Annotated in this window: 54 protein-coding genes, 1 tRNA gene and 1 pseudogene (2 of these 56 running past the window's edge); 20 read left to right on the top strand and 36 right to left on the bottom strand. The window is 71.6% G+C overall.

The window, feature by feature from the left end:
• Window positions 1-159: the 5' portion of a hypothetical protein gene (locus tag N801_RS02030; protein WP_035932280.1), read on the bottom strand. The gene continues 216 nt to the left of window position 1, outside the view; only the first 159 of its 375 coding nucleotides appear in the window; the start codon lies at window positions 157-159; its stop codon lies off the left edge, out of view.
• Between the two features lie 683 nt (window positions 160-842).
• Here N801_RS02030 and N801_RS02025 point away from each other — a divergent pair.
• Window positions 843-1,388 (top strand): hypothetical protein, encoded by a 546-nt coding sequence (locus N801_RS02025; RefSeq protein WP_169744198.1) that lies wholly within the window; start codon window positions 843-845, stop codon window positions 1,386-1,388.
• Window positions 1,389-1,478: 90 nt separating this feature from the next.
• On the opposite strand, the gene arc is transcribed toward N801_RS02025, so the two are convergent.
• Genes arc through N801_RS02010 form a run of 3 tightly spaced genes read right to left on the bottom strand, consistent with a single transcriptional unit; the run spans window position 1,479 to window position 5,300 of the window.
• Window positions 1,479-3,143, bottom strand: coding sequence for a proteasome ATPase (arc, locus tag N801_RS02020; RefSeq protein ID WP_035932277.1), 1,665 nt, complete (start codon window positions 3,141-3,143; stop codon window positions 1,479-1,481).
• 34 nt (window positions 3,144-3,177) lie between these two features.
• Window positions 3,178-4,188: a tRNA (adenine-N1)-methyltransferase gene (locus N801_RS02015; RefSeq protein WP_035932276.1), complete on the bottom strand. Its 1,011-nt coding sequence runs from the start codon at window positions 4,186-4,188 to the stop codon at window positions 3,178-3,180.
• Window positions 4,189-4,199: 11 nt separating this feature from the next.
• Window positions 4,200-5,300 (bottom strand): site-2 protease family protein, encoded by a 1,101-nt coding sequence (locus tag N801_RS02010; protein WP_035932275.1) that lies wholly within the window; start codon window positions 5,298-5,300, stop codon window positions 4,200-4,202.
• 38 nt (window positions 5,301-5,338) lie between these two features.
• Between N801_RS02010 and metH the strand changes: the two genes are divergently transcribed.
• Window positions 5,339-9,175: a methionine synthase gene (metH, locus tag N801_RS02005; RefSeq protein ID WP_245618162.1), complete on the top strand. Its 3,837-nt coding sequence runs from the start codon at window positions 5,339-5,341 to the stop codon at window positions 9,173-9,175.
• Between the two features lie 45 nt (window positions 9,176-9,220).
• Here the strand turns inward: metH and N801_RS02000 are convergent, their stop codons facing one another.
• Entirely contained in the window at window positions 9,221-9,730 is a 510-nt protein-coding gene (locus N801_RS02000) for a MarR family winged helix-turn-helix transcriptional regulator (RefSeq protein ID WP_035932273.1), read from the bottom strand.
• Between the two features lie 153 nt (window positions 9,731-9,883).
• Here N801_RS02000 and N801_RS01995 point away from each other — a divergent pair, with 153 nt between their 5' ends.
• Both N801_RS01995 and N801_RS01990 read left to right on the top strand, forming a co-directional pair.
• Entirely contained in the window at window positions 9,884-11,131 is a 1,248-nt protein-coding gene (locus N801_RS01995) for an MFS transporter (protein ID WP_052112507.1), read from the top strand.
• Window positions 11,132-11,359: 228 nt separating this feature from the next.
• Entirely contained in the window at window positions 11,360-12,205 is an 846-nt protein-coding gene (locus N801_RS01990) for a RecB family exonuclease (protein ID WP_035932271.1), read from the top strand.
• Here N801_RS01990 and N801_RS01985 read toward each other — a convergent pair.
• Window positions 12,134-12,841, bottom strand: coding sequence for an HAD family hydrolase (locus N801_RS01985; RefSeq protein ID WP_035932270.1), 708 nt, complete (start codon window positions 12,839-12,841; stop codon window positions 12,134-12,136). The two genes, N801_RS01990 and N801_RS01985, sit on opposite strands and share 72 nt — an antisense overlap.
• A gap of 48 nt (window positions 12,842-12,889) precedes the next feature.
• Between N801_RS01985 and N801_RS01980 the strand changes: the two genes are divergently transcribed.
• A complete protein-coding gene (locus N801_RS01980; protein ID WP_035932269.1) occupies window positions 12,890-13,735 on the top strand; it encodes a PAC2 family protein in 846 nt (281 codons plus the stop codon).
• A 40-nt stretch (window positions 13,736-13,775) separates the two neighbouring features.
• Here the strand turns inward: N801_RS01980 and mshC are convergent, their stop codons facing one another.
• Genes mshC through N801_RS01940 form a run of 8 tightly spaced genes read right to left on the bottom strand, consistent with a single transcriptional unit; the run spans window position 13,776 to window position 19,602 of the window.
• Entirely contained in the window at window positions 13,776-15,020 is a 1,245-nt protein-coding gene (gene mshC / locus N801_RS01975) for a cysteine--1-D-myo-inosityl 2-amino-2-deoxy-alpha-D-glucopyranoside ligase (RefSeq protein WP_035932268.1), read from the bottom strand.
• 22 nt (window positions 15,021-15,042) lie between these two features.
• Window positions 15,043-15,834, bottom strand: a complete 792-nt coding sequence (locus tag N801_RS01970; RefSeq protein ID WP_035932267.1) for an SCO1664 family protein — start codon at window positions 15,832-15,834, stop codon at window positions 15,043-15,045.
• Window positions 15,835-15,837: 3 nt separating this feature from the next.
• Window positions 15,838-16,347 carry a DUF3090 domain-containing protein gene (locus N801_RS01965; protein ID WP_035932266.1) on the bottom strand — a complete coding sequence of 170 codons (510 nt, stop codon included), beginning with the start codon at window positions 16,345-16,347 and terminating at the stop codon, window positions 15,838-15,840.
• A gap of 9 nt (window positions 16,348-16,356) precedes the next feature.
• Entirely contained in the window at window positions 16,357-17,088 is a 732-nt protein-coding gene (locus tag N801_RS01960; protein WP_035932264.1) for an energy-coupling factor ABC transporter ATP-binding protein, read from the bottom strand.
• Window positions 17,085-17,846, bottom strand: a complete 762-nt coding sequence (gene cbiQ / locus N801_RS01955) for a cobalt ECF transporter T component CbiQ (protein ID WP_035932262.1) — start codon at window positions 17,844-17,846, stop codon at window positions 17,085-17,087. Before cbiQ ends, N801_RS01960 begins: the two co-directional genes overlap by 4 nt.
• A gap of 1 nt (window position 17,847) precedes the next feature.
• On the bottom strand, window positions 17,848-18,177 hold the full coding sequence (locus tag N801_RS20925; RefSeq protein ID WP_035932260.1) for a PDGLE domain-containing protein: 330 nt from the start codon (window positions 18,175-18,177) through the stop codon (window positions 17,848-17,850).
• Window positions 18,174-18,866, bottom strand: a complete 693-nt coding sequence (locus tag N801_RS01945; protein WP_035932258.1) for an energy-coupling factor ABC transporter permease — start codon at window positions 18,864-18,866, stop codon at window positions 18,174-18,176. The genes N801_RS20925 and N801_RS01945 overlap by 4 nt, the downstream gene beginning before the upstream one ends.
• 40 nt (window positions 18,867-18,906) lie before the next feature.
• Window positions 18,907-19,602 carry an MSMEG_4193 family putative phosphomutase gene (locus N801_RS01940; RefSeq protein ID WP_035932256.1) on the bottom strand — a complete coding sequence of 232 codons (696 nt, stop codon included), beginning with the start codon at window positions 19,600-19,602 and terminating at the stop codon, window positions 18,907-18,909.
• Window positions 19,603-19,631: 29 nt separating this feature from the next.
• Here N801_RS01940 and N801_RS01935 point away from each other — a divergent pair, with 29 nt between their 5' ends.
• A complete protein-coding gene (locus N801_RS01935) occupies window positions 19,632-20,615 on the top strand; it encodes a magnesium and cobalt transport protein CorA (protein ID WP_035932383.1) in 984 nt (327 codons plus the stop codon).
• Window positions 20,616-20,622: 7 nt separating this feature from the next.
• Here N801_RS01935 and N801_RS01930 read toward each other — a convergent pair whose 3' ends face one another.
• From N801_RS01930 to N801_RS01920, 3 genes are read right to left on the bottom strand one after another with little or no spacing between them, the layout of a single operon-like run.
• On the bottom strand, window positions 20,623-21,501 hold the full coding sequence (locus N801_RS01930; protein ID WP_035932254.1) for an undecaprenyl-diphosphate phosphatase: 879 nt from the start codon (window positions 21,499-21,501) through the stop codon (window positions 20,623-20,625).
• Complete coding sequence (locus N801_RS01925; protein ID WP_035932253.1) at window positions 21,498-22,571, bottom strand: LLM class F420-dependent oxidoreductase; 1,074 nt, start codon at window positions 22,569-22,571, stop codon at window positions 21,498-21,500. The genes N801_RS01930 and N801_RS01925 overlap by 4 nt, the downstream gene beginning before the upstream one ends.
• A 59-nt stretch (window positions 22,572-22,630) precedes the next feature.
• Window positions 22,631-23,011 carry a hypothetical protein gene (locus N801_RS01920; RefSeq protein ID WP_035932252.1) on the bottom strand — a complete coding sequence of 127 codons (381 nt, stop codon included), beginning with the start codon at window positions 23,009-23,011 and terminating at the stop codon, window positions 22,631-22,633.
• Between the two features lie 38 nt (window positions 23,012-23,049).
• Between N801_RS01920 and N801_RS01915 the strand changes: the two genes are divergently transcribed.
• Window positions 23,050-23,235 (top strand): DUF5703 family protein, encoded by a 186-nt coding sequence (locus tag N801_RS01915; RefSeq protein ID WP_035932251.1) that lies wholly within the window; start codon window positions 23,050-23,052, stop codon window positions 23,233-23,235.
• A 23-nt stretch (window positions 23,236-23,258) separates the two neighbouring features.
• Here N801_RS01915 and N801_RS01910 read toward each other — a convergent pair whose 3' ends face one another.
• Complete coding sequence (locus N801_RS01910; protein WP_035932249.1) at window positions 23,259-24,587, bottom strand: M20/M25/M40 family metallo-hydrolase; 1,329 nt, start codon at window positions 24,585-24,587, stop codon at window positions 23,259-23,261.
• Window positions 24,588-24,690: 103 nt separating this feature from the next.
• Between N801_RS01910 and N801_RS01905 the strand changes: the two genes are divergently transcribed.
• Window positions 24,691-24,775 (top strand) — tRNA-Leu (locus N801_RS01905).
• Window positions 24,776-24,874: 99 nt separating this feature from the next.
• Here the strand turns inward: N801_RS01905 and N801_RS01900 are convergent.
• The 3 genes from N801_RS01900 to N801_RS01895 form a co-directional block, all read right to left on the bottom strand.
• Window positions 24,875-26,101, bottom strand: coding sequence for a DUF2254 domain-containing protein (locus tag N801_RS01900; protein WP_211254650.1), 1,227 nt, complete (start codon window positions 26,099-26,101; stop codon window positions 24,875-24,877).
• Between the two features lie 85 nt (window positions 26,102-26,186).
• Window positions 26,187-26,381, bottom strand: coding sequence for a hypothetical protein (locus N801_RS20530; protein WP_156996411.1), 195 nt, complete (start codon window positions 26,379-26,381; stop codon window positions 26,187-26,189).
• A gap of 201 nt (window positions 26,382-26,582) precedes the next feature.
• Entirely contained in the window at window positions 26,583-27,203 is a 621-nt protein-coding gene (locus N801_RS01895) for a hypothetical protein (RefSeq protein ID WP_156996409.1), read from the bottom strand.
• 22 nt (window positions 27,204-27,225) lie between these two features.
• Here N801_RS01895 and N801_RS01890 point away from each other — a divergent pair, with 22 nt between their 5' ends.
• The 3 genes and pseudogenes from N801_RS01890 to N801_RS21845 form a co-directional block, all read left to right on the top strand.
• Complete coding sequence (locus N801_RS01890) at window positions 27,226-28,035, top strand: winged helix-turn-helix domain-containing protein (RefSeq protein ID WP_245618161.1); 810 nt, start codon at window positions 27,226-27,228, stop codon at window positions 28,033-28,035.
• Window positions 28,032-29,414: a HAMP domain-containing sensor histidine kinase gene (locus tag N801_RS01885; protein WP_052112505.1), complete on the top strand. Its 1,383-nt coding sequence runs from the start codon at window positions 28,032-28,034 to the stop codon at window positions 29,412-29,414. Before N801_RS01890 ends, N801_RS01885 begins: the two co-directional genes overlap by 4 nt.
• A pseudogene (locus N801_RS21845) lies at window positions 29,411-29,917 on the top strand (GerMN domain-containing protein); the annotation flags it as partial. The gene N801_RS01885 and the pseudogene N801_RS21845, both read left to right, overlap by 4 nt.
• A gap of 176 nt (window positions 29,918-30,093) precedes the next feature.
• Here the strand turns inward: N801_RS21845 and N801_RS21450 are convergent.
• The 4 genes from N801_RS21450 to N801_RS19485 form a co-directional block, all read right to left on the bottom strand.
• Window positions 30,094-30,348 (bottom strand): hypothetical protein, encoded by a 255-nt coding sequence (locus N801_RS21450; protein ID WP_245618160.1) that lies wholly within the window; start codon window positions 30,346-30,348, stop codon window positions 30,094-30,096.
• Window positions 30,349-30,838: 490 nt separating this feature from the next.
• On the bottom strand, window positions 30,839-31,483 hold the full coding sequence (locus N801_RS01875) for a response regulator (RefSeq protein ID WP_084108041.1): 645 nt from the start codon (window positions 31,481-31,483) through the stop codon (window positions 30,839-30,841).
• A 96-nt stretch (window positions 31,484-31,579) separates the two neighbouring features.
• Window positions 31,580-32,473, bottom strand: a complete 894-nt coding sequence (locus N801_RS01870; protein ID WP_035932245.1) for a bile acid:sodium symporter family protein — start codon at window positions 32,471-32,473, stop codon at window positions 31,580-31,582.
• 29 nt (window positions 32,474-32,502) lie between these two features.
• Window positions 32,503-34,026, bottom strand: a complete 1,524-nt coding sequence (locus N801_RS19485; protein ID WP_052112503.1) for a serine/threonine-protein kinase — start codon at window positions 34,024-34,026, stop codon at window positions 32,503-32,505.
• A gap of 55 nt (window positions 34,027-34,081) precedes the next feature.
• Here N801_RS19485 and N801_RS01860 point away from each other — a divergent pair, with 55 nt between their 5' ends.
• Both N801_RS01860 and N801_RS01855 read left to right on the top strand, forming a co-directional pair.
• A complete protein-coding gene (locus N801_RS01860; protein ID WP_035932374.1) occupies window positions 34,082-34,846 on the top strand; it encodes a HipA family kinase in 765 nt (254 codons plus the stop codon).
• Complete coding sequence (locus N801_RS01855; RefSeq protein ID WP_035932371.1) at window positions 34,843-35,223, top strand: DUF3037 domain-containing protein; 381 nt, start codon at window positions 34,843-34,845, stop codon at window positions 35,221-35,223. Before N801_RS01860 ends, N801_RS01855 begins: the two co-directional genes overlap by 4 nt.
• A gap of 9 nt (window positions 35,224-35,232) precedes the next feature.
• Here N801_RS01855 and N801_RS19480 read toward each other — a convergent pair whose 3' ends face one another.
• On the bottom strand, window positions 35,233-36,861 hold the full coding sequence (locus N801_RS19480) for an FG-GAP-like repeat-containing protein (RefSeq protein ID WP_052112502.1): 1,629 nt from the start codon (window positions 36,859-36,861) through the stop codon (window positions 35,233-35,235).
• 221 nt (window positions 36,862-37,082) lie between these two features.
• Here N801_RS19480 and N801_RS01840 point away from each other — a divergent pair, with 221 nt between their 5' ends.
• Window positions 37,083-38,474, top strand: coding sequence for a vanadium-dependent haloperoxidase (locus N801_RS01840; protein ID WP_052112501.1), 1,392 nt, complete (start codon window positions 37,083-37,085; stop codon window positions 38,472-38,474).
• Window positions 38,475-38,570: 96 nt separating this feature from the next.
• Here N801_RS01840 and N801_RS01835 read toward each other — a convergent pair whose 3' ends face one another.
• The 6 genes from N801_RS01835 to N801_RS01810 form a co-directional block, all read right to left on the bottom strand.
• Window positions 38,571-39,395, bottom strand: coding sequence for a TrmH family RNA methyltransferase (locus tag N801_RS01835; RefSeq protein ID WP_035932243.1), 825 nt, complete (start codon window positions 39,393-39,395; stop codon window positions 38,571-38,573).
• A gap of 10 nt (window positions 39,396-39,405) precedes the next feature.
• Window positions 39,406-40,128, bottom strand: a complete 723-nt coding sequence (locus N801_RS20920) for a sulfite exporter TauE/SafE family protein (protein ID WP_035932242.1) — start codon at window positions 40,126-40,128, stop codon at window positions 39,406-39,408.
• Window positions 40,125-40,910, bottom strand: a complete 786-nt coding sequence (locus N801_RS01825) for a sulfite exporter TauE/SafE family protein (protein WP_035932241.1) — start codon at window positions 40,908-40,910, stop codon at window positions 40,125-40,127. Before N801_RS01825 ends, N801_RS20920 begins: the two co-directional genes overlap by 4 nt.
• Window position 40,911: 1 nt before the next feature.
• Window positions 40,912-42,009 carry an SPFH domain-containing protein gene (locus N801_RS01820; RefSeq protein WP_052112500.1) on the bottom strand — a complete coding sequence of 366 codons (1,098 nt, stop codon included), beginning with the start codon at window positions 42,007-42,009 and terminating at the stop codon, window positions 40,912-40,914.
• A 15-nt stretch (window positions 42,010-42,024) separates the two neighbouring features.
• Window positions 42,025-42,477 (bottom strand): NfeD family protein, encoded by a 453-nt coding sequence (locus tag N801_RS01815; protein ID WP_035932240.1) that lies wholly within the window; start codon window positions 42,475-42,477, stop codon window positions 42,025-42,027.
• Window positions 42,478-42,610: 133 nt separating this feature from the next.
• A complete protein-coding gene (locus N801_RS01810; RefSeq protein ID WP_035932239.1) occupies window positions 42,611-43,393 on the bottom strand; it encodes an ABC transporter ATP-binding protein in 783 nt (260 codons plus the stop codon).
• A gap of 43 nt (window positions 43,394-43,436) precedes the next feature.
• On the opposite strand from N801_RS01810, the gene N801_RS01805 reads away from it, so the two are divergent.
• Window positions 43,437-44,201 carry an Rv1486c family protein gene (locus N801_RS01805; RefSeq protein ID WP_035932237.1) on the top strand — a complete coding sequence of 255 codons (765 nt, stop codon included), beginning with the start codon at window positions 43,437-43,439 and terminating at the stop codon, window positions 44,199-44,201.
• Here the strand turns inward: N801_RS01805 and glgA are convergent.
• Window positions 44,180-45,370 (bottom strand): glycogen synthase, encoded by a 1,191-nt coding sequence (glgA, locus tag N801_RS01800; protein WP_035932236.1) that lies wholly within the window; start codon window positions 45,368-45,370, stop codon window positions 44,180-44,182. The two genes, N801_RS01805 and glgA, sit on opposite strands and share 22 nt — an antisense overlap.
• Window positions 45,371-45,449: 79 nt before the next feature.
• Between glgA and glgC the strand changes: the two genes are divergently transcribed.
• From glgC to cphA, 5 genes are all read left to right on the top strand, one after another.
• Complete coding sequence (gene glgC, locus N801_RS01795; RefSeq protein WP_035932235.1) at window positions 45,450-46,703, top strand: glucose-1-phosphate adenylyltransferase; 1,254 nt, start codon at window positions 45,450-45,452, stop codon at window positions 46,701-46,703.
• A complete protein-coding gene (locus tag N801_RS01790) occupies window positions 46,700-47,515 on the top strand; it encodes an LLM class F420-dependent oxidoreductase (protein WP_035932234.1) in 816 nt (271 codons plus the stop codon). Before glgC ends, N801_RS01790 begins: the two co-directional genes overlap by 4 nt.
• A gap of 9 nt (window positions 47,516-47,524) precedes the next feature.
• Entirely contained in the window at window positions 47,525-48,760 is a 1,236-nt protein-coding gene (gene serB, locus N801_RS01785; protein WP_035932232.1) for a phosphoserine phosphatase SerB, read from the top strand.
• A 19-nt stretch (window positions 48,761-48,779) separates the two neighbouring features.
• Complete coding sequence (locus N801_RS01780; protein WP_035932231.1) at window positions 48,780-49,637, top strand: cyanophycinase; 858 nt, start codon at window positions 48,780-48,782, stop codon at window positions 49,635-49,637.
• Between the two features lie 70 nt (window positions 49,638-49,707).
• Window positions 49,708-52,578, top strand: a complete 2,871-nt coding sequence (gene cphA / locus N801_RS01775; RefSeq protein ID WP_035932230.1) for a cyanophycin synthetase — start codon at window positions 49,708-49,710, stop codon at window positions 52,576-52,578.
• A 3-nt stretch (window positions 52,579-52,581) separates the two neighbouring features.
• Here the strand turns inward: cphA and N801_RS01770 are convergent, their stop codons facing one another.
• From N801_RS01770 to fabG, 3 genes are all read right to left on the bottom strand, one after another.
• Complete coding sequence (locus N801_RS01770; RefSeq protein ID WP_052112499.1) at window positions 52,582-54,786, bottom strand: tetratricopeptide repeat protein; 2,205 nt, start codon at window positions 54,784-54,786, stop codon at window positions 52,582-52,584.
• A 26-nt stretch (window positions 54,787-54,812) separates the two neighbouring features.
• Window positions 54,813-55,571, bottom strand: coding sequence for an enoyl-ACP reductase FabI (fabI, locus tag N801_RS01765; RefSeq protein WP_035932229.1), 759 nt, complete (start codon window positions 55,569-55,571; stop codon window positions 54,813-54,815).
• A 61-nt stretch (window positions 55,572-55,632) separates the two neighbouring features.
• On the bottom strand, window positions 55,633-56,097 hold the 3' portion of the coding sequence (gene fabG, locus N801_RS01760; RefSeq protein WP_035932228.1) for a 3-oxoacyl-ACP reductase FabG. The gene runs 249 nt beyond the window's last position; the window shows 465 of its 714 coding nt (coding positions 250-714); its start codon lies beyond the right edge, outside the window; the stop codon is at window positions 55,633-55,635.

The following is a 56,097-nucleotide window of genomic DNA, read 5'->3' as shown; positions in this document are numbered from 1 at the left end:
GGCCGCGATGAGCGCCAACGAGACGGGGCGGCGGGCCCCCTCGGGAACCAGCCATGACCGCTGCGTGGAGAACTCGGCCACATCCGGGAACAGGTACAGCAGGTGCACCAGGCCATGCGCCAGGAGCAGGATTCCGACGACGACCCGCACCACGGTCATCGGTGTGCCTCCTCTCCACCGGACAGTCCCATCCGACACCCATCCGACCAGTCGTTCCTGTCGGCCGTCAGGGCCGAAGGGCCCGGTGCGCAGGACCGGAAAAGGCCACGCCGATGCTGCGGTCGAGGCCGACCCAGCCGGACGAGGGGTCACGACACCCCGGGTGCGCACCCGGCATACGGGGTGTCGTGACCTCTCGAACTGAAAGTGGGCCGACGTACTGGCTGGTGTGGGCGATCGTCGGGCTCGGGGAGCCGGCTGGTCAGCCCGGCTCGCCTCCCGAGGCCGCCCCCGGGTGTCGCGCCCGTTCCGTCCGCAACCGTGGCTGGGTTCGCGACCAAGGTTGCGGACGCTGCCGTATGCCGTCCCGTTGCGTCCGCAATGTTGGCTGGGTTCGCGACCAAGGTTGCGGACGCTCGCGGTGGCCAGCACGCCGCCAGTGTGGCGAATTCCGGCAAAGCGGGCCCCCGGTGACGGCGCCGCTGCCACGATGAGGCCGGGGCCGGCTGGCTCCAACCGCCGCGGGTCCGGGTCTCTTCGCTTCGCATCGGGGTAGGTGTGCCGGATCGCACTGCAGTCAAAGGGGAACACTCATGCGGACACCTCTCCGGACCGTCACGGCGCTTGCGCTTGCGGTCCCACTCATCGCGTCGACCCTGCCGGCCTCCGCCGGCAGTACGTTCATGTTCCGAGACAAGGGGACCTTCGCCGACGTCTTCTTCGAGGGCGCAGGGACCCCCGGCGACGTGCCCGGGAACTACTCTTTTGCCTCGCTCACCTTCCACAGCAGCGACCTGGCCGAGGGGTTCGTCGACACCTTCACCTGCGAGGCGGGCGAGACCCCGTGGGGCGACGAGAACGGTGAGAACGCGTGCGAGATGGCCGGCTCGTACTTCATGTGGGGGGAGAACATGACGGTCGTCACCGGGAAGGGCAAGGCCGCCTCGAGCACGTACTCGGGCCTCGTCGACCTGTACGACGCGACCACCGAGGAAGGTGCCACGGCCGCGCGCAACGTGCCGGTCAGTGTCACCCTGTCGCCCACGGGCGCGACCTCGAAGACGACCTTCACGGACTCGTTCCGTGACCCCGAGTCCGGTGTCACGTACCGGTCTCGCGAGACCCGGATCTTCAGCTACGCCACGGTGCAGGGCAGCCTGGACGAGGTGCCGGCGGTGGACGGTTCGGTCGGAACGTACTCCGTGCGATGGGTGGAGCGCACCGCCTGACGCCGCCTGACACCGCCTGACGCACCCGTTGCGTCCGCAACCCTGGCCGGATTCACGGCCAGGGTTGCGGACGCTGCCGTCGGGTTGGGGCTAGAGGTACTGGCCGGTGTTGGCGATCGTCGAGATCGAGCGGCCGGGCTCGTTGCCCTCCTTGGTCTTGATGAGCGTGCGGATGTAGACGATCCGCTCCCCCTTCTTGCCGGAGATGCGCGCCCAGTCGTCCGGGTTCGTCGTGTTGGGCAGGTCCTCGTTCTCCTTGAACTCGTCGACGACGCTCTGGAGGAGGTGGTCGACGCGCAGGCCGCGGTGACCGGTCGTGAGGAAGTCCTTGATGGCCATCTTCTTGGCGCGGTCGACGATGTTCTGGATCATGGCGCCGCTGTTGAAGTCCTTGAAGTAGAGGACCTCCTTGTCGCCGCCGGCGTACGTGACCTCGAGGAACTCGTTCTCGTCGTCCTCGGCGTACATGCGGGTCACGACGGCCTGGGTCATCGCGTCGACGGTGGCCTCCGGTGAGCCGCCGTTCTCGGCGAGGTCGTCGGTGTGCAGGGGCAGGTCGGGGGTGAGGTACTTGGCGAAGATCTCGATCGAGGCCTCGGCGTCCGGGCGCTCGATCTTGATCTTCACGTCGAGCCGGCCCGGTCGCAGGATGGCCGGGTCGATCATGTCCTCACGGTTGCTGGCCCCGATGACGATGACGTTCTCGAGGCCCTCGACGCCGTCGATCTCGCTGAGCAGCTGGGGCACGATCGTCGTCTCGACGTCGGAGGAGACGCCCGAGCCACGGGTCCGGAACAGGCTCTCCATCTCGTCGAAGAACACGACGACCGGGAAGCCCTCGGAGGACTTCTCCCGGGCGCGCTGGAAGATGAGGCGGATGTGCCGCTCGGTCTCGCCGACGTACTTGTTGAGCAGCTCCGGGCCCTTGATGTTGAGGAAGTAGCTCTTGCCGGCCGGCCGGCCCTCCTTCTCGGCGATCTTGCGCGAGAGCGAGGCAGCGACGGCCTTGGCGATCATCGTCTTGCCACAGCCGGGGGGGCCGTAGAGGAGCACGCCCTTGGGGGCCTTGAGGTGGTGCTCGGTGAAGAGGTCGGGGTGGAGGTAGGGCAGCTCGACGGCGTCGCGGATGAGCTCGATCTGGCTGGACAGGCCGCCGATGTCCTCGTAGGCGATGTCCGGCACCTCCTCGAGCACGAGGTCGGCCACCTCGGCCCGCGGGATCTTCTCGTAGACGAAGGCGCTGCGCGGCTCGAGCAGCAGGGCGTCGCCGACGCGGATCCTGACGTCGTCGAGGGAGGCGGCCACCCGGCACACCCGCTCCTCGTCGGCCCGGGACAGGACCAGGACGCGCCCGTCCTCGAGGATCTCCTTGAGCAGGACGACCTCGCCCGCCCGCTCGTAGCCGTGCACCGCGACGACGTTCATTGCCTCGTTGAGCATGACCTCGCGGCCCACCTCGATGTCGCCCGGATCGACGGTCGGGCTCACCGCGACGTGCATCTTGCGGCCGCCGGTGAGGATGTCGACGGTCTTGTCGTCGAAGGTCTCCACGACGACGCCGTAGCCGGACGGCGGCTGACCGAGACGGTCGACCTCCGACTTGAGCGTGATGATCTGCTCGCGGGCGTCACGCAGGGTGCGCACGAGGCGCTCGTTCTGGGCGGAGACGGTGTTGACCTGCGAGCGCAGGTCGGTGACGGTGCCCTCGAGGCGGCGCAGGGCCTCGCTGTCCCTGGACGGGGTGAACTCGGTCATCGGGGCCCTCCTCGGCTCGGCTGACACCTCCACGCTAACCCGTGACGCTGCGCCTGACCTTCCTGACTCGCTTGTCGGACGGGACACGTTCGCCGATGGCCTCCGGAGTCCACTCCTCGGCGCTCGCGCCGGGCAGCGCCTCGGGCACTCCCGGGTCGGCGTCCGCTCCGCTGGCCACGTCGTCGTAGCCCTTGCCGGGCCGGCGCTTGCGCAACGGCGGGGTCACCCCGGGTGCGAGCCGGCGCGTGGTGATGAGGAACCCCGTGTGGCCGTGCATCCGGTGCTGGGGGCGGACCGCGAGACCCTCGAGGTGCCATCCGCGCACGAGCGACTCCCACGCGGACGGCTCGGTCCACTCCCCCGCGTCGCGCATGGCCTCGGCGACCTTGGACAGCTGGGTGGCCGTGGCGACGTAGCAGATGAGGACACCGCCGGGCGTGAGCGCCTGCCCGACGACGTCGAGGCACTCCCAGGGGGCGAGCATGTCGAGGACGACGCGGTCGACCGAGCCGGGCTCGACGTGCCCGGGCAGCGACTCGACGAGGTCGCCCACGGTGACCGTCCACGCCGGGTGGTCGGTCCCGAAGTAGGCGCGGGCGTTGGCCATCGCGATGTCGGCGAAGTCCTCGCGCCGCTCGAAGGAGTGCAGGCGACCGCTCTCGCCCACGGCGCGCAGCAGCGACATCGACAGCGCCCCCGACCCGACCCCGGCCTCGACGACGACGGCGCCGGGGAAGATGTCGGCCATGGTGACGATCTGGCCCGCGTCCTTGGGGTAGACGACGGCGGCGCCGCGCGGCATCGACATGACGTAGTCGGCGAGCAGCGGTCGGAGCGCGAGGTACTGGAACCCGGCCGTGTTGGTCACCGTCGACCCGTCGGGGGAGCCGATGAGGTCGTCGTGCTGGAGGTAGCCGCGGTGGGTGTGGAACTGCTTGCCGGGCGCGAGGGTGATGGTGTGCAGGCGGCCCTTGGAGTCGGTGAGCTGCACCCGCTCGCCTTCGGCAAAGGGTCCACGTCGCAGCTCGGATCCGGTCGCACTCATGAGGCGGGAGTCTAGTTCGCGGTGATGACGGCGTTGACCGCCTCGACGGTGACGAGACCGAGCACGCGCCCGCCCTCGACCGCCACGACGACCTGGCTCCCGGACTCCTGGATGGCCGTCACGACGGCGGTGAGGTCCTCGCTGCTCGTCGTGTGCGCGACCCACCCGTCCGGCTGGACCCGGGCCAGCGCCGACACCGGGGTCGAGGCCCACCGCTCGCGCGGCACGGCGGCGGCGTCCCGGGGCAGGACGAGCGAGGTCGGCAGGCCGCCGGGTCCGACGACCACGGCCAGGCCGGCGGTCGCGGCAGCGGACTCGAGCACGTCGTGCCCGCGGAGCACCGGCACCGGCCGCACCACCTGGGCCACGGTCCCGCGGCCCAGCATCTGCCGGGCCTGGCCGGTGCGGATCGCGGCCGTCGCGCCCTGCCACATGAACACGGCGATGAGGCCCATCCAGACGATCGAGGTGACCGACGGCGAGCCCCCCGCCAGTAGGGGCAGGACGACGAACCACAGCACGAGGCCGACAACGACGAGCCGACCCGTCCAGCCCGCCGCGATGAGCCCCCTCTCGCGCCGCCCGGTGAGCCGCCACACGAGGGCGTCGACCAGCTGCCCGCCGTCGAGGGGAAGGCCGGGCAGGAGGTTGAAGGCGGCGAGGAGGAGGTTGACGACGACGACACCGAAGAGCACGCGCTGGGGGATGTCGGCCGTGACCAGCTCGGACGCCACCCACGCCACCGCGGCGAGCAGCACGTTGGCCACCGGTCCGACGGCCGCGATCGCGGCGGCCTTCCCTGGGGTCGAGAGACGGGCGTCGTATGCCGTGTGCCCACCCCACAGGTCCGCGACGACCCGGTGGACGGGCAGGCCCAGGGCCCGGGCCATCCCGGCGTGGGCACCCTCGTGGACGAGGACCGAGACGAGGAGCGAGACGGCATACGCGACGCCGACGACGTAGGCGGTCACGCCCAGCTCGGGTGCGCCACTGCCGACGATGACGGTGATGACGGCGGCGAGGAGGAACCAGCTCGCGCCGATCTGCACGGGGACCCCCCCGATCCGGGCGATGACCAGCCCCGATCCGGTCGTCTCATCAGGTGCGGCCACGCCGTGACCCTAACAAGCGCGACGGCATACTGGACCGGGTGAGCACTCCCTCCCCCACGTCCCCGGTGTCCGCGGCCGACACCGCCGTCGACCACCGCCCGGACGCGACCGCCGACCTCACGGCCGTGCTGTCGGAGCGCATCCTCGTCCTCGACGGTGCCATGGGCACGATGATCCAGCGGGAGGGCCTGTCCGAGGAGGACTTCCGCGGCGAGCGCTTCGCCGACTGGCCCAGCGACCTGCGCGGCAACAACGACCTGCTGAGCCTGACCAACCCCGGCGTCATCGAGGGGATCCACCGTGCCTACCTCGAGGCGGGTGCGGACCTCGTCGAGACCAACACCTTCAACGCCCAGCGCATCTCGCTCGCCGACTACGACATGGCCGACCTCGCCTACGAGATCAACCTCGCGGCCGCCCGCCTGGCTCGCAGCGCCTGTGACGCCGTCGCGGCGGAGACCGGTCGTCCCCGGTGGGTCATGGGTGCGCTCGGGCCGACGACGCGGACCGCCTCCATCTCCCCCGACGTCAACGACCCCGGCGTGCGCAACGTCACCTTCGACCAGCTCGTCGAGGCCTACACCGAGCAGGCCCAGGGGCTCGTCGACGGTGGCGCCGACGCCCTCCTCGTCGAGACGATCTTCGACACCCTCAACGCCAAGGCCGCGATCTTCGCCCTCGAGACCCTCTTCGAGGAGCAGGGGCGGCGCTGGCCCGTCCTGATCTCCGGGACGATCACCGACGCGTCGGGGCGCACGCTCTCCGGCCAGGTGACCGAGGCGTTCTGGAACTCGGTCCGGCACGCCCGACCCCTCGTCGTGGGCCTCAACTGCGCCCTCGGGGCGGACGAGCTGCGGCCCTACATCGCCGAGCTGTCGCGCATCGCCGACTGCTTCGTGTCGGCCTACCCCAACGCGGGGCTGCCCAACGCCTTCGGGGAGTACGACGAGACGCCCGACCAGATGGCCTCCGTCGTCGGTGAGTTCGCGACGAGCGGGCTGGTCAACATCCTCGGCGGCTGCTGCGGGACCACCCCCGAGCACATCGGCGCCATCGCCGCGGCAGCGGCAGCGGGCACGACCCGCACCCCCGCCGAGGTGCCGGGAGCCCTGCGGCTCAGCGGCCTCGAGCCGCTCACCGTCGACCAGGACTCGTTGTTCGTCAACGTCGGCGAGCGCACCAACATCACCGGCTCCGCGCGCTTCCGCCGGCTCATCAAGGAGGAGGACTACCCCACCGCCCTCTCCGTCGCCCGCCAGCAGGTCGAGTCCGGCGCGCAGGTCATCGACATCAACATGGACGAGGGGATGATCGACGGCGTCGCCGCGATGGACCGCTTCGTCAAGCTCGTCGCCGCCGAGCCCGACATCTGCCGGGTGCCGCTGATGATCGACTCCAGCAAGTGGGAGGTCATCGAGACCGGGCTCAAGTGCTCGCAGGGCAAGGCGATCGTCAACTCGATCTCGATGAAGGAGGGGGTCGAGCCCTTCCTCGCGCAGGCCCGGCTCTGCCGCAAGTACGGCGCCGCCGTCGTCGTCATGGCCTTCGACGAGGACGGGCAGGCCGACTCGCTCGAGCGCCGCAAGGAGATCTGCCGTCGCGCGTACGACCTGCTCACGCGGGAGGTCGGCATGGACCCGCACGACATCATCTTCGACCCCAACATCTTCGCGGTGGCCACGGGCATCGAGGAGCACGCGGCATACGGCACGGACTTCATCGAGGCGACCCGGTGGATCAAGGAGAACCTGCCGGGAGCGCTCGTCTCCGGTGGGGTCTCGAACGTCTCGTTCTCGTTCCGCGGCAACAACCCGGTCCGTGAGGCCATCCACGCCGTCTTCCTCTTCCACGCCATCCGGGCCGGGATGGACATGGGCATCGTCAACGCCGGCGCTCTCGTGGTCCTCGACGACGTCGACCCCGACCTGCGCGAGCGCATCGAGGACGTCATCCTCAACCGGCGCCCCGACTCGACCGAGCGGCTCCTCGAGATCGCCGACAGGTTCAACAACACCGGCGACGCCGCCCCCGAGGTCACCCAGTCCGAGTGGCGCGCCCTGCCGGTGCGCGAGCGGATCACCCACGCACTCGTCAAGGGCATCGACGACTTCGTCGTCGAGGACACCGAGGACCTGCGGGCCGAGATCGAGGGCGCCGGCGGCAAGCCGATCGAGGTCATCGAGGGGCCCCTCATGGACGGGATGAACGTCGTCGGCGACCTCTTCGGGGCCGGCAAGATGTTCCTGCCCCAGGTGGTGAAGTCGGCCCGCGTCATGAAGAAGGCGGTCGCCCACCTCATCCCGTACATCGAGGCGGAGAAGGAGCGGTCGGGGGTCACCACGCAGAGCTCCAAGGGCCTCATCGTCATGGCGACGGTCAAGGGCGACGTGCACGACATCGGCAAGAACATCGTCGGGGTCGTGCTCCAGTGCAACAACTACGACGTCATCGACCTCGGCGTCATGGTGCCCGCGCAGAAGATCCTCGACACCGCCAAGGAGAAGGGCGCCGACATCATCGGCCTCTCCGGGCTCATCACCCCCTCGCTCGACGAGATGGTCCGGGTCGCCGGTGAGATGGAGCGCCAGGGCTTCGACATCCCGCTGCTCATCGGCGGTGCCACGACGTCGCGCGCGCACACCGCCGTCAAGGTGGACGGCCAGTACAGCGGGCCCGTCGTGTGGGTCAAGGACGCGTCGCGCTCGGTGCCGGTCGCCAGCCAGCTGCTGTCCGAGACCCAGCGCGAGCCCTTCCTCGCCACGGTGAAGGCCGACTTCGACTCGATGCGGGCCCGGCACGCCGCGAAGTCGACCGACCGCCCACTGGCCCCGCTCGAGGCCGCCCGCGCGGCCCGGACGCCGGTCGACTGGTCCAGCCACCGGCCCGTGCGCCCGCACCTGCTCGCCCAGCAGACCAAGGACGTGTGGTCCGGGCGGACCGACTCGCACTGGCACCGCGCCGCCGCCCAGTTCACCCGCGTGTTCCGCAGCTACCCGGTCGAGGAGCTGCGCCGCTACATCGACTGGACGCCGTTCTTCCAGGCGTGGGAGATGAAGGGCCGCTACCCCGACATCCTCGCGAACCCGGCCACGGGCGAGACCGCGCGCCGGCTCTTCGAGGACGCCCAGACGATGCTCGACCAGATCGTCGAGGAGCGCTGGCTCACGGCCAACGGTGTCATCGGGCTGTTCCCCGCCAACGCCGTCGGCGACGACATCGAGGTCTATGCCGACGAGTCGCGCGAGCAGGTGCTCACGACCCTCTACGGCCTGCGCCAGCAGGGACACCACCGCCCGGGCGTGCCCAACAGGGCGATGTCGGACTACGTCGCGCCGAAGGACAGCGGCCTGCACGACTACGTCGGCGCCTTCGCCGTGACCACCGGCCACGGCACCCACGAGAAGATCGCCGAGTTCAAGGAGTCGATCGACGACTACAGCGCGATCCTCCTCGAGTCCCTGGCGGACCGGCTGGCCGAGGCGTTCGCCGAGCGGATGCACGAGCGCGTGCGCCGCGAGTTCTGGGGACACGCGAGCGACGAGAACCTCACCAACGACGACCTCATCGCCGAGCGCTACGCCGGCATCAGGCCCGCGCCGGGCTACCCCGCGTGTCCTGACCACACCGAGAAGGAGACGATCTTCCGCCTCCTCGACGCCCAGGCCCAGACGGGCATGGAGCTGACCGAGTCCATGGCGATGTCGCCGGGCGCCTCGGTGAGCGGCTGGTACTTCTCGCACCCGCAGAGCCAGTACTTCGTCGTCGGCCGGCTCGGGCGCGACCAGGTCGAGGACTACGCCGCTCGCAAGGGCTGGACCCTCGCCGAGGCCGAGCGCTGGCTCGGCCCCAACCTCGGCTACCAGCCCGAGGACTGACAGCCCGAGGACTGAGACCCGCCTGAGCGGTCCGATCCGGCCCGCTCAGGCGTCGACGTCGTCGAGCTCGGCGATGACCTCTTCGAGGAGGCGGGCGAGCTCGCCTCGCTCCTCGGCGTCGAGCCCTCGCAGGACGTCGCTCTCGACGACGTCCGACTGGCGGATGGACTGGGTGAACAGGTCCCAGCCGTCCTGCGTGAGCGAGACGAGGGTGCGGGTGCGGTTGTCGGCGTCAGGCCGGCGCTCGACGAGGCCGCGCTGGGCCATCTTGTCGAGCCGGTGGGTCATCGACGACGGAGCCACGCTCGTCAGCTCGGCCAGCTGGCTCGGGGTCTGGCAGGACTCCCCCGCCTTGGCGAGCGAGGCGACCACGGCCCATTCGCCCTGGGTGAGGTCGAGGTCGGCGAGCTGGCGCGCGTACCACTGGTCGAGCTTCTTGGTGACGCCGTAGAGCGCAGTGATGACGCGCTGGACCGACTCCTCGCCGCCGGCTGCGACATAGGCCGCGACGGCGTCGCGGTGCTGCTGCGCTGCGGTCTTCGGTCGACGGGGCATGACCCGAGTGTCGCATGTCTTCTTCGAATGCTAACCTTTCGATATCGAACGTTCGGGTTCGAATTCTTCGGCATCGAAGCCGACACTCTCGGTCCCGGTCCGGTGCGGTTCGGGGCTGCCCCCCGCCCCCACACCGGAAAGGTGCACCTCGCCGTGCGCGCCAAGCTGCTCGTCCTCGCCTCGTCCCTCGGAATGCTCGGATGGGGTGCCGTCCTCCCGTTCCAGTACGCGTATGCCGCCGACACCCGAGGGTGGGGCGCGTTCGTCGCCGCGGCCGCGTCGTCGCTCTTCTCGGTCGGCGCGCTCGTCGCCGCGCCCGTGGCCGGGCGCCTCAGCGACCGCTTCGACCCGGTGGCTGTGGCGGTGCTCTCCCAGCTCCTGGGAGCCGTCGGGGTGGGAGCCCTCGTCCTCGCCGACTCCCCGACGGGCTTCCTCGCCGGGATGTTCGTGTTCGGGCTCGGTCTCACCGCGGCGGTCCCCGCGAAGCAGGTCCTCGTGCTGCGCTGGGTCGCCAGTGCCGACCGCCGACGGATCTTCGCCTACAAGTTCACGGGTGAGGCCCTGGGCATGGCGGCCGGCGCCTACGTGGCCGGCCACCTCGTCGACCTGCGTGACGCGCAGGGCCTCGACGTCGGGTTCGTCACCGCGGCGGCGGGCTTCGCGATCTCGTCGCTGGTCATCGGGCTGGCTGGACGGGGCGCGGGGATCCACCCCGGCAGCGACATCTCCACCGAGGGGGCGGCGCCGGCGAGCCCGCGCGAGTCGCTGCGCCTGATCTTCGCGAGCCCCGCACTGCGCTGGACCGCGGTGGTCACCGTGACCCTCGCCCTCGGGTTCTACGCGCAGTTCGAGTCCGGCCTCCCGGCATACGGCCTCACCGTGCTCGAGATCGACACCGCTGCCATCGGCACGGCCGCGGCGGTCAACGCCATCGTCATCGTGGCCCTCCAGGTCATCGTCGTGCGCCTCACCGCACACCGCAGCCCTCCCACCCTGCTCATGGCCGTCGGGGCGATCTGGGTGCTCTCGTGGCTGGTCCTCTCGTCGGCCCAGCTCGCCCCGGGCGCCGCGTCCGCGATCTTCGTCACGACCTTCGGGATCTTCGCGGTCGGCGAGACGATGTACAGCCCGGTGCTCAGCCCCCTGACGGCGTCCCTGGCCCCGCGCGGCATGGTGGGCCAGACCCTGGGAATCTTCGGGGCCCTGCAGACGACGTTCTCGGCGCTGGGTCCCCTCGTCGCGGGAGCGCTGCTGGGTGCCGGGTTCGCCCAGGGCTTCCTCGGGCTGCACCTCGCGATCAGCGTCCTGGCCGTGTACGCCGCGTGGCGCCTCAGGGGTGCCATGCGCCCGAGCACCGGGCAGCCGACGCCGGCGCCCCGTCCCGCGCTTGCGTCAGCGTGAGCGGCTGTTCCAGCAGCCGCTCACTCTGACGCAACCCGGGGCGCCTGGTCTGCGTCTGCGCGGATGGTCGAGAACCTCACCATCGACGCAGACGCAGACGCTGCCGTATGCCGGGTGCGTGCGTCCGCAGAGATGGTCAGGTTGTCGACCAGAGCTGCGGACGCAAGCGGGGGGCGCGGGGGGCGCGGGGGGCGGAGGGTGTCGGCGGGACGGCATACGGTGACGCCCATGGTTCCCGCCCTGTCCCCGAGCCGCGCTGCGGACTTCAAGCAGTGTCCGCTGCTGTTCCGGTTCCGGACGATCGACAAGCTCGACGGTCCGCCGTCGCCGGCGGCTGCCCGCGGGACCCTGGTGCACGAGGTCCTCGAGCACCTCTTCGAGCTGCCGGCCGCCGAGCGCACCCCCGCAGCGGCGCTGGCGCTCCTCCAGCCCCGCTGGGCCAGCCTCGTCCAGGACCGCCCCGAGCTCGCGACGATGATCCAGGACGACGAGAGCCTCGACGAGGACGGCTGGTTCAAGGCGGCCGGCCTGCTCGTCGAGCGCTGGTTCACCCTGGAGGACCCGCAACGCCTCGAGCCGGCCGAGCGCGAGCTCTACGTCGAGACCGAGGTCGACGGCCTCACCCTGCGCGGCTACGTCGACCGGCTCGACATCGCGCCGGACGGGGCGATGCGGGTCGTCGACTACAAGACCGGCAAGTCACCGCGTGAGGCGTTCGAGGGCAAGGCGCTGTTCCAGATGAAGTTCTACGCGCTCGTCCTGTGGCGCCAGCGCGGCGTCATCCCCAAGCAGCTCCAGCTCGTCTACCTCGGCAACGGCGAGATCGTCCGCTATGAGCCGGACGAGCACGACCTGCTCGGTCTCGAGCGCAACGTCCGGGCGGTCTGGGACGCCATCGTGCGGGCCAGCGAGACCGGCGACTGGCGACCGAGAGTGTCCAGGCTGTGCGACTGGTGCGACTTCCGCGACCTGTGCCCGGAGTGGGGCGGGACTCCCCCGCCGCTACCCTCGGACGCCGGGCGCCTGGTGCTCGACCCGGCGGTCACCGGCGAGGCGCTCGTCGGCGACGACTGACACGAGGTCGTGCGGGGTGAGCCCGCGCAGGCTCTGCAGCTGGACCGCCCCGCGGGTGAGCGGGACCGGCACGACGTGCGGCACGGCGATCGTGGGCACGCCCGCGGCGACCGCCGACCGGACCCCCGTCGGGGAGTCCTCGATCGCGATGCAGTCGCGGGCCTCGACCCCGAGCATCCTCGCGGCGGCGTGGTACGGCTCGGGGTGGGGCTTGCCGTGCTCGACCTCGTCCCCGGTGACGAGCACGTCGAAGGTTCCCTCCGGCAGGGCATCGACGACCGCCGCGGCCAGCGAGCGCCACGACATCGTCACGAGGGCGTTCGGCACCCCTGCCTCGACGAGCGCGGCGAGGAGCTCGCGGGCCCCCGGTCGCCACGGGACGTGCTCGCGGACCCGCGCCGTCACGCGGACGAGCAGCTCCTCGATGATCCGCTCCGGCTCCCACGTGATCGGCGAGTTGTCGCGGATGAACTCGGCGCTCACCATGAGGTCGTTGCCCACGAGCTGGTGCGCGTACTCGTCCGACCACACGCCGCCGTGCTCCTCGACGATGTCGTGCTCCGCAGCGATCCAGTAGGGCTCGGTGTCGACGAGAGTCCCGTCCATGTCCCAGAGAACGGCAGCAGGCAGCGTCATGGGGCGAGTGTACGAATAGGGTGGACCGGGACCTACGAGGAGGACACGTTGATCGAGCTCGACGACCTGCCCGAGATGGAGAACGCCGTGATGATCCTGGCGTTCGAGGGCTGGAACGACGCCGGTGAGGCGGCCAGTGGGGTCATCGAGCACCTCGCCGACCTCTGGGACGCCGAGCCCGTCGCCGCGCTCGACCCGGAGGACTACTACGACTTCCAGGTGAACCGTCCACGGGTGCTGTCCGAGGGCGGTCGGCGCCGGATCAGCTGGCGCACGACCCGCATCCTCGTCGCCACCGACACGCCCATCGGCCGCGACGTCATCCTCGTGCAGGGTGTCGAGCCGTCGTTCCGCTGGCGGGCCTTCGCGATCGAGCTCATGGAGGTCGCGCAGGCCGCCGACGTCACGATGGTCATCACCCTCGGCGCGCTGCTCGCCGACGTGGCCCACACCCGGCCCATCCAGGTGACGGCGACCTCCGACAACGAGGACACCCGCCACCGGCACGACCTCGAGGCGAGCACCTACGAGGGACCGACGGGCATCGTCGGCGTCATCGCGGACGCCGCCGTCCAGGTGGGTGTCGGTTCGATCTCGGTCTGGGCTGCCGTGCCGCACTATGCGCACCACACCCCGTCACCCAAGGCCAGCCGGGCCATCCTCACCCGCCTCGAGGACCTCCTCGACGCGACGATCGGCCACGGCAGCCTCGACGACGACGCCCGCGCCTGGGAGAACGGCCTCGACGCGCTGGCGTCCGAGGACTCCGAGGTGGCCGAGTACGTCGAGTCGCTCGAGGAGGCCCAGGACACCGCGGAGCTGCCCGAGGCGAGCGGCGACGCGATCGCCAAGGAGTTCGAGCGCTACCTGCGCAAGCGCGGCACCGAGGACTGACGACCGGCGGAGCGGCCGGCCCGCCGGCGGTGGCCGACGATCAGATCTTGACGCCGAGGAGCGCGTCGAGGGTGCGGGCGAGCAGCCCCGGCGCGGTCGCCTCGGCCCCGCCGGTGCTGAGCGTGAGGTCGGCCCACGCGTCGACCGCGGCCAACGCAGCGGGCGCGTCGAGGTCGTCGGCGAGGGCAGTGCGGATCGCGGCGACCGTCGCGTCGGCCGACGGGGCGGTGTTGACCGACAGCGCCTCGCGCCACCGATCGAGGCGCGCCTGGGCGGCCGACAGCAGGTCCGGCGTGTAGTCCCAGTCGGTGCGGTAGTGCTGCCCGAGCAGGACGAGCCGGATCGCCATCGGGTCGACGCCCTCGGCGCGCAAGGCGGAGACGAGGACGAGGTTGCCGCGCGACTTGCTCATCTTGTGCCCGTCCAGCCCGACCATCCCGGCATGGGTGTGGACGTGGGCGTACTCCTGTACCCCGATGGCGCTCGCCTGCGCGACGGTCATCTCGTGGTGCGGGAAGATCAGGTCGGAGCCGCCACCGTTGACGTCGATCGGGACGCCGAGGCGGTCGAGCGCGATCGCCGTGCACTCCACATGCCACCCGGGGCGCCCAATGGGCAGCCCCGCGAACTCCCACGACGGTTCGCCGACGCGCGCGGCCCGCCACAGCAGCGGGTCGAGGGGGTCGCGCTTGCCCGGGCGGTCGGGGTCTCCCCCGCGCTCGGCGAAGACGGCGAGCATCTGCTCACGCGACCAGCCCGAGACCTGCCCGAAGCCGGTGACCGTCGAGAGGTCGACGTAGAGGTCGGGGCCGTCGACGTCGTCGTTCGGGACCTCGTATGCCGCCCCGCCGGCGAGGGTGCGCAGCACCAGCTCGGCGATGGTCGGCATGGCCTCGACCACGCCGACGTAGTCCCGCGGCGGGATGACCTGCAGGGCCGTCATGTCCTCGCGGTAGAGGTCGGCCTCGGCGACGGCGAGGTCACGCCAGTCGATGCCGTCCCGGGCCGCCCGCTCGAGCAGCGGGTCGTCGACGTCGGTGACGTTCTGCGTGTAGTGCACCTCGTGGCCGTTGTCGCGAAGCACCCGGCCCACGAGGTCGAAGGCGACGTAGGTGGCGGCGTGGCCGAGGTGGGTCGCGTCGTAGGGGGTGATGCCGCAGACGTAGAGGCGCGCGACCGGTCCGGGGGTGATCTCCCGCAGCCGACCCGTGCTGGTGTCGTGGAGTCGGAGGCCGGCTCCGCCGGGCGGGATGGCGGGCAGGAACGGAGTGGGCCACGAGATCACTGACGCAGCCTACGGCGGGCCCTCACATCGCCGGCCACGGGATGGCCGGCCACCCCGGGCTCGGCAGGGGGTGGCGCCGGTCGGCGAGGAGCCGCTCGGCGCGCCGGGTCAGGGCGGTGATCTCGTCCTCCGTGAGCAGCCCGGCGAGACTCGCGACGAGGTCGCCGGCCCGCAGCGCCGCCCGGACCCGCTCGAGCCGGGTGACGTCGTCGGCGTGGAGCGCCTCGCCGGCCCAGCCCCAGAGGACGGTCCGCAGCTTCGGCTCGACCCCGAGGCTGACGCCGTGGTCCACGCCCCACAGCCCGCCGCCGACGCGGAGGAGGTGGCCGCCCTTGCGGTCGGAGTTGTTGATGAGGGCGTCGAAGACCGCCGCGGTGCGCACCTCGGGGTCGACGGAGTGGGCCACGACGACCTCCTCCCCGTCGGGGGCCTCGCCACGCAGGACCTCGCGCCACCCGTCGGGCACCGAGCCCGGGGCCACGACGTCGACGACGAGCTCGACGGGGGTCTCGGGGTCGCCGATCCACTCCTGGCTGGACGCCGGTCCCCACGGACCGTCGTGCATGACGGTGGGCGGCACGAGGTCGAACCCGCCCGCCCGGCTGACGAGGTATGCCGCCCGCTCTCGTCCCGCCAGCGTCCCGTCCGGGTAGTCCCAGAGGGGGCGCTCCAACGCCACCGGCTTGTGGATCGCGAGGCGGGAGTCCTGCCCGTGCGTGACGCGCACGAGGACGGCGCCGTTGGACGAGTCGACGATGCGACCGAGCAGCTCGACCTCTCCCAGGGCGAGCAGGTCCTCGACCTCGGTGGACACGACCTACCGCTTGTAGCCGTTGGACCGAGGGCAGATGTGGCCGTCGGGGTCGAGTGGCTGGCCGCAGAAGGGGCAGGGCGGGCGCCCGGCCGCGATGATGGCGAGGCAGCGCCGGGCGAAGGCCCGGGCGCTCGTGGGGTCGAGGACGACGCGCACCGAGTCGACCGGGGGTTCCTCCTCGGGGTCGCGGTCGTGGCACTCGATGACCACGGAGGAGCGGCCTTCGTCCCACGCGAGGCTGACGGTGTCGACGCGGAACTCGTCCTCGATGGGGGTCTCGAGGGCCTCGGTGTCGGTGTGGTGCTCGCCGACGGCCTCGGAGGCCTCGGGACCGCCGACGTTGTCGAGCAGGTCGGAGATGCGCTCGGCGAGGATGCTCACCTGGACCTTCTCGATCGACACCGACACGAGGCGGCCGCCGCCGCGGGCCTGCAGGAAGAAGGTGCGGCCCCCGGGGGGACCCACGGTGCCCGCGACGAAGCGCTCTGGCGGGTCGAAGTCACTGATCGCCATGCGCGCAGACTAACCCGAGAAGCCCCACGGGAGCTCGAGGCGGTGGCGGCGCAGGAGCGCGCCATCGGCGAGGAGCTCGCGGGTCCGTCCGTCGGCCGCGACGACACCGTCCGAGAGCACGACCGACCGCTCGCACAGCTGGAATGCGAAGGGCAGGTCGTGGGTGACCATGAGCACGGTGACGTCGAGCGAGGTGATGAGCTCGCCGAGCTCGCGTCGCGACGTGGGGTCGAGGTTCGACGACGGCTCGTCGAGGACGAGGATCTCGGGCTCCATGGCGAGCACGGTCGCGATCGCGACCCGCCGTCGCTGCCCGAACGAGAGGTGGTGCGGGGGCCGGTCGGCGTACCCCGTCATGTCGACGGCCGCGAGGGCGGAGTCGACCCGTGCGGCGAGTGCGTCACCGCGCAGCCCGAGGTTGGCCGGCCCGAACGCCACGTCGTCGCGCACCGTGGGCATGAACAGCTGGTCGTCGGGGTCCTGGAAGACGATCCCGACCCGCCGGCGGATCTCGAGGTGGTGCTCCGGGACCACGGGGAGGCCGGAGATGGCCACGGAGCCCGCTCCCGCCTCGAGGATCCCGTTGAGGTGCAGCACGAGGGTCGTCTTCCCGGCGCCGTTGGGCCCGAGGAGGGCCACCCGCTCGCCCCGGTGCACGTGCAGGTCCACCCCGAACAGGGCCTGGTGCCCGTCGGGGTAGGCGAAGGCCAGGCCCCGGACGTCGAGGACGGGGATGCTCATGCGGTGTGCGCCACGACGAGCGTCCCGAGGGCGAGCACCGACGGGGCGAGGGCTCGCGCCCAGTCCGATGCCGAGGCGCTGAGCGGGTCGGTCACCGGCATCCGGCCGGTGTAGCCGCGGGACAGCATCGCGAGGTGCACCCGCTCGCCCCGCTCGTAGCTGCGGATGAACAGGGCCCCCGCGCTCGCGGCGACGACCGGCCACGACCGGACCGAGCGGGGTGCGAAGGCGCGGGACTCGCGGGCGACCTTCATCCGCTGCGCCTGGGAGCCCACCACCCCCAGGTAGCGGACCATGAACGCGAGGATCTGGACGAGCCGGTCCGGCACGCCGAGCCGCTGGAGCCCCCGCACGAGGTCGCGGCTCGACGTGGTCGTCGCGAACGCCACGGCCATGAGGACGCTCGTCGTCGCGGTGAGCAGGAGGGCCAGCCCCGCCTCCACCCCGTCGCGCGAGACGGTGACCGGTCCGACTCGCATCGTCGGGCCGACCGCGACGAACGGCAGCACGAGCGCGAACACGACGAACGGCGTCTCGACGACGAGCCGGGCCAGGACGTGCCGCCACGGGACGCGCGTGGCCGCGACCACGGCGAACGCGACCCCGAGCATGGCGAGCCGGTGCCCGTGGGCGTCGCGGGGCAGGGCGACGACGAGGAGGACGAAGAGCAGGAGGCCGACGAGCTTGGCGTGGGCCGGCAGGCGGTGGACGACCGAGGTGCCCTCGACGTGCAGGTGGGGTCCGAGTTGGCCGCCCACGTCAGTCGTCGTCGCTGGTGCCGCGCCGACGCAGGAGGTGCATGAGGCCGAAGGCGACGACGGCGACGACGGCGACACCGACCACCCCGGCCAGGCCACCGGAGAGGCGGGCGTCGCCGACCCCGGCAGTGCCGTAGTCGGAGAGGGGCGAACCGGAGGCGGCGTGCTCGCCGGCGCTGCGATCGAAGCCGAGACGCTCGGCGACGAACTCCAGCCCGTCCGGGTGGCCCGAGGCCCACACCGACACGACGCCGGCGAGGAGCAGGCAGACGCCGAGTCCTGCGGCGACGAGACGGCCCGTCGTGACGCGCCGGCGCGGAGTGCTGCTCATGCCGACGCCCCGGTCCGGATCTCGAGGGGCCGGGCGGTCGCGAGTCCCCGCGCCCCGTGGACGAGGTCGGGGCGGGTGGCGATGATGCTGCCCACGGCGAGCAGGGTGATGACGCCCTCCCCCACCCCGATGAGCGTGTGCCAGCCGAGCATCGCGGTCACGAGCGCCTCGAAGGGGATCGGCACTCGCCCGCCGACGGCATACAGGGCCGTGAACGCCAGCGCCGTGACGGGGACAGAGAGGAAGGCGGCGACCCCGGCCATCGCCGGGACCGCGGCGGGACCGGCGGAGCGCAGGACCCGGCGCAGGACGACGTAGCAGAGCCAGCCCGACCACACCCCGACCAGACCCATCAGGGTGATGTTGGTGCCGAGCGCGGTGATGCCGCCGTCGGCGAAGAGCAGCGCCTGGACGGCGAGGACGACGGTGAGGCAGAGCGTCGCCGTCCACGGCCCGACGAGGACCGCGGCGAGGGTGCCGCCGAGCAGGTGGCCGGACGTGCCCGCACCCACCGGGAAGTTGAGCATCTGCGCGGCGAAGACGAACACCGCGACGAGGCCGGCCAGCGGCGCCGTGCGGTCGTCGAGCTCGCGCCGGGCGCGACCGAGCGCGAGGGCGACCCCGCCTGCCGCCAGGACCGCCGTGGCGACCGAGGTGGGGGCGTCGAGGAACCCGTCCGGGACGTGCATGCCGTGCCTCCACTGTTGCGAACCGTGTGCAACAACGACTCTATCCCGTGCCGCCGCCCACGGTGGCGTCGCCCGCCGGGACCGTGGCGGGCACCGTCGTCAGCCCGCGGCCGAGGGCGTCGCCGGCCGAGTTGACGGCGAGGACCATGACCCGGTCACCGGTGCGGCGCACGAGCGAGACCGACGCGGGGTCGACGTGGACCCGCTGCAGACCGGCCAGCCCCGCCCCGACGGCGTCGGCAAGCACCGCCTTGATCGGGTCGCCGTGGCTCACGGCGACCCACACCGCCTCCGGCCCGCGCTCGGCCTCGACCTCGGCGTCGATGCGCGCGATGGCCGAGACGACCCGGTGGGCCATCTCGGTGAGCGACTCGGCGGCATACCGGTCGCTGGCCGGGAAACGCGCGGACGCGGGGTCGTCCTGGACGGTGCGCCAGAGCGGATCCCGGGTCAGCTCGGAGATCGGCCGACCGGTCCACGCGCCGTAGTGGCACTCACCCAGGTCGTCGAGCACCTCGGCGCTTGCCCCCGGCAGCAGGAGCTCGGCCGTCTCGCGGCAGCGTTGGAGCGGGCTCGTCACCAGCCGGGCGATGGGGACCTCGGTGAGGCGGGCGGCGATCCGGGCCACCTCGTCGCGGCCGCGCTCGGTCAGCCCGACGCCCTCGGTCCACCCGGCGAGGACGGCGTCGGCGTTCGCGGTCGAGTGTCCGTGCCGGACGAGCAGAAGCAGTGCCACGGCGCCCACTGTAGGCAACAATGGCGCCCGTGATCGTCGACAAGGCCCTGTACCGCGACGGCCGGCGCGAACCGTGCGGCGACCTCAGCGACGAGCTGGACCGGATGAGGAGCTCCGGCTCGCCCCACGACTTCCTGTGGATCGGACTCAAGGACCCCTCGATGGCCGAGCTCGAGGAGGTCAACGCCGAGCTCGGGCTGGGCCTGCACCAGCTCGCCCTCGAGGACGCGGTGTCGGGCCGCCAGCGGGCCAAGATCGAGCTCTACGGCCGTGACATGTTCGTCGTCCTCAAGACCCTGAGCTACATCGAGGAGACCTCGGACGTCGAGACCGGCGAGATCATGATCCACATCAGCGAGCACTTCGTGCTGACGATCCGCCGCGGTGAGCTCAGCCCGCTGGCCGGCGTCCGCAAGGAGCTCGAGGACGACCCGGCCAAGCTCGCGCTGGGTCCCATGGCGGCCCTGCACGCGATCATCGACAAGGCTGTGGACCAGTACCTCGAGATCGACGTCGAGCTCGCCCGCGACATCGACGAGATCGAGGAGGGCGTCTTCTCGGAGGAGCTGGTCTCCTCGGACGTCATCTACCGGCTCAAGCGCGAGGTCCTCGAGGTGCGTCGTGCCATCACGCCGATGATCGTGCCGCTGCGGATGCTCCACACGAGCCAGCGCTCGCCACTCCCCCACGACGAGCTGCGCCTGCTCTTCCGCGACGTCGACGACCACCTGCACTTCGTCGCCGACCGGATGGACTCGTACGACCGCCTGCTCAGCGACGTCCTCAGCGCCAACCTCGCCAAGATCTCGGTCCAGCAGAACGCGGACATGCGCAAGATCTCGGCGTGGGTCGCCATCGCCGCCGTGCCGACGATGATCGCCGGCATCTACGGGATGAACTTCGACCACATGCCCGAGCTGCGATGGCACTACGGCTACTTCGCCGTCCTCGCCCTCATGGCGTCGGTGTGCGCCGGCCTGTGGGTGACGTTCAAGCGGGTGCGGTGGCTCTGAGTCCCGCTCAGGTGGCGGTGAGCCACCCGGCCCCGAGCACGACGAAGAGGATCGCCCCCAGCACGACCCGGTAGGCGATGAACGAGACCAGCGAGTTGCTCTGGACGAACCGCAGCAGCCAGGCGATCGAGGCGTAGGCGACGACGAACGCGACGACCATGCCCGTGATGATCGGGCCGACGCCGAGCGCCTTGAGCGCGTCGACGTTGTCGACCGTCTCGTAGATCCCGGCACCGGTGAGCGCCGGGATGGCGAGGAAGAAGGACAGCTCGGTCGAGGTGACGCGGTCGATGCCGCGCATGAGGCCCGCGGAGATCGTCGCACCGGAGCGTGAGACTCCCGGGACGAGCGAGAAGCACTGCACCAGGCCGATGACGAGGCCGTCCTTGATCGTCAGGGCGTCCTCACCGCGCTGCTCACCCTGCGCCGCGAGGACGTCGTGGCGCCGCTCGGCGACCCACATGACCGCGCTCCACAGGATGAGGGCGCCGGCGACGACCCAGAGGCTGCGCAGCGGCCCGGAGATGAGGTCCTTGAGGAGCAGGGCCGTGACGACGACGGGCAGCGAGCCCACGATGACGGCCCACGCGAGCTGGTAGTCGTGCTCCTGTCGAGCCTGCGCGCTGCGCAGACCGGCGACCCACGCGAGGAAGAGGCGCAGGATCTTCTTTCCGAAGTACGTGAACGTCGCGAGGATCGCGCCGATCTGGATGAGAGCCGTGTATGCCGTGACCGCCGGTGCGTCGACCGGCATCCCGAGCAGCTTCTCGGCGATGGTGAGGTGACCGGTGGAGGAGACGGGGAGGTACTCGGTGAGGCCTTCGACGACGCCGAGGATGACGGCCTCGAGATAGCTGAGCTCGACGGGTGGGTCGACAAGGATCATGGGGTGGGGGCTTCCTGCACGGTCGTGGGGACGAGGTCTGCCATCACCCGGAGGGTCTCGACCCGCTCCTCGATGGTCAGGGCAAAGGGTGACACGCCGAGCGTGGTGACCCCGGCAGCGGCGTAGCGCGTGGCGCGTTCGCGGATCCGCTCGGGCGGGCCGATGAGGGCGGTGGCGTCGATGAACTCGAAGGGGACCGCCTCCGCGGCGTCCCGGTGCTGCCCGGCGAGGAAGAGCTCCTGCACCCGGGCGGCCTCGTCCTCGAAGCCCATCCGGCAGGCGAGCTGGTTGTAGAAGTTCTTCTCGCGTGAGCCCATGCCGCCGATGTAGAGCGCCGAGTAGGCCGCGACCGCGGCGGCACCGGCCTCCACGTCGTCGGTGACGACGACCGGCACCGTCGGGACGATGTCGAACCCGGCCATCGGGTCGTCGTCGCTCCCCCGCCCGGCCGCGCGGCGACCTATCGCGATCGACTCGACGATGTCGCCGGAGTGCTCGGGAGAGAAGAAGATGGCGAGCCAGCCGTCGGCGATCTCACCGGTCAGCTCGAGGTTCTTCGGGCCGACCGCGGCGAGGTAGACGGGCAGGTGCGTCTGCGTGGGCGCGATCGTCAGCTTGAGGGCCTTGCCCGGACCGTCCGGGAGGGGCAGCGTGAAGTGCGTGCCGGCATACGCCAGCCGTTGGCGCGACAGCGCCAGGCGCACGATCTCGACGTACTCACGGGTGCGCCCGAGGGGCTTGTCGAAGCGGACGCCGTGCCAGCCCTCGCTCACCTGCGGGCCGGAGACCCCGAGACCGAGACGAAAACGCCCCCCGGAGAGGTGGTCCAGCGTGGCGGCCGTCATGGCCGTCATCGCCGGGGTGCGCGCCGGGATCTGCATCACCGCGGACCCGAGGGCGATCCGCTCGGTGCTCGCACCGATCCACGAGAGGAACGTAACCGCGTCGCTGCCGTAGGCCTCGGCGACCCACGCGGAGTCGTAGCCGAGGCGGTCGGCCTCCTTCGCCAGGGTGAGCATGTCCGCACTGGAGGACAGGCCCATGTAGCCGAGGTTCACCGCGAGTCGCATGCGCCCACGGTAGTGCGGAGGGTGTCCGCGACCTCGGCGAGGTGCGGCCGCCGCTGGGGTCAGCGCGTGCGGTCGGCGCCAGCGGGCTCGCCGTCGGCCGAGCCACCGGTGTCGGAGTCGTCGCCGTCGTCGGACTCGTCGTCGAAGTCCTCGTCGTCCAGGCCCGCGTAGACGCCGTCGTCATCGTCGTCGTCCTCGTCGAGGTCCTCCTCGTCCTCGTCGTCCGCGTCGCCGTCGTCGCCGGTGTAGACGTCGAGCGGGGTCATCTCGCCGAAGGCCTCGTAGAGGGCGTTGTCGTAGGTCTCGAAGGCGTCGAGCAGGTCGTCGTAGGCCGCGGCCACGGTCGGGTCGTCCTCACCGCGGCGGCCGGAGCACGCCTCGAGGTGCCGTTCGAAGGCGGAGACGAGGAGGGAAAGGCTGGCACGCGGGTCGGCGCTCATGCACAGAACCGTAGCGTCTCGTGCCGCACAATGGGTCGATGGTCGAATACGAGTATCGGGTCATGGTCTTCGGACGGGACACCCGTCGCGGGGACATCCGTCGGGAGCTGACCGAGCACGCCGAGTACGGCCACTGGGAGCTGCACCGGACCCGCATCTACATCGGCGGCGTGACCCGAACCTGGCTGCGGCGCAAGATCATTCGCGCCCACCGCGCGTCCTGACGCGCGCGAGGTGGACCGCCTCGTCAGCAGGTCTCGATGAGCCGCTGCAGCACCCGGGCACCGAACCTCAGCGACTCGGTCGGGACCCGCTCGTTGATCCCGTGGAACATGGGCGCGAAGTCGAGGTCCGCCGGCAGGCGGAGCGGGGCGAACCCGTAGCCGGTGATGCCCAGCAGCGACAGCGCCTTGTTGTCGGTGCCGCCGGAGAGGCAGTAGGGCAGGACCTCGGCGTCGGGGTCCTCGGCCCGCAGGGCGGCGACCATGGCGTCGACGAGGTCGCCCTCGAAGGGCGCGTCGAGCGCGATGTCGCGGTGCAGCACCTCGATGCTCACGTGCTCGCCGACGAGGTCGGCGATCGTGCGCATGAGCTCCTCCTCGTGTCCGGGGAGGAACCGGCAGTCGACGTTGGCGCTGGCCTGCTGCGGGATGACGTTGTGCTTGTAGCCGGCGTCGAGCATCGTGACGTTGCTCGTGTCCTGCAGCGTCCCGCGGACGAAGCCCTGGGCCCCGCCGAGGTGGTCGAGCAGCTCGTCGAGGTCCTCGTCGGAGTAGGGGACGCCGGTGAGCTCGCTCAGGCCGTCGAGCAGCGTGCGCACCGACGGGATGAACTCGCGCGGCCACTTGTGCGCGGCGAGGCGGGTCAAGGCCTCGGCCAGCCGGGCGATGGGGTTCTCGTCATTGGGGACCGACCCGTGCCCGGCCCGCCCCGTGGCGGTGAGCCGGATCCAGGCGATGCCCTTCTCGGCGGTCTGGAGCAGATAGGCGCGCCTCTCGCCTCCGTCGGCGGTGGGCACGGTGACGCTGTAGCCGCCCACCTCGCTGATCGCCTCGGTGACGCCCTCGAAGAGGTCCGGACGCGTGTCGACGAGGTGGTGCGAGCCCTTGACTCCCCCGGCCTCCTCGTCGGCGAAGAGTGCGATGACGAGGTCACGCGGCGGGACGATGCCCTCGCGGGCGATGTGCCGGACGCAGGCGATGATCATCGCGTCCATGTCCTTCATGTCCACGGCGCCGCGGCCCCAGATGCAGCCGTCGCGCTCCAGGCCCGAGAACGGGTCGACCTCCCAGTCCTGCGCGTTCGCCGGCACGACGTCGAGGTGGCCGTGGATGCACAGCCCGCCACGCTCCCGGTCGGCGCCGGGGATCCGCACGACGAGCGAGGCCCGGCCGGGGTCGGACTCGATGATCTCGGGCTCCAGCCCCACCTCGCGGAAGAGGGCCGCCACGTGGTCGGCGGCGGCGCGCTCGCCGGGTCCGGTCCCGTCCCCGTAGTTCGACGTGTCGATCCGGATGAGGTCCTGGCAGATCCCGACGACCTCGTCCTCGGGGCGGCTCTGCGTGGTCTGCGTCATGCGTTCCAGCCTAGGTGGCACAGCCGATTTCCGGTTGTGCCGGTATGCCGTGTAAAGTTCCCGCTCGTTGCAGGCACCGCCCCGCGGAGCATGCAGACACCTCGTCCGGGTGGCGGAAATGGCAGACGCGCTAGCTTGAGGTGCTAGTCCTCGTATAGAGGGTGGGGGTTCAAGTCCCCCCTCGGACACCGGTCGCGCTCCACGTCTGTGCAGTTCACAGACGTGGAGCGCTTTCGCTTGGGGCTGCTTCGACGCCAACCCGCCAGGGCCCCGACGTGGGCTTCGGGTCAGCGGAGTCCGGTGTCGGAGGGTGACAACGCGTCCACGGCTGGATGCGGCGGCGGACCCTGCTGGCGCGCGATGGCTCGAGCCACCACGGGTCGGTGCTCCGGTCGGGCGGCGGCCTCGATGTCTCGAAGCGCGATGTGCACGCGGCGCCGGACCCTGGGGCTGTCCTCGCCCCAATGAGCGATCTCCTCGAAGGCGAGGGCAAGGAACTCGTCGAACCCCGGCTGCGGCACCGACACGAGGAGGTGCCCGTCGTCGGCTGTGCGTTGCCGCGGCGGCAGGGCGCGGGTGGCGAGCCTGCGCACGATGTCGTGCAGATGGTCAAGCGCCTGCACCGCGGTCGTCGGGTCGTTGACCCCCGGGGAGAGGGCACGCTCTGCGATGTCCACGAGCTGACGAAGGCCGAACCCCACGTCCTCGTCCATGCTGCGCTCGCGACCCAGGTGAACCGCCGCATGCACCGGGTCGTCGTCGAACGACGCGTGCCCATGGACGAGTGCGAGAGGCGCCCCCGTGGCGACGAACTCCCCCACGGCACGCAGCAGCTCGATCGACACACCGTGACCGGCAGCCGCAGAGGCGACGGCGGAATCGTCGACCCACTGCACCACACCGGGGCTGCGCGCGGCGATGGTGCGCGTCGGGCCGCCCGGCAGGGGCCGCGCGGGCAGGACCGGAGCCGGCTGGTCGCCGGCGGGGAAGCGGTCGTCCAGGAGCGCCCGGGTGTCGTCCGCGATCGAGGCCAGGATGGCGGCAGCACGGATGGACTGGGCGATGTGGTGGATGTAGGCGAGGAAGACGAGCACCGAGGCGAGGACGAGGGCAAAGGAGACCGTGACGCCGATCTGGGGCACGAACGGGTCGACCTGAGCGGTGCCTCGTACGCCGCGCAGCACCACGAGCCCATAGACGAAGGTGGCGACGAACACTCCCAGGGCGACCTGGTTGAAGCGGTCCTCGAGGAAGGAGCGCAGGACCCGGGGCGAGAACTGGCTGCTCGTCAGCTGGAGGACCACGATCGTGATCGAGAAGACCAGGCCGGTGAACGAGATCATCGAGGTGATGATGGCCGCCAGCAGCGAGCGAGCCCCCTCGGGACCGCCGGCGAACAGGAACGGCAGCCGCAGGGACGTGTCGAGCCTGTCGTCGATCGCTGTCACCCCCAAGGCGAGCAGGACCGCGGCGATGGCGAACAGGAGCGGGATCGCCCAGAAACGGTGCGACAAGGCTTTCCACGGTGCGTTCACGGGCCCGGCTTCCAGAGATCGTCGGATGTGGTGTGGACCAGCACCGTGGGCACGTCGGCCAGGCTCAAGGAGCCCTCCGCCTCGAGCGCGACGGCGCGAGCGCCAGCCGCGCGTGACCGGCTGTGCTCACGGCCTGGGAGATCCGGTCCTCGAGGACCTCGGACTTCACGAGTCTCTCGATCGCCGCCACCTCCTCGCCGGCGATGCCGACGACCTTCCTCGCACCGGACCCGCCCAGTCGTCGAAGAACACGTGACACCTCCCTGCGGTTGCCTGGTCTCGGAGGCTATACCGAGAAGGGTTGGCGCAGGAGGACGGATCGAGCGCGCGTTCACGAGGAGCCGCCCGTCGGCCGGCGAACGACGTCGAGGACCGCGACCCGCCGGTCACGACCTGACAGGACCGGTGCGCCGGTCCTCGTGTCAGGTCTCCGGCACGTCGATGAACGCTGGGCTCGGGTTCACGGTCCACTTCCGACCCAGGGGTGGTGGTCGACGATGACCCCGGCTCCACACGCGGCAGCACCCACGAGGTCGATGAGGAGGCTCTCGGGATCCTGCGTCGTGAGCCGGCCGGACGCGACGCCGTTGACGCCGTCCACCAGCACGTCGGGCACGGCCTCGAAGACAGCGCAGGACAGCAGGATCAGACGCTCGCCGGCAGCCGGGAACTCGGTGTCGTGCGCGGCTCCGTCGCAAGGCCGCGTTCGGCAGGCGTGCCTGTTCACGACGATCGCCGGGGGCGCGGCGCGGACCGCGACGAGCAGCTCTCCGTCGGCGGTGCAGGCGGCCGCAGCGAAGGACTCCCCACGCTGGAGGGACTCGGACGAGCCGACGTGGTCGCCGACGACGATCTGCGTGAGCCGCGCCTTTCGTTCGAGGCGGACGACTCCGTAGGGGTACTCCACGCAGGTGACCGTCCACCGAGGGTCGCTCGCGGTGCGCACGAGCGCCGTGTCCACGAGGCGGCTCGTCACCGTCGGCCCGTCCTCCGCCCGAGGCGGGCTGGCGAGCCGAGGACCGAGGACGGCCGACCGCGACCGGTCGTCCATGTAGTGGTGAGGTCCTGCGAGCCTCTTCATAACCGCACGGTGCCAGCACGACATGACGAGCGTGACGGCGATCTCTTTGCGCTTTGATGACAACTGCGGCCGGCACGCCGTCGGCGAGCCCGCCGGCCGGCTTCGGTGGCAGACTGCCGTGATGCCCAGGCTGCTCGTGCTCGAGGATGACGACGGGATCCGCGTCTCGCTCGCGATGGCGCTTGAGGACGAGGGGTATGAGACCACGTCGCACCCCGACGCGGAGGCCGCGTTGCGGGACCCGGTGTTCGGTGAGGTGGACGTCTTCCTCGTCGACCTCATGCTGGGCGCCGGGATGGACGGCTTCGACTTCATCCGAGAGGTGCGGCGCCGCAGTGATGTCCCGGTCATCGTTCTCAGCGCCAAGGCGGACACCCACGACATCGTCGCGGCGCTGGAGGCGGGCGCCGATGACTACGTGACCAAGCCGTTCGAGATCAAGGAGGTCAGTGCCCGGTTGCGGGCTCTGCGCCGTCGACTGCCGACGCGCGTGGCAGAGCCGTCACATGCAGGAACGGGAGAGTTCGTCATCGACTCCGCGAACGGGCCGCTGGTGCTCGACGCCCATGCCGGTGTCCTCCGTCGGGGCGCCGACGCCGTCCACGTGACCGTCACCGAGTACCACCTGCTGCGCGAGCTCGCGACGTCGGCCGGTCAGGTCCTGAGTCGCCAGGCCCTGCTGGAGCGCGTGTGGGACCACGGCTACTTCGGCGACCAGCGCATCGTGGACGTCCACGTTCGCCGGGTGCGGACCAAGATCGAGGTGGATGCCTCCGAGCCGCGTCTTCTCGTCACGGTGCGAGGGCTTGGCTACCGGCTGGACTGCGCGTGAGGATCGGGCGCGCGCACCTGGGCGTGCGCGCCACGTCCACCGTCTCCTTCGCCGTGCTGGCACTGGTCATCTCTGCCGTGCTCGCGGGCGGTACCTACCTCACCGCACGCCACTTCCTCCTCGGCCAGCGCGAGGACACCGCGGCGCGGCAGTCGTTCGTGGACGCCGCCCTGGTCCGCGAGGGCCTGCTCACCGCAGGGGCGGAGGTCAGCGAAGTCCTCGACTCGACGTCACCGCCACCGGGCGCGGTGGTCGTCATCGAGCGCGACGGAGCCTGGTACTCCTCCTCGCTCGATACCGAGGCCGAGGCCATCCCCACCCACATTCGGCGACTGGCGTCCAAGGGGCAGTCCGCACAGGCGTGGACCCTGCTCGGGACCCAGCCAGCCATCGTCGTCGGCGTACCCATCCCCGCCGTGCGGGCCCAGTTCTACGAGCTCTCCCCCACGACCGAGCTCGACTCGACGCTGCGGACGTTGGCTGCGGTCCTGGGCGCCTTCGCGCTCGTGACCACGGTGGCGGGTGCGCTCATCGGACGGGCGGCCTCCGCGCGGGTCGTCGCGCCCCTGGAGGACGTCGCTTCCGCGACGGCCGACATCGCGGCCGGCCGGATGACCACGCGCCTCCCCGCAACCTCCGACCCCGACCTGGCCGTCATCGTCGGGTCGTTCAACACGATGGTCGAGGCGCTCGACCAGCGCATGCGCCGCGATGCCCGCTTCGCGGCCGACGTCGCCCACGAGCTGCGCTCTCCGGTGACCACCCTGATGACGAGCGTGACGGTGTTGCGCGGCACGGAGGCAGGAGCCACGGGGCGTCGCCGGGCGGCCACCGACCTCGTCGAACGGGAGGTGCGGCGACTGCACCGGTCCCTGGAGCACCTGCTCGAGCTGGGACGGCTTGAGGCGGGAGTCCTCGAGCTGGACCGCGGGCCTGTCGATGTGGGTGAGCTGGTGACGCACACCGTGAGGGACACGATGCGACCGGAGGAGCTCGTGACCCTCGTGGGCAGCCCGCTCGTGGTCGTCGCCAACAAGGCCATCCTGCACCGTGCCGTGGTGAACCTGCTCGACAACGCGGACGTCCATGGTGGGGGCACCCGGGAGGTCACCGTCGGCTGCGCCGCCGACCAGGTGCAGGTGCGCGTCGCGGACGCCGGTCCGGGGGTCCCCACGGCCGAGCGTGACCGGGTCTTCGAGCGTTTCGTCCGGGTCGGGTCACGCGGGTCCCGCTCGGGATCCGGTCTGGGGCTGAGCCTGGTTGCGGAGACCGCCCATGCCCACGGGGGGTCGGTCTGGTGCGAGGAGCGCCCCGGGGGCGGCGCGACCTTCGTGCTCAGTCTCCCGGCCGCCCCGGCCAGTCGCGGGGCCGGGGCATGACGTGCGCGGCACGGGGGAAGGCGATCGCCACGCTGGTCGCCGCACTCGTGGCCGCGTGCTCTGTCGCCGCCTGCGGCGCCCCGTCGGGGTCTCCGGCGCGCACCATCGAGTCGGTGCCCTACGACCTCACGGCGCCCGCGCCCTCCGCCTCCTCCACCAACACTCCCGGGCCTTCACGCGGCCCGCAGGTCTTCCTGTTGCGTGACGAGGCGCTTCTGGCCGCGTCGCCTGTCCCGCCGGGCACCGACGTCCGGGCCAGTGCGAGACGCGCGCTCGAGCAGTTGGTCGAGGGCCCGACCGACCGGGACCGGACCGCCGGGTTCTCCACCGCACTCGGACCCGAGGTCCGCCTGTCCCTCTCGGACCTTGCCGATGGCCGTGCCACGATCGACATCCGTCTCGGCGACCAGGCCCTCGGTGCCGGACGGCTTCCACTCGCGGTCGGTCAGATCGTCCTCACCCTCACGTCGGTCGTGGGGGTGGACGAGGTGGTCCTGACCGCGGGCGGAGCCCGCATCGCGGCGCCCCTTCCGGGGGGCGCGCTCACGGATCGGCCGCTTCGGGCCCGCGACTACGCCGAGCTCGTCATGCCACCGACCGCACCGACGACCGCCGCCGCCGGCTCCACCGGAGCGCGGTCAGACGACGTCCGAAGCCCACGAAGCGGGAACCCGTCGACTCATCCTGGAGCCGCGCCACCGTCACGGAGCCACGTCGAGGGCGTGGACTCACCCACGTCGTACCGACGAGCCAGCTCACGCAGGTTGGGCCGAAGTCCGAGCCCCTTGAGCTCGGCGGCGATGGCACGGACGACCTGGAGGGGATTCCTCCCCGGCGCCCGGGCCTCACCACGCAGCTGGGCGGCGGCGATCGCGTGCGAGGTGCTCGAGTCGATCCGGTCGCGACTGTCGAGGACGATGTTCTCGTAGGTCATACCAGCCTCATTCCTGTCGTGGCCCCATGGGCCGTCGAACTCACCACCTCACTGTCGCAAGGCCATGTGTCGACCCGCGGTTGACCGTGTTGCCGTTCCGTGACAGACCCTTGACGATCATCCGCGGTGCCATGCCGCAGCGGGCGGCACCACATCGTGGGATCTCACCGGCGTGCCGTGCCCCTCGGACACCGACGAACGCCCCGAACCTCTGAGTCCAGAGGTTCGGGGCGTTCTCTGTCGCCGCCGTGGACCCGGTCACCCACGAACCCGCTCACGGGCCGTCGGCGACGGGGCCTTCGGTCTCACCACTGCCAGCCTTGGCTCATCTCGGGCACCTCCCGGAGTCGTTGCGGCCACTGCTGTGAACGTACGACGGCGCTCACTGCCGACGGTGGGTCAGCGGTGATGATCTTGGCGTGGCCACATCCGCCCAAGGAGCGTCACCGAGAGTGACCAGCCCGGGTCCACGAGCCCCGGGTCACCGACGTCACGTCGCGGGGATGAGGTTCTGCCGGACGGCGTGCATGGCCGCCTCGGTCCTGGACGTCACCTGGAGCTTGCCCATGATGTTGCGGACGTGGTTCTTGATGGTGTTCTCGCTGACCGCGAGGTTGAGGGCGATCTCGCGGTTGGGCTTGCCGTGACTGATGAGCGTCAGCACCTCGAGCTCGCGCTCGGTGAGGGCCCGCGTCCGCTCCTGCTCGACGTCGCTGGGCGACCGACCCGCCAACCGGGAGTACTCGGCCACGAGGTGACGAGCCATGGGCGGGGGCACCATGACCTCACCCCCGTGGGCGAGGCGGACCGACTCGACGATCTGTTCGGCCGGGAGCGACTTGAGCAGGTAGCCGCTGGCTCCCACGAGCAGTGCCTTGAACAGGTCGGTCGCGTCCTCGGAGGCGGTGAGGATGAGCACCCTCGTGCTGGGTGCCTGCATCTTGATCGCCGTGGAGGCGTCGATGCCGCTCTGGCCGCCCAGGCGGACCTCGAGCAGGACGACGTCGGGCTCGTGCGTCAGGACGGCCCGCACGGCGTCGGCTGCCGTGGACGCCTCGGCGACGATCTCGAGGTCGGGCTCGGTGCCGATCATGGCCTCCAGGCCACGCCGGTACAGCTCGTGGTCATCGGCCATGACGATGCGGATGGTGTCGCGCGCCCCCCGTGACGACAGGGCCCGCCCACTGGACTCTGGTGTCTGCGGACTCACTGGTTCATATTCACACGAATGTCAGACACGATTGTGCACTTCCGACAGTTTGATGTCGCCGTGAGCGCGCCGGCCGCCGACGACGAGCCCGAACGCAGCCGCGATGGGAAACATGATGACGCCGTAGACCGCCGGGGGGATCGACATCGGGGTGCTCTCGAGGACGGTGATCGCCATGGCGATGGCCAGGGTGCTGTTGTGGATCCCGATCTCGAACCCGCTCGCGATCGCCTGCGGCCGCGCGAGCCCGAGCAGGCGTGGCACGGCATACCCGATGGTGAGCGACAGCACGCAGAACAGGGCCGCGATGAGACCGACGTCGGCGAGGTATCCCGCGATGTTGTCCCTCTCCCCCAGCATGGCGCCCACCACGACGAGCAGCAGCAGCAGGGCGGAGGCGATCCGTACCGGGCGGTCCATGCGGGCTGCGAAGTCCGGCGAGCGGCGGCGGACGACCATGCCGATGAGCACCGGCACGAGCACGATCGCGAAGACCTGGAGCATCTTGTCGACCTGGAGGCCGACGCGGTCCCCCTCGTCGAGGAACCGCGAGATCGCGAGGTTGGCGATGAGCGGCAGGGTGAGGATCGCGAGGACGGAGTTCAGCGCGGTCAGCGTGATGTTGAGGGCGACGTCGCCGCGGAACAGGTGGCTGAAGAGGTTGGCCGTGGTCCCGCCCGGTGACGCCGCGAGCACCATGAAGCCCACGGCGAGCAGCGGGTCGAGGTCCCACGCGCTCACGAGCGCGAAGGCGACCAGCGGCAGCACGAGGACCTGGCAGGCCAGCGCGACCGTGACGGCGCGCGGGTGGCGCACCACGCGGCGGAAGTCGTCCGGGGTGAGGTCCAGGCCGAGCCCGAACATGATGACGGCCAGGGCGACGGGCAGGCCGACGGTGAGCAGCGCGGAGTCCATGCGCGGAGGTTACCGCCGAGTCACCTCGATCAGGGCTGGTAGGCGTCGGCCGCCCGCCTGAGGCTGTCGAGCGGTCCGGCGAGGGCGGCCGCCCCCGGTTGGGTCAGCTCGTCCTGCCCGGCGGCCTGGGTCAGCTCACCCTCGATGTCGCCCACGAGCGACCGCACGGCGGCGGCGTCCTCGGATCGCACGGCCTGGTCGATGTCGCGCAGCTTGCCCGCGATCGTCTGGGCGATGTCGGGGTCGATGTCCTCGGACTGCCGGGCGTCGCGGACCGCGGTCTGCATGACCGCCGTCGCCTCGGTCACCGCTGTGGCCGTGTCCACCGGCGTGACGCTCGGGCTGGGCGAGCTGGCGGGGGGGGTCGGAGTCTGGGACTCCGTGATGGTCACGGTCGGGGTCGGCGACGGCGTCTCCGAGGTCGGCGTGGGGGTGGGCGAGTCCGAGGTCTGGACGACGCTCGGGGTCGGGGTGGGGGACGGGTTCTCGTCCGACGGGTCGGCACGGCCCTGGAGGACGTACCAGACGGCGGCGGCGGCCAGGGCGGCCGCGAGCAGGAGGAGCCACAGCCAGGCCTTCGAGCTCTTCTGCTCGGGTTCGATCTCGCGCGGGGGCTCGTCCCACCGGTCGTGGACCGGGGCGGGGAGCGGCTCGGGGAGCGGGGCGACGGCCGTGGGCGCCGCTCCGGCCGCGACGGGCAGGACCTCGGTGAGCGCGGGGGCACGGTGCTGGCGCAGGAGCTGGGCCACCTCACGCCCGGACTGGGGTCGGTGCGCGGGATCCTTGGCGAGCAGCCCGGTGACGAGCTCGGCGAGGTCGGCGGGGGTCTCGGGGCGCAGGTCGCGCACGTCCGGCGCGGGGTCGTGGGCGTGCTTCATGAGGATCGCGACCGGGGTCGGCGACGTGAACGGCGGGGCGCCGGTGAGCAGGGTGGTCAGCACGCAGCCGAGGGCGTAGAGGTCGGCCCGGGCGTCGACGCGCTGCCCGGTCGCCTGCTCGGGGGCGAGGTACTCCGCGGTGCCGACGATGGTGTCGGTCATCGTCAGCGCGTGGTGGCCGAGCGCCTCGTCGACGAGCTGGGTGATGCCGAAGTCCAGCACCTTCACCGTGCCGTCGGCGGCGTAGGCGATGTTGCCCGGCTTGATGTCGCGGTGGATGATCCCGGCGTCGTGGGCCGCCTGGAGGGCCTCCGCGACCTCGTGGCCGATGGTCCGCACGTCCTCGACGGGCAGCGGGCCCTCGTCCCGGACCCGCTCCGCGAGCGTCGGACCGGGAAGGAGCTCCATGACGAGGTATGCGGTCTGGTTCTCGACGCCCGTGTCGTAGACCGTGACGATGTGGGGGTGGTTGAGCGCGGCCGTCGCTCGCGCCTCGCGGCGGAAGCGCTCCCCCGCGTTGTCGCTCTCGGGACCGGTGAGGTCGAGCGTCTTGACGGCGACCTCACGCCCGAGCATCTCGTCGTCGGCCCGCCACACGACGGCCATGCCGCCACGCCCCAACGGGGCACCGAGTCGATAGCGGCCGCCGAGCAGCCGCCCCTGAGTCTGGCTCATACCTCTCCTCGCGTGGGCGCTTCGTCGACCCTAGTCCCTCCCGTAGCCTGTGGACGTGCTGCCCCACATCACCGCCACGCGGTTCGTGACGCCCTTGCGAGAGGGTGGCTCCCTGCCCGGGCTCGTCGAGGCCTCCGACGACGGCACCTACGTCGTCAAGTTCCGCGGGGCCGGCCAGGGCCTCAAGGTCCTCGTCGCCGAGGTCGTCGTGGGCGAGCTCGCCCGTCGGCTCGGCATCCGCATCCCGCAGATGGCGGTCATCGACATGCCCGCGGCCATCGCCCGCTACGAGGCGGACGAGGAGGTCCAGGACCTGCTCAACGCCAGCCCGGGCGCCAACCTCGCCGTGGACTTCCTGCCCGGGTCGTTCGGCTACGACGGCTCGCGGCCGCCCACGGGGGACGAGGCCGCCGACATCGTCTGGCTCGACGCCTTCACGGCCAACGTCGACCGCACGTGGTCCAACCCCAACCTCCTGCTCTGGCACCGGGAGGTGTGGGTCATCGACCACGGCGCCGCGATCTGGTTCCACCACTCGTGGCCGAGCCGCGGCCCGGACGCCAGCCGGTTCGCCATCCAGCCGTTCGACGCCTCCGAGCACGTCCTCGGCGACGTCGTCGGCGACCTGTCCGCCGCGCACCGCCGTGCTGCGGCCGTGCTCACGACGGACGTCATCACGGCCGTCGTCGACCTCGTCCCGGACGAGTGGCTCGAGCCGGCACCGGGTCTGGACGGACCGTCGGAGGTGCGTGCCGCCTACGTCGAGCACCTCACCCGCCGGCTCGAGAGCGCCGACTCCTGGTGGGAGGCGGCCCGATGAGCGCCCACCCGTACCAGTACGTCGTCCTCCGGTGCGTCCCGCGCGTCGACCGTGGCGAGTGCGTCAACGTGGGCGTCGTGCTGTTCTCGCAGTCCGCCGGCTTCCTCGGCGCGGCCTGCCACGTCGACGAGACGCGCCTGCGGGCCTTGGCGCCGGAGCTCGACCTCGACGCCGTGTCGGCGTCGCTGGCCGTCGTCGACGACGTCTGCGCCGGGACCGACGGCGGGGGCCGCCCCCGCCTGCCGACACCGGGCAAGCGGTTCGGCTGGCTGAGTGCACCGCGGAGCACGGTCATCCAGCCCTCCGGCGTCCACGGCGGGACGGCCGAGGACCCCGCGGCCGAGCTCCGGGTGCTGCTCGACCGGCTCGTCCGCTGACCCGACCCGTCAGGTGTCGGTGATGGAGAAGTCCGTGAACCGCCAGGTGGCCCTGGAGCCCCCGGTGTCGACGATCTCCGCTCCGTAGCAGATCTGGTCCACGGTCGCGCTGGCGGACACCCGTCCCCGGGCGACGAGGTAGTTGAGCATCGCCAAGATGTCGAGGGTCCCGGAGGTGAGGCGTGCCCCGCCGGACGGGACGAAGGCGATGTAGCCGTTGCCGCTCGTCGCGTAGACGTCCCACGTGTAGCCACTCAGGCTCACGCCCGAGGCGAAGCGCGACCCCGCAGGGACCTGCCGGTAGTTGTCCGTCCAGATCATCACCTCGTCGTTGGGCACCCCGTTGAGCCACAGGTCGTAGCCGACGTTGTAGATCCCACGCCCCGGCGCCGTCGCCGCGAAGGTCGAGGTCAGGCGGGGGAAGCTGGAGATGGTCCGCCCGGAGTAGTCCTTGTGGACGTTCGGGTAGGTCTTGACCTCGCCGTTGCCGGAGGCGTTCGAGGCGTATGCCGTGTGGTTCCACGAGCGGTAGCTGCACACCTCCGTCGTGCCGGTCGTGCCCGGGTACTTGCTGGCGTTCCAGAGGTTGTTGTGCACGTAGTAGCCACGGTCGGTGATGCCGCCGTTGGGGTGGCTCGTCGTGAAGGTGGGATTCGTGCACAGGGTCCCCGTGGGGACGGGGACGGGGACGGGCGCGCTGGTGCCGCTCTCCCCGGGGAAGCGGAGGGTGTCCCAGCCGCGCCCGACGGTGGGGTGGGGAGAGAGCCACCCACCGGTGCCGCTGCCCCGGTACATCCGCAGGTCGCCGTCCCTGAGACGCGCGAGGACGTCGCTGCGGCCGTCACCGGACCAGTCGCCGACGCCGAGGAGGCCGGTGAAGACGGACCAGCCGGTGCCCACCTTGCGGGTGGTGGTGAACCCGCCGGAGCCGTTGCTCCGGAACAGCCGCAGGTCCCCGCTCGCGGCGTTGCGGGCGAGGAAGTCCGGCAGGCCGTCGCGGTCGAAGTCCCCGGTCATCATGAGCCCGTCGTAGGGAGCCCAGCCGGAACCGACGACCCGCATGCCCAGGAACCCTCCGGATCCGTTGCCGCGGTACATGCGCAGGGAGCCGTCGCTCTTGACGGTGGCCAACAGGTCCGTGTGGCCGTCGCCGTCCCAGTCGCCCGGCGAGAAGATGTGGCTGAAGATCTGCCAGCCGTCGTCGATGGCGCGGTACTGCCGAAAGCCACCGGTGCCGTTGCCGGAGTAGAGCCACAGTGCGCCGGTGCCGGGGTCGCGGGCGATGATGTCGGTGCCGGCGAGGTTGTCCCAGTTGCCGACCATGCGGATCTGGTCGCGACCGTTCCAGCCCGACCCGATCGCGGTCTTCGCGCCGGAGAACCCGCCCGCCCCGTTGCCGCGGTACAGCCACAGCGTGCCGTCCCTGGTGGGCGCGACGATGTCGGCGCGGCCGTCACCGCTCCAGTCCTGGGCCGCTGTGGCGTTCACGGGCACCGGGGCGGCCCGGGCCGCCGGGGAGGCCGGTCCGAGACCCAGCGAGGTGCCGGCCACGAGGGCCGCAAGGACCGCGGTGAGCATGCCGCGGGCGCGGGCGCCGATGGCGGCCACCAGTCGTCCGTCGGACGTCGTCGTCTCCATCGGGCACTCCTTCGCGTCGCGAGCCGGGCCAGAGTACCCCGGCCCACCCCTGGGGTTCCTCGGCTGCCGCAGGGTGGGACGGGAGATGCGGACCACTCCCCACGCCTCATCCTCGAACCGCCCCCTCAGGTGGTTGACCCGCCTCACGCGCCGGTCCTACCGTCGAAAGGTTGCCGAACGGCGTTCCCTTCCCGTGGATCCATCTGAGGAGGAGGTCCGTCATGGACCACGCAGCACAAACCATCCGACGGCTCGCCGTCGTCGCGGCCGTCACCACGCTCATCTCAGCTCCGGCGCTCACGGCCAGCGCGCACGACGGGACCGGCCACGGCGCCGGACACGCCTCGTCGGTCAGCGGGGCGGCCGTCATCGAGTGGAACGCGCGGGCCGCCGAGGCTGCCCTCGCCTGTGCGCTCGCGCCCGCGAACAACCCCCTTCACGAGTCGCGCATGTACGCCATGATGCACCTCGCCATTCACGACAGCCTCAACGCGATCAAGGGTCGCGCGGAGCCGTACGCCTATCGAGCCCGGGCGAAGGGTGCTGCGCCGCTGGCCGCGATCGCCGCTGCCGCCCGCGGCACGCTCGTCGCCGCGGTGAGCACCCTGCCCGAGCCCTTCTCGGCCTGCGCCGCCACCGAGGTACCGGCCATCGAGGCCTCCTACGCGGCGGCCCTCGCGGAGGTCCCGGACGGTGCTGCGAAGAACCGCGGGGTCGCCCTCGGGACGGCCGCGGCTCAGGCGATCGTGGCGCTGAGGACCGGGGACGGCTCCGACACGCCGCTCTTCGACACCGCCTACCCGCAGGGGACCGAGCCCGGTGAGTACCGGTTCACCTCCCCGGACCTCCCCTTCGCCTTCGCCCCCGGGTGGGGCGACGTGACGCCGTTCGCCCTGAGGTCGGCGCGGCAGTTCCGCAGCGACGAGCCCTACCCGCTCGAGTCGCGCGCCTACGCACGCGACTTCAACGAGGTCAAGGCCCTGGGCGGTGACGGGACGACGACACCCAGCGCCCGGACCGCCGACCAGACCGAGGTGGCCCGCTTCTGGGTCGAGAGCTCGCCGTTGCTCTGGAACCGGCTGGCCCGCTCGCTGGCCGAGCAGCGGGGGCTGGACGCCTGGCAGGCGGCCCGTCTCTTCGGCCTGCTCGACATGGCCCTGGCGGACGGGTACATCGGCACCTTCGACCAGAAGTACGACCAGAACTTCTGGCGGCCGGTCACCGCGATCCGTGAAGCCGGGTCCGACGGCAACCCGCGGACCTCCCCGGATCCGACGTGGACGCCTCTCGTCACGACGCCGCCGATCCCGGACCACGACTCCGGCCACGCGGTCGAGGGTGGTGCGGCGGCTGCGGTCCTGCGTGGCTTCTTCGGCTCCGACCGGGCGCACTTCACGCTGTGCAGCCACACGTTGCCACCCGGCCAGACGTGCACGGATCCGGACCCGGTCATGCGCTCGTTCCACCGCTTTTCGCAGGCGGCGTCCGAGAACGCCGACTCGCGTGTCCTCGTGGGCTTCCACTTCCGCCACGCGAGCACCTCTGGCACCGAGCACGGCACCAAGATCGGCCGGTACGTGGTGCGCCGGTACCTGGAACTGACGCACCACTGAGACTCGTCCGGCAACGGTCAGGGCCCTCCCCGAACCCCCGGGCGAGGGCCCTCGGCCGTCCGGCGTGGCCGGTGTCGGCGGACGGGGCCCGCCTCGTCACGCCCGTGGCGGGGAGTCCACGCGCAGGGCCCACGCGGCGACCGCTCCGGCCGCGGCGACGTTGAGCGAGTCGACCCCCCCGGCCATCGGGATGGTCACGAGGACGTCGGCACCCTCGATCGTGCGGCGACCCAGTCCGTCGCCCTCGGTGCCGAGGACGAGCGCGAGCCGCTTCGGCGGGTCGGCGGCCAGGACGTCGAGCCCCACCGCGTCGTCGGAGAGGGCCAGCGCGGCCACGGTGAACCCGCTCTCGCGGAGGAGGTCGATGCCCGCGGGCCACGGGTCGATCCGCGTCCAGGGCACCTGGAACACCGTTCCCATGGAGACGCGGATCGCCCTGCGGTACAACGGGTCGGCACACCGAGGGGTCACGAGCACGGCATCCATGCCCAGGGCGGCGGCGCTGCGGAACACGGCACCGACGTTGGTGTGGTCGACGACGTCCTCGATGACGAGGACGCGACGGGCGTCGGCGACGACCTCGGCGACGGAGCGCAGTGCAGGACGCTGCATCGACGCCAGCGCGCCACGGTGCAGGTGGAAACCGGTGAAGCTCTCGATGACGTCGTGGTCGGCGACGAGGACGGGTGTGCCGTCCTGCTCGGCGTCCGCGACGAGGTCACCGAGGTCGGTGAGCCACCGCTCGGCCATGAGGTAGGACCGCGGCCGGTGCCCCGCGGCGAGGGCTCTCCGGATGACCTTCTCGGACTCGGCGATGTAGAGCCCCCGCTCGGGCTCGGTGCGACGCCGGAGCGCGACGTCGGTCAGCCCCACGTAGTCGTGGACGCGTGGGTCGCTGGGGTCGGTGATGCGGGTCGGCACGTGGGAGAGGCTAGAAGACGAGCGCCCGGACGAGGAGGCTGGCTCCCGCGACGGCGCTGAAGGCGAGGACCGCACGTCGCAGGTGGTCGCTCCGCAGGTGGCGACGCAGCGGCGCCGCGACGGCATACCCGAGGGCGATGAAGGGGAGCCACGCGAGCCCGGCGAGGAGCTGCGCGCGGGAGAACTCGCCGGCGACGGACAGCGAGCCGATGGCCATGAGGGCGCCGACCACGAAGAAGGCCGCCAGCGTCGACCGGACGCGCTCGGGCCGCTCGTGCTGGAGCACCAGCGCGAGGAACGGTCCGCCGATGCTCGTCGCGGTCCCGGACACCCCGGCGACGGCCCCTGCCGCCGCCGCGTTGCGCGAGGTGGTGCGGATCTCGAGCGTCGTGAGCGAGGCGGCGACGGTGACGAGGATGAGGACGGCCACCACCGCCGAGAGCGCACGGACGGAGAGGAGGGCGACCGCGACGACCCCCAGCGGGGTGAACGCCAGTCGCGCCAGCAGCGCCCAGCCGAGCTGACGCCACGCGATGTCGACCGGGGCGAGCAGGAGCTGGGCCACGGGCAGCGAGAAGCTCGCGACGAGGAGCGACCCGGGCATGAGGTCCGGGGCGAACACGACGACGAAGGGCGATGCCACGACCGCCAGTCCGAAGCCGATCGAGGACTGGACGAAGGCCCCGGCGACGAGGGCCGCGCCGAGGCCCAGGACCACCGACCAGTCGGTCACGCGAACCAGACCATGCGCACGATGGCGACGAGGCCGATGGTGATGATCACCGCGCGCAGGACGGCGGGCGGGAGCCGGCGGCCCAGCCGGGAGCCGAGCACCCCGCCGACCAGCGCACCGGCCGCGATGAGCCCGGCGACGAGCCAGTCGACCTGGTCCGGGGCGACGATGACGAAGGTGAGGGCGGCGACGGCGTTGACGATCGTCGAGAGGACGTTCTTGATGCCGTTGAGTCGTTGCAGCCCTTCGCTCGTCAGGGTCGTGAGGAGGCCCATGAGGATGACGCCCTGCGCCGCCCCGAAGTACCCGCCGTAGACCGACGTGCCGAGGATGCCGACGAGGAGGGCGGCGGCGCGCCGGCGTGAGTGGTCCTCGGTCGCGGGCACGGCGACTCCGCGGCGGGCCGCGGCCCATGCCGTGATGCGTGGGCCGATCGCGACGAGGACGACCCCGAGCCCGATGAGGACGGGCACGACCGTCCGGAAGGCCGCGGGGTCGAGCACGAGCAGCAGGACGGCACCCACGACCCCGCCGAGCAGGGACATCGGGGCCCACCGGCGCAGGATCGCGCCGGCCCCCCGCAGCTCGTGGCGGTATCCCCACGACCCGGTGAGCCCGCCGGCCACGAGGCCCACGGTGTTGGACACGTTGGCCACGACGGGTGCGTAGCCGAAGAACAGCAGGGTCGGGAACGTCACGAGGGTCCCCGACCCGACGACGGTGTTGATCGTGCCGGCGAGCACGCCCGCCGAGAAGATGAGCGCTGCCTCGGCGGCGCCCACCTCAGCTCTCGCGCGGGGGGACCGCGTCGGCCGGAGGCGTCAGCGGCGGCTGCTGGCGCGCGGGAGGCGTCGCGTGGTCCTTGGCCTCGCGGGAGGCCTCACCGGCCTGGCCGCGGGCCTCGGCGAGGGCCTGAGCGGGGTCGGCGAGCACGGTGTCGTCGAACGGCGTGGTCAGCTCCTCGGTGGGCTGCCAGTCGTCGGCGTCGTCGTCGTCGAAACCTCCGCCGCCGCCGTCGCCGCTCCCGAGGGCGCCGCCGATGCCCTTGAGGGCGTTGGTGAGCTCGCTCGGGATGATCCACATCTTGTTGGAGTCACCGCGGGCGATCTGCGGGAGGACCTGGAGGTACTGGTAGGCGAGGAGCTTCTGGGTGGGCTTGCCCCGGTGGATCGCGTCGAAGACCTGCTGGATGGCGCGGGCCTGTCCCTGCGCCTCGAGCACCCGGGCCTGCGCCGAGCCCTCGGCGCGCAGGATCTGGCTCTGCTTCTCGCCCTCCGCGGTGAGGATGCTGGACTGCTTGGCACCCTCGGCGGTGAGGATGATGGCGCGCCGCTCACGCTCGGCCTTCATCTGCTTCTCCATGGACTCCTGGATCGACATGGGCGGGTCGATCGCCTTGAGCTCGACCCGGTTGACGCGGATGCCCCACTTGCCCGTGGCCTCGTCGAGGACGCCACGCAGCTGGGCGTTGATCTGGTCGCGGCTGGTGAGGGTCTGCTCGAGGTCGAGCGAGCCGATGACGTTGCGGAGGGTGGTGACCGTGAGCTGCTCGATGCCCTGGATGAAGTTGGCGATCTCGTAGACCGCGGACTTGGCGTCGATGACGGAGTAGTAGATGACCGTGTCGATGTTGACGACGAGGTTGTCGCTCGTGATCACCGGCTGCGGCGGGAACGAGACGACCTGCTCGCGCAGGTCGATGTTGGCGCGGACCTTGTCGACGAACGGCACGAGGAAGTGGATGCCGCCCTCGAGGGTGCGGGCGTAACGGCCGAGGCGCTCGATGATGAGCGCCGTCTGCTGAGGCACGATGCGAACCGTCCGCATGATGACGATGACGGCGAAGATGAGCAGCAGCGCCAGGATGACGAGTTCGATCATGGAGACTCCCTGAGGTCAGTGGCGGTCGGCGGCGACGATGGCCGTCGCACCGTGGATGGCGATGACTCTGACGTCGTCGCCGGGGCGCAGGGGGGCGGAGCCCTCTGCGACCCGGGCGGACCACGTCTCCCCCGCGAGCTTGATCCGCCCGTCGGTGTCGGTGACGGTCTGGAGCACGCGGGCCTCGCGCCCCACGAGGCTGGAGGCCCCGATGTGGTGGTCGTGCTCGCCCTCGGTGAACTTGCGCTTGATGACCGGTCGGACGACGAAGACGAGCGCCCCGGCGACGATGACGGCGACGATCACCTGGACGGCGAGGTTGCCCCCCATCGCGGCGGCCAGCCCGGCGGCGAGGGCTCCCCCGGCGAGCATGAGGAAGACGAAGTCGACGGTCGCCGCCTCGACGGCGGCGAGGATCAGCGCGATCCCCACCCACGCGACCCACGGGTTGTCGGTCAGCCACTCCATGGCAACTCCCCTTTCGTCCCCCACCGTCCACGACGGTGTGTGTGGCCAACGATCCCACGCGGACCATGACGACCGTCGGCCGGTCGGGCGATCGGTGTGTATGCCGTCCCGCCGGCGGTGTCGCCCGCCCGCGTCAGTCGGACCAGGCGAGGTAGCGGGACCCTCGCTGCTCCAGGTGCAGGGGCAGTCCGAAGGTGGCGCTGAGGTTCGCGGCGGTGAGGGTGATCTCGATCGGGCCCTGGGCCACCACGGCTCCCTCACGCAGCAGCAGGACGTCGGTGAAGTGCGGCGGGATCTCCTCGACGTGGTGGGTGACGAGGACGAGCGCCGGGGCCATGACGTCGCCGGCGATCTCGCCGAGCCGTCGGACGAGGTCCTCGCGACCACCGAGGTCGAGACCTGCCGCCGGCTCGTCGAGGAGCATGAGCTCGGGGTCGGTCATGAGGGCGCGGGCGATCTGGACCCGCTTGCGCTCCCCCTCGGAGAGCGTGCCGAAGGTGCGATCGCGCAGGTGCGCGGCGCCGAGGGCCTCGAGCAGCTCTCCGGCGCGGGAGTGGTCGAGCGCGTCGTAGCTCTCGCGCCAGCGGCCGACGACGCCGTAGGAGGCGGTGACGACCACGTCCCCGACCCGCTCGGAGCCGGGGATGCGGTCGGCCAGCGAGGCCGAGGCCAGCCCGATGCGGGGACGCAGCTCGAAGACGTCGACGGCGCCGAGGACCTCGCCGAGGATGCCGACGACACCGGTGCTCGGGTGCATGCGCCCGGAGGCCAGCTGGAGCAGGGTGGTCTTGCCGGCGCCGTTGGGGCCGAGGACGGCCCACCGCTGCCCCTCCTCGACCTCCCAGTCGATCTCCTTGAGCAGGGTCGCGCCGCCACGCACGACGCTCACGCCCGCCAGCGCCAGCACATCACTCATGGCGCACACCCTAGGTGACCCTCTTCCTGCCTACGATGACGCCATGCCCGAGCTGCCCGCCTCCGTACGGATCGCCCTGTGGGTCACGGCGGCCTGGCAGGACGGGAGCCATCTCGCCTCAGCGGTCGAGTCGGCCCTGCCCGACGTCGACGCCGTCGGCCCGGGCATCCACACGCTCGACCTGTGGCGCGAGCTCGGGGAGAGCACCCTCCTCGTCGCCCTCCCCTCCAGCGGTGACCCGAGCAGCCTCCCCCGGTGCGGCCCCGAGGCGCTGGCCGCCGCCCTCGAGGCCGAGGAGTGCGTCGTGGCACCCGGTCTCGGGGCGATGCTCGTGCCGTCGTGGTCGAGCTTCGGGGCGCCGGGCGCGACGGGACCCGACGCGGGCACCCGGCTGGACTGGACGGCATACGACTGCGACCCCGTGCCCACGCACCGGGTCGAGGCGCTCGACCCGCGCGAGACGATCCGGCTCCTCACGGGTGAGGTGCTCGAGGCCACCGAGCGGCTGGACGCGCTCGGTGGGCAGCCCTTCGACGCGGCGTCGGCCCGCGAGTCGCTCCCCCGGCCGGGCCGGTGGGCCCTGCCCGACGAGGTGTCACCGCAGGCCGTGCGCGCGATCACGTTCGCCGCCGCGATCGGGAACGCCGCGACCGCCGGTCTCGACGGGCCGCAGGACGCGCTGGCCGTCGCCCCGCTGCAGCGGCGGCTCGACCTCCTGCGAGACCTCCGACGGGTCGCCGAGCGGGCCCTCGCCGACGCGACGAACGCGGGGGCGGCCGCGCTGGCTCAGCCCAGGACGTCGCGGTAGACCGCAAGCGTCTCGTCACCGATCCGCGCCCACGAGAACGACTCCACCGCACGACGTCGACCGGCCTTGCCGAACCGGGCGGCCCGCTCGGGGTCGGAGACGGCCGCCGTGAGGGCGGCCGCGAGGTCGGCGACGAACCGGTCCGGGTCGACCGGGATGCCGGAGCCGTCCTGGACCTGCTCGATCGGGACCAGCCAGCCGGTCTCGCCGTCGACGACGACCTCGGGGATGCCCCCGGTGGCCGTCGCGACGACGGGCAGCTCGCAGGCCATCGCCTCGAGGTTGACGATGCCCAGCGGCTCGTAGACCGAGGGGCAGACGAAGACGGTGGCCGCCGACAGCACGGCGATGACCTGGGCCCGCGGGAGCATCTCGGCGACCCAGACGACACCCTCTCGCGTCTCGCGCAGGCCGGCGATGAGCTCCTCCACCTCGGCCTGGATCTCCGGGGTGTCGGGAGCGCCGGCGAGCAGCACGAGCTGCACCTCGGGCGGGAGCTCGGCGGCGGCACGGAGCAGGTAGGGCAGGCCCTTCTGGCGCGTGATGCGACCGACGAACACGACGCTCGGCCGGTCCGGGTCGATGCCGTGGCGACGCACGACGTCGAGATCCTCGGCGCGCTTCCAGAGCTCGCTGTCGATCCCGTTGTGGACGACCTTGACCTTCGCGGGGTCGATCGTGGGATAGCTGCGCAGGACGTCCTTGCGCATGCCGTCGCTCACCGCGATCACCGCCGCCGCACCCTCGTATGCCGTCCGCTCGATCCACGAGGACAGGCGGTAGCCGCCACCGAGCTGCTCGGCCTTCCACGGCCGCATGGGCTCGAGGCTGTGGGCGCTGACGACGTGCGGGACGCCCTCGAGCAGGGAGGCCGTGTGGCCGGCGAAGTTGGCGTACCAGGTGTGCGAGTGCACGAGGTCGGTGCCAGCACAGTCCCCGGCGATGGCGAGGTCGACCCCCATCGTCACGAGCGCCGGGTTGGCACCGGCGAGCGCGTCGAGGTCCGGGTAGCCGGTCGTGCCCTCCTCGTCGCGCGGCGGGCCGAAGGCGCGCACCCTGACGTCGATGTCACCTCGCTCGCGCAGGGCCCGGGTCAGCTCGGCGACGTGCACGCCCGCTCCCCCGTAGATCGTCGGTGGGTACTCCTTGCTGAGGATGTCGACTCGCACGGGACGACCCTACTGCGACTCGGGCGCCGGCATGAGACGCCGATCACACCGGAACGCCCGGGTCCACTAGGTTGAGCACATGGCATACCGCAGCGGTGGACCCAAGGTGCTCGTCATCGTCCTCGCAGGTGGGGAGGGCAAGCGGCTCCTGCCCCTCACGGCGGACCGGGCCAAACCCGCCGTCCCCTTCGGCGGCATCTACCGGCTCATCGACTTCGCGCTGAGCAACGTCGTGAACTCGGGCTACCTCAAGATCGTCGTGCTGACCCAGTACAAGTCGCACAGCCTCGACCGCCACGTCACCAAGACGTGGCGGATGTCGACGATGCTCGGCAACTACGTCGCACCGATCCCCGCCCAGCAGCGCGTCGACAAGTCCTGGTACCAGGGCAGCGCCGACGCGATCTTCCAGAGCCTCAACACCATCACCGACGAGCGCCCGGACATCGTCGTCGTCGTCGGCGCCGACCACGTCTACCGCATGGACTTCTCGCAGATGGTGGACCAGCACGTCGAGTCGGGCGCCGGCGTCACCGTGGCCGCCATCCGGCAGCCGATCGCGATGGCAGACCAGTTCGGCGTCATCGAGGTCGAGGCGGACGACCACACGAAGATCAGCGCCTTCCTCGAGAAGCCGACCGACCCCCAGGGCCTGCCCGACTCCCCCGACGAGATCCTCGCGTCGATGGGCAACTACGTCTTCGACGCCGACGTCCTCCAGGACGCCGTGACGCGCGACTCCCAGCTCGAGGACAGCACCCACGACATGGGCGGTGACATCGTGCCCGCGCTGGTCAAGGACGGGTCCGCCTACACCTACGACTTCAAGAAGAACGTCATCCCCGGCGGCACCGACCGCGACCAGGGCTACTGGCGCGACGTCGGGACGCTCGACTCGTACTACGACGCGCACATGGACCTCATCTCCATCCACCCGGTCTTCAACCTCTACAACTACGACTGGCCGCTCTTCACGAGCTACGGCCCGTACCCGCCGGCGAAGTTCGTCCACGGCGCCAACGGCCGGTTCGGAGAGGCCCTCAGCTCGATGGTCTCCCCCGGCGTCATCATCAGCGGGGCACGGGTCAACCACTCCGTCGTCTCCCCCGACGTGCGCGTCCACAGCTACAGCGAGGTCGACGACTCGGTGCTGCTCGACGGGGTCGACATCGGTCGCAACTGCCGCGTCAAGCGCGCGATCATCGACAAGAACGTCCGCCTCCCCGAGAACACCTCGGTCGGCATCGACCCCGAGCAGGACCGGGCGCGCGGGTTCACCGTGACCGAGAGCGGCATCACGGTCATCGGCAAGGGGACGGTCATCGAGCCGTGAGCCGGGCCCGCCTCGGCGTGCAGATCCAGCCGCAGCACACGGCATACGCCGACATCCGGCGCACCGTCGCGGAGCTCGAGGAGCTCGGGGTCGACGTCCTCTTCAACTGGGACCACTTCTTCCCGCTCAACGGTGACCGCGACGGGGCGCACTTCGAGTGCTGGACCATGCTCGCCGCCTGGGCCGAGGCGACCGAGCGGGTCGAGCTCGGCGCGCTCGTCACGTGCAACTCGTACCGCAACCCCGACCTGCTCGCGGACATGGCCCGCACCGTCGACCACATCTCGGCGCGGGGCGGCGAGGGCCGGCTCATCCTCGGGATCGGCTCGGGCTGGTTCCAGCGCGACTACGACGAGTACGGCTACGAGTTCGGCACTCCGGGCCGCCGGCTGGACGCGCTCGACCGCGACCTGCCCCGGATCAGGCAGCGGTGGGGTCGCCTCAACCCGGCGCCCACCCGGCCCATCCCCGTCCTCGTCGGTGGTGGCGGCGAGCGCAAGACGTTGCGGATCGTCGCGGAGCAGGCCGACATCTGGCACGGTTTCGGCGACGCCGAGAGGATCGCCCACAAGCACTCGGTGCTCGACGAGTGGTGCGCCCGGGTCGGACGCGACCCGGCGTCCATCGAACGGTCGGCCGGGGTGAGCCCCCTTCCCGGTCGCCACCCCGAGAACGTCCCCGACCACGCCGCGTCGGCCGATGCCCTGTATGCCGTCGGCACGAGGCTGTTCACCGTCGGCCTGCGCGGTCCGAAGCACGACCTCGGTCCAGTCCGTGACCTCATCGCGTGGCGAGACGCCGTGAACTCCTAGCCTGTCGCCGTGACCACGGACACCGAGCCCGACCCGTTCCCCACCCTGCTGGTGACGCTGACAGGCGACGACCGGCCCGGCGTGACGAGCGCGCTCTTCGACGCCGTCGCCCCCACGGGGGCGATCGTGCTCGACCTCGAGCAGGTGGTCGTCCGGGGACAGCTCACGCTGGCCGTCCTTCTCGCGCCCGAGGGTGACGGCGCCGGCCTGCGCGACCTGGTCGAGGGCGTCGGCGAGAGGATGGGCCTCGCGGTGAGCGTCGTCGACGGTCGGGGCGACAACCGCCGCCGCCGCACCGGCCGCGCCGCCGTCGTCCTCCTCGGCGCCCCGCTGCGCGCCGAGGCGGTGGCCGCGGTCTCCCGCTCGGTGGCCGACCACGGCGCCAACATCGACCGCATCCGGCGCCTCTCGCGCTACCCGGTGACCAGCCTCGAGCTCGACGTCAGCGGCGCCGACCTCCCCGCCCTGCGCCGCGAGCTGTCCCTCGTCGCCGCCCAGCAGCAGGTCGACATCGCCGTGGCCGCGACCGGCCTGGCCCGGCGCGGGCGACGCCTCGTCGTCATGGACGTCGACTCGACGCTCATCCAGGACGAGGTCATCGAGCTCCTCGCCCAGCACGCCGGGCGAGGAGCCGAGGTCGCCGCGGTCACGGAGCGGGCGATGGCCGGCGAGCTGGACTTCACCCAGAGCCTGCACGCCCGGGTGGCCACCCTCGCCGGGCTCGACGCCTCCGTGCTCGACGAGGTCCGGGCGGCCGTGCGCCTCACCCCCGGGGCCCGCACCCTCGTGCGCACGCTCAAGCGGCTGGGCTTCACGGTGGCGCTGGTCTCCGGCGGTTTCATCGAGATCGTGCAGCCCATCGCCGACGAGCTGGGGATCGACCACGCCCGGGCCAACCGGCTCGAGGTCGTCGACGGCCGGCTCACCGGTCGGGTTCTCGGTGACGTGGTCGACCGCCAGGGCAAGGCGGTCGCCCTGCGTGAGTTCGCCGCCGCCGCGGGGCTCCCGATGGCCCGCACCGTGGCCATCGGCGACGGCGCCAACGACCTCGACATGCTCGGCGCGGCGGGCCTCGGGATCGCCTTCAACGCCAAACCGTTGGTGCGCGCGCAGGCCGACACCTCCGTCACCGTCCCCTACCTCGACACGGTCCTCCACCTCCTCGGCATCACCCGCGAGGAGATCGAGGAAGCGGACGACGCCGACGGCACTCCGACACCGGCTCCTGCTGTCGACCACCGCTGACACCTCTTAGGCTGTGCCAATGCCCCGCTACCCGTCCACGACGCCGACGCTCTTCATCATCGGCGGTGCGGAGGACCGAGTCGGCCGGGCGGCCCTGCTCCGTCGCTTCGTGCGGCTCAGCGGCGGCAGGCGCTCCCGGCTCGTCGTCATCCCCACCGCCTCCTCGTTCCAGGGGGAGGTGGTCGACTCCTACCGCCAGGTCTTCACCCGGTTCGGCGTGGAGGCCATCGAGGTCGTCAACCCGCAGTCACGCCAGGCCGCGCACGACCCCGCGTCGGTGGCCCTCATCGACGAGGCCACGGGCATCTTCATGAGCGGTGGGTCCCAGCTCCGCCTGTCCCAGTTCTTCCCCGGCACGCCGCTCGGTGACGCCCTGCACCGGGCGCACGCCCGTGGCGCGGTCGTCGCCGGCACCTCCGCCGGAGCGTCGATCATGAGCGAGTTCATGATCTCGATGGGCGACGAGGGGATCACCCCGGTCCAGCGCGGCAGCCAGATCAGCGCCGGGATCGGGCTGCTCAAGGGGGTCGTCGTCGACCAGCACTTCGCCCAGCGCTCGCGCTACGGCCGCCTCCTGTCGGTCGTCGCCGCGTCGCCGAGCCTGCTCGGCATCGGGATCGACGAGGACACGGCGATCGAGGTCCACGACGGGACGCGCTTCACCGTCCACGGCCGGGGCGGCGTCATCGTCATGGACTGCCGCGGCGTCAGGACCGACGCCCCGGACGCCCGTCGTGGTGCGCCCCTGCTCATCTCGGGCGCGGTCATCCACACCCTGCCCGCCGGCGCGACCTTCGACCTGTCGTCCGCCGAGCTGGTCGACTTCGTCGAGCAGCATCCCGACGTCGACGCGGGTCTCGCGGCCGCCAAGAGCTGACGCCCGCTGCCCCACCCGCTGCACCTGCACCCCCGCCCCCGCCCCCGACCACACCGCCACGAGGAGTCCGATGACCGAGGACCGCCCGACCCCCACCGGCCCCGCAGCGCCCGAGCTGACCATCGTCGAGTCCCGTGTCTACCGCGGCGGCAACGTCTGGTCCTACGACCCCTCGGTGCACCTGGTCGTCGACCTCGGCATCCTCGAGCAGTACCCCACGGACCTCCTCGACGGGTTCACCGACCAGCTCATCGAGCTGCTGCCCGGCCTCGAGAACCACAGCTGCTCCCGGGGGGTCAAGGGCGGCTTCATCCAGCGGCTGCGCGAGGGCACCTGGCTGGGGCACGTCGCCGAACACGTCGCCCTGCAGCTCCAGCAGGAGGCGGGTCACGACCAGCGTCGCGGCAAGACCCGGGCGGCCAAGGGGCACCCCGGCCGCTACAACGTCATCTACGGCTACACCGACGAGGGAGTGGGCGTGGCCGCCGGCGAGCTGGCCGTGCGTCTCGTCAACCACCTCGTGCGGGCCGAGGAGGGCTTCGACTTCGACAGCGCCCTCGAGGTCTTCCTCAAGAGGGCCGAGCGCACCGCGTTCGGACCGTCGACGGCGGCCATCCTCGAGGAGGCCGTGAGCCGTGACATCCCGTTCATCCGCCTCAACAGCGCCAGCCTCGTCCAGCTCGGCCAAGGCGTCCACGCCCAGCGCATCCGCGCCACCATGACCTCCAAGACCGGCGCCCTCGCGGTCGACATCGCCGGCGACAAGGACCTCACCACCAAGCTGCTCGGCTCGGCGGGCCTGCCGGTCCCGAAGCAGGCCACGGTGCGTGGGGCCGAGGACGCGGTCGCCGCCGCCCGCAGGATCGGCTTCCCGGTCGTCGTCAAGCCGCTCGACGGCAACCACGGTCGAGGGGTCTGCCTCAACCTCGAGAGCGACGACGACGTGCGCGAGGCCTACGCGATCGCCCGCGAGCAGTCACGGCGCGGCAGCGTCATCGTCGAGTCGTTCGTCACCGGCAAGGACTACCGCTGCCTCATCGTCGGCGGAAGGATGCAGGCGATCGCCGAGCGCGTCCCGGCCCACGTGGTCGGGGACGGCGAGCACACCGTCAGCGAGCTCGTCGACATCACCAACGCCGACCCGCGACGTGGTGTGGGCCACGAGAAGGTGCTCACCCGGATCAAGGTCGACCGCGCGGCCGAGGGTCTGGTGCGCGAGCAGGGCTTCGCCATGGACCAGGTCCCGCCGCAGGGCACGATGGTCAAGCTCGCCCTCACCGGCAACATGTCCACCGGTGGGATCTCGGTCGACCGCACCTTCGACGCCCACCCGGACAACGTGGAGATCGCCGAGGAGGCCGCGCGCATGGTCGGCCTCGACGTCGCCGGCATCGACTTCATCTGTCCCGACATCGCCTCCCCCGTCCGCGAGACCGGGGGGGCCATCTGCGAGGTCAACGCGGCCCCCGGGTTCCGGATGCACACGCACCCGACCATCGGTGAGCCGCAGTTCATCGCCCGTCCCGTCGTCGACCTGCTCTTCCCGCCCGGCGCGCCGTCGCGCGTGCCGATCGTCGCGGTGACCGGCACCAACGGCAAGACCACGACGTCGCGGATGATCGCGCACATCATGAAGGGCGTCGGCCGCAAGGTCGGCATGACCTCGACCGACGGCATCGTCGTCGACGAGCGCCTCGTCTTCAAGGCGGACGCCTCCGGCCCCAAGTCGGCCCGCATGGTCCTGCAGAACCCCCGCGTCGACTTCGCCGTCATGGAAGTGGCACGCGGCGGCATCCTGCGCGAGGGCCTCGGCTACGACCGCAACGACGTCGCCGTCGTCACCAACGTCGCCCCGGACCACCTCGGACTTCGCGGCATCGACACCGTCGAGCAGCTCGCCGACGTCAAGGCGGTCATCGTCGAGGCCGTGCCCCGCAACGGGTTCGCGGTCCTCAACGCCGACGACCCGCTGGTGCGCAGGATGCGCCGGCGCTGCTCGGGGTCCATCATCTGGTTCACGACGTCCGAGCCGGGCTCGAGCGTGCGCGACTTCGTCGACGGCCACTGCCGCCGCGGTGGGCGGGCTGTCGTCCTCGAGCCGTCCGACAAGGGCGACATGATCGTCATCCGCCACGGCCGGCGCGCGATGCAGCTCGCCTGGACCCACCTGCTCCCGTCGACCTTCGGCGGCACGGCGATGTTCAACGTCTCCAACGCCATGGCTGCGGCAGGCGCCGCCTTCGCGGTCGGCACCGGGTTGCACGAGATCCGGCAGGGCCTGCGGACCTTCTCGACGAGCTACTATCTCTCCCCCGGCCGCATGAACCAGGTCAACGTCAACAACATCGACGTCATCGTCGACTACTGCCACAACGCTCCCGGCATGAAGGTCCTCGGTGAGTTCGTCGAGCGCTACGCCGCGGCCAAGGCCGGGTCGAGCGACCTCGGCAAGATCTCGCGACTCGGCGTCATCGCGACCGCCGGTGACCGCCGCGACGAGGACATGCGTGAGCTCGGCATGCTCGCGGCGCAGCACTTCGACGTCATCGTCGTGCGCGAGGACGAGCGGCTGCGTGGCCGCAGGCGCGGGGACACCGCCGCCCTCGTCGCCGAGGGCGCCAAGAACGCCATGGCCGAGGGGGCCCGCTGCCGCCAGGTCGAGATCGTCACCGACGAGCTCTCGGCCGTGCGCCACGTCATGGCCCGCGCCAACCCCGGCGACATCGTCGTCGTCTGCGTCGACCAGCACGGCGTCGTGATGAACGAGCTCGAGACCATGACCAAGCAGGCCCAGCCGGGCACGCACACCGCGGACTCCCTCGCCGACCCCGACCTCGACCCGAACGTCATGTCCGCCGCGGCCCAGGTCAGCGGCGAGGAGGCCACCGACCAGGACCTCGCCGAGCACGACGCCGAGGAGCCGGAACCGGTGAGGTCCTGAGGGTCAGCCGCCCGGACGAAGAAGCTCGTCCGCGTAGGCCGTGAGCGAGCGTCGGTAGCGCGTGACGTCCTCGTCCGTGCTCGCGTGCGCGACGGCGGCGAGGAGGCTCCCGAGGGCCTCCCCGGAGCGCCCGGCGGAGTGCAGGGCGAGGGCACGGAAGCCGGCGATGCCGACCGAGTCCGGTCGCTCCTCGGCGAGGGCGTCGAGGAGGCGCACCGCCTCGTCGTGCTCGCCGACGTTGCGCAGTGACGAGGCCAGCTGGAGCACTGCCCGGTGCCGGAAGGGCTCCCGCAGGCCGCTGTCGAGCGCCGCGCGGTAGAGCTCGATGGCGCGCTCCGGCTGGCCCGCGGAGTCGAACGTCCCGCCGTACTCGTAGGTGATGCGCGCGTCCCCCGGGTACGCGGCATACAGGCGGGCGCCGGTCTCGATCCGGCGGCCCTCGTCCTCGTCCTCCCACATTCTCGCGATGTCGCCCTCGGCCTCGTGCTCCCCGCGGGCGGCGATGACCTTGCGGCGGATCGAGCGGGCGTCGTCGGGGACGGCACCGGTCTCGGCCAGCCAGGCGTAGATCTCCTCGCGCTCGGCGTGGCACATGATCGCGACGACGTCGCCGTCCTGGGCTGCCTCCACGAGCGCGCGCAGGCCGGACAGCTCGGTGGGGAACGACGCGACGTCGGCGACCCCGGCCCGCTGCAGGCCGGCGCGAAGGTGCCCCTCGAGCTCCTCCATCGTCCGGCCTCGCAGGTAGTGCTCCTTGTTGGCGGCGATGACGTGGTCGGCGCGGTGTCCCGCGATCTCGCCGAGGTTCTCGAGGATCTCGTCGGTGCGGTCCCCCGCGGCGCCGAGCCCGAGGTGGATCCGCGCGCCGGGCTCGCGCAGGCCGTCGGCCACGTCCATGAGGGCCTCGAGGCCGGCCTCGTTGTGGGCCAGGTCGACGACGACCGTGCACGAGCCGCCGAGCCCGGCCGGTGCGGTGTAGGTGTTCATGCGGCCCGGGTTGAGCGTCGCGTCGGGCTGGAAGGTCCGCAGCCCCTCGATGACCGCGGCGCGGTCGAGCCCGAGGCCGAGGGCGGCGGCCGTGGCAGCCAGGACGTTGGCGACGTTGTGCCGCGACAGTCCGCTGATCGTCATCGGCACGTCGACGACGGAGATGAGCCGGTCGGGGACGCCGGAGTCGGTGATCACACTGACCCGGTCGTCGAGGACGGTGATGGCCCGGCCGCCGGCGCCGAGCGCCTCACGGATGGCCGGTGAGTTCGCGTCGAGGGTGAAGACCCACGGGCGGGCGGGCGACCCGCTGCGCATCGCCCAGACGCGCGGGTCGTCGCCGTTGAGCACGGTCCACCCGCCGGGACGGGTGGCGCGGGTGATGATCGCCTTGACCTCGGCGAGCTGGTCGATCGTGTCGACGCCCTGGAGGCCGAGGTGGTCGGCGGAGACGTTGGTGACCACGGAGACGTCGTTGTGGGTCACGCCGAGGCCCTTGAGCAGCATGCCGCCGCGGGCGGTCTCGAGGATGCCGATCTCGACGCCGGGCGCCCCGAGCACGCCCCTGGCTCCCGCGGGGCCGGAGAAGTCGCCGGGCTCGATCATCGTGCCGTGGTCGACCACACCGTCGGTCGAGCTCCACGCCGTGTGCTTGCCCGCGGTCATCGCGATGTGGGCGAGCAGCCGCGTCGTCGTCGTCTTGCCGTTGGTCCCGGTGACGGACGCGACGGGGATGTGGGGGGTGGCGATCCGCGGCGGCGGGCCGTCGGGGGCGTCACGCACGGTGGCCGCCCACTCGTCGACGACGTCGCGTCCCTCGAGCCACGCCTGCAGCACCGGCGCGACCGACTCGCCGAGTGCTCGCGCCGACCCGCGCCGCCGCCACACGAAGGAGACGACGACCACGGACCGCTCGTTGCCCGAGCGCGATCGGACACCGAGACGACCCGTGCCCGCCGCCCGCGAGACGTGCCGCACCGCCCGCTCGGCGAGGCGCGCGAGAACCCGCTGCCGCTGCTCGGTGTGCGGGGCGCCGGCCTGGATCGCGCCGAGCCCGGCGGTGCGCGCCACCGCGCGCACGAGGTCCGTGTCGGCGTCAAGGTAGGCCGTGAGGTCGAGCGTGACCTTGACGGCCGGCTTCGGGAAGTAGAGGTTGGGTCCCTCCAGGACCCGGACCTCGGTGGCGGTCACGACAGGGACGGTGTGGAGGTCGCTGGTCACCCGGCGAGCCTAGTTGCCCGGGAGGCTCAGATCCCCATCGCGTGGACGCCGCCGTCGACGTGGACGATCTCCCCCGTCGTGGCCGGGAACCAGTCGGAGAGCAGGGCTGCGCAGGCCTTGGCCGCGGGCACGGCGTCGTTGACGTCCCAGCCCAGGGGGGCCCGCTCGCCCCACGTGTCCTCGAACGTCTTGAAGCCCGGGATGGACTTGGCGGCCGTGGTCCGGATGGGGCCGGCGGCCACGAGGTTGCAGCGGATGCCGCGGGGACCGAGGTCGCGGGCGAGGTAGCGGTTCGTCGACTCGAACGCGGCCTTGGCCACGCCCATCCAGTCGTAGACCGGCCAGGCGTACTTCGCGTCGAAGGTCAGGCCGACGACCGCGGACCCCGACGACATGAGCGGCAGCGCGGCGACGGCCAGCGACTTGAGGGAGTAGGCGGACGCGTGCATCGCGGTGGACACGTCCTCGAAGCTGCCCTCGAGGAAGTTGAACGCTCCCTGCGGGGCGAACCCGATCGAGTGCAGGACCCCGTCGAGGTGGTCGACGTGCTCACCGAGCCGTGCGGCGAGGGTGTCGAGGTGCTCGCTGTCGGTGACGTCGAGCTCGACGACGGGCGGCGTCGTCGGCAGCCGCTTGGCGATCGTCGAGGTGATCTTCATGGTCCGCCCGAACGAGGTGAGCACGACCTCGGCGCCCTGCTCCTGCGCCAGCTTGGCGACGTGGAAGGCGATCGAGGAGTCCATGAGCACTCCGGTGATGAGCAGCTTCTTGCCCTCGAGCAGCATCGGCGGTTCTCCTTGTGTGGCGAGTGGTGTGGCGAGTGTGTGGGTGGGTGGTGCGGTCGGGTCAGTGGCCCATGCCGAGGCCTCCGTCGACGGGGATGACGGCCCCCGTGACGTAGGCGGCGTCCTCGGAGGCGAGGAAGCGCACGACCGCGGCGACCTCGCCCGGCTGCGCGAACCGCCCGGCCGGTATGCCGGACTTGTAGGTCTTCTGCGTGGCCTCCGGGAGCGCTGCGGTCATGTCCGTCTCGATGAAGCCCGGGGCGACGACGTTGGCGGTGATCCCGCGACCACCGAGCTCACGGGTCACGGAGCGCGCGAGGCCGACGAGGCCGGCCTTGCTCGCGGCGTAGTTGGCCTGGCCCGGCCCGCCGTACAGCCCGACGACGCTCGAGATGAGGATGATCCGCCCGCCGCGCGCCTTGATCATCCCGGTGCTCGCGCGACGCACGCATCGGAAGGTGCCGGCGAGGTTGGTGTCGATGACGGCGTCGAAGTCCTCGTCGCTCATGCGCATGAGGAGGCCGTC

The organism is Knoellia aerolata DSM 18566 (genome assembly GCF_000768695.1).
Taxonomy (GTDB): domain Bacteria; phylum Actinomycetota; class Actinomycetes; order Actinomycetales; family Dermatophilaceae; genus Knoellia; species Knoellia aerolata.
This window is presented reverse-complemented; position numbering and strand designations above follow the sequence as displayed.

Bases quoted from the DNA above. Each gene is read 5' to 3' on its own strand.
- N801_RS01965 (WP_035932266.1), bottom strand. From the start codon at position 16,347: ATGGCGATCAGTGACTTCGACCCGCCAGAGCGCTTCGTCGCGGGCACC.
- N801_RS01920 (WP_035932252.1), bottom strand. From the start codon at position 23,011: ATGAGCGCCGACCCGCGTGCCAGCCTTTCCCTCCTCGTCTCCGCCTTC.
- fabI (WP_035932229.1), bottom strand. From the start codon at position 55,571: ATGCTGCTCGAGGGCAAGAAGCTGCTCATCACCGGAGTGCTCATGGAC.
- N801_RS19485 (WP_052112503.1), bottom strand. From the start codon at position 34,026: ATGAGCCAGACTCAGGGGCGGCTGCTCGGCGGCCGCTATCGACTCGGT.
- N801_RS01945 (WP_035932258.1), bottom strand. From the start codon at position 18,866: ATGCACGTCCCGGACGGGTTCCTCGACGCCCCCACCTCGGTCGCCACG.
- N801_RS19480 (WP_052112502.1), bottom strand. From the start codon at position 36,861: ATGGAGACGACGACGTCCGACGGACGACTGGTGGCCGCCATCGGCGCC.
- N801_RS01855 (WP_035932371.1), top strand. From the start codon at position 34,843: ATGAGCGCCCACCCGTACCAGTACGTCGTCCTCCGGTGCGTCCCGCGC.
- N801_RS01840 (WP_052112501.1), top strand. From the start codon at position 37,083: ATGGACCACGCAGCACAAACCATCCGACGGCTCGCCGTCGTCGCGGCC.
- N801_RS01930 (WP_035932254.1), bottom strand. From the start codon at position 21,501: ATGATCCTTGTCGACCCACCCGTCGAGCTCAGCTATCTCGAGGCCGTC.
- N801_RS01925 (WP_035932253.1), bottom strand. From the start codon at position 22,571: ATGCGACTCGCGGTGAACCTCGGCTACATGGGCCTGTCCTCCAGTGCG.
- N801_RS01890 (WP_245618161.1), top strand. From the start codon at position 27,226: ATGACGAGCGTGACGGCGATCTCTTTGCGCTTTGATGACAACTGCGGC.
- N801_RS01985 (WP_035932270.1), bottom strand. From the start codon at position 12,841: ATGACGCTGCCTGCTGCCGTTCTCTGGGACATGGACGGGACTCTCGTC.
- N801_RS01780 (WP_035932231.1), top strand. From the start codon at position 48,780: ATGCCCCGCTACCCGTCCACGACGCCGACGCTCTTCATCATCGGCGGT.
- arc (WP_035932277.1), bottom strand. From the start codon at position 3,143: ATGACCGAGTTCACCCCGTCCAGGGACAGCGAGGCCCTGCGCCGCCTC.
- N801_RS01990 (WP_035932271.1), top strand. From the start codon at position 11,360: ATGGTTCCCGCCCTGTCCCCGAGCCGCGCTGCGGACTTCAAGCAGTGT.
- N801_RS01810 (WP_035932239.1), bottom strand. From the start codon at position 43,393: ATGAGTGATGTGCTGGCGCTGGCGGGCGTGAGCGTCGTGCGTGGCGGC.
- N801_RS01815 (WP_035932240.1), bottom strand. From the start codon at position 42,477: ATGGAGTGGCTGACCGACAACCCGTGGGTCGCGTGGGTGGGGATCGCG.
- N801_RS01875 (WP_084108041.1), bottom strand. From the start codon at position 31,483: ATGGCCGATGACCACGAGCTGTACCGGCGTGGCCTGGAGGCCATGATC.
- N801_RS20925 (WP_035932260.1), bottom strand. From the start codon at position 18,177: ATGAGCAGCACTCCGCGCCGGCGCGTCACGACGGGCCGTCTCGTCGCC.
- N801_RS21450 (WP_245618160.1), bottom strand. From the start codon at position 30,348: ATGACCTACGAGAACATCGTCCTCGACAGTCGCGACCGGATCGACTCG.
- N801_RS01805 (WP_035932237.1), top strand. From the start codon at position 43,437: ATGCCCGAGCTGCCCGCCTCCGTACGGATCGCCCTGTGGGTCACGGCG.
- N801_RS01820 (WP_052112500.1), bottom strand. From the start codon at position 42,009: ATGATCGAACTCGTCATCCTGGCGCTGCTGCTCATCTTCGCCGTCATC.
- glgC (WP_035932235.1), top strand. From the start codon at position 45,450: ATGGCATACCGCAGCGGTGGACCCAAGGTGCTCGTCATCGTCCTCGCA.
- N801_RS02025 (WP_169744198.1), top strand. From the start codon at position 843: ATGTTCCGAGACAAGGGGACCTTCGCCGACGTCTTCTTCGAGGGCGCA.
- N801_RS02015 (WP_035932276.1), bottom strand. From the start codon at position 4,188: ATGAGTGCGACCGGATCCGAGCTGCGACGTGGACCCTTTGCCGAAGGC.
- N801_RS01870 (WP_035932245.1), bottom strand. From the start codon at position 32,473: ATGGACTCCGCGCTGCTCACCGTCGGCCTGCCCGTCGCCCTGGCCGTC.
- N801_RS01915 (WP_035932251.1), top strand. From the start codon at position 23,050: ATGGTCGAATACGAGTATCGGGTCATGGTCTTCGGACGGGACACCCGT.
- cphA (WP_035932230.1), top strand. From the start codon at position 49,708: ATGACCGAGGACCGCCCGACCCCCACCGGCCCCGCAGCGCCCGAGCTG.
- N801_RS01895 (WP_156996409.1), bottom strand. From the start codon at position 27,203: ATGAAGAGGCTCGCAGGACCTCACCACTACATGGACGACCGGTCGCGG.
- N801_RS01960 (WP_035932264.1), bottom strand. From the start codon at position 17,088: ATGAGCATCCCCGTCCTCGACGTCCGGGGCCTGGCCTTCGCCTACCCC.
- N801_RS01910 (WP_035932249.1), bottom strand. From the start codon at position 24,587: ATGACGCAGACCACGCAGAGCCGCCCCGAGGACGAGGTCGTCGGGATC.
- N801_RS02000 (WP_035932273.1), bottom strand. From the start codon at position 9,730: ATGCCCCGTCGACCGAAGACCGCAGCGCAGCAGCACCGCGACGCCGTC.